Here is a 56323-nt window from a genome sequence, read left to right as displayed (position 1 = left end):
GCGCCGGCCCAATTGTCTGAAGCGAAGATCATGTGCGTGGTCCGTTTCGAGAAGGTCGCGGACATTGCCCCGCTCATGCCGTCCCATCAAGGGGTGGGTCGGGTGTGTCTGGCTCGCTTCATGGCCCATCGCACCTCGCCCGCATAAGCACGAACGGTCCCCAGGACTGATATCTGCAATAAAATTACGTTCGCTCGGTGTGAGAGGTCCGAATCTTGCGCCGGAACGCTGAATTTTTTGTCGTTCGGTCTTGTGCAGATGCCGCATTTCTGCCAATGTGAAATTAGGACAGTAATGCTGTCTTATTTTATCGTGTAGGTTCGGACCGGGACTGGCGCACCGACGCCGGTCCGGGTCCTTGCGCACCGGTGAAGTCGAGGCCGCCGACGGGGAGACGTGGGCGGTCCGGCAGCGAGGCTCGGCCTCGCGCGCGTCCGAGGGTCGCGGGAGGCGACGTGTGCAAGGATCCGGGCGGGCTGGTATAAGGCCCCGTCGAGGACGTTTCCTCCCCTTGCGGGGAGCACCAAGGAGGATTGACGATGACGGACATCACGCCATCTGCGACGACGGAGCTTCGCTCGGCCGCCCAGCTTGCTGCGCGTTCCGTCAAACGCGCCGCAACCGGGCCGGCCGCCCAGGGGCTCTACGACCCGCGCAACGAACATGACGCCTGCGGCGTCGGCTTCATCGCCAACATGAAGAACGTGCGCTCGCACCAGATCGTGGTCGACGGCCTCGCCATGCTCGAGAACCTGACCCACCGCGGCGCGGTGGGCGCCGACCCGCTGATGGGCGACGGCGCGGGCGTGCTCGTGCAGATTCCCGACCGCTTCTTTCGCGAGGAGATGGCCGCGCAGGGCATCGAGCTGCCGCAGCCGGGCCACTACGCCGTCGGCCATCTCTTCATGCCGGGCGACTCCGCCGTGCGCGCGCATGTCGAGGACGTGATCGCCGAACTGGCAAGGTCCGAGGGACTGCCGCTGATCGGTTTCCGCGACGTTCCGGTCGACAACGCATCACTGTCCAAGGCGCCGCACATCGCTGCGTCCGAGCCCGTGCACCGGCAGGTGTTCATCGGCCGGGATCCATCGATCGAGAGCGATGACGAGTACGAGCGGCGGCTCTACATCCTGCGCAAGGTGATCTCGGGCCGCATCTACGCGGAGAACGCCGGGACCGACAACGGCTTCTACACGGTGTCGCTCTCGTCGCGTACGATCGTCTACAAGGGCATGTTCCTCGCCTATCAGGTCGGCGCCTACTACAAGGACCTCACCGATCCGCGCTTCGAGAGCGCCCTGATCCTCGTGCACCAGCGCTTCTCGACCAACACCTTCCCCTCGTGGAAGCTCGCCCACCCGTACCGGATGGTCGCGCACAACGGCGAGATCAACACCCTGCGCGGCAACGTCAACTGGATGGCGGCGCGGCAGGCCTCGGTCGATTCCGAACTGTTCGGCAACGACATCTCCAAGCTGTGGCCGATCTCTTACGAGGGGCAGTCGGACACCGCCTGTTTCGACAACGCGCTGGAGTTCCTCTACCAGGGCGGCTACTCGCTGGCGCATGCCATGATGATGCTGATCCCGGAAGCCTGGGCCGGCAACAAGTCGATGGATGCCGACCGCAAGGCCTTCTACGAGTATCATGCAGCCCTGATGGAGCCGTGGGACGGCCCCGCTGCCGTCGCCTTCACGGATGGGCGCCAGATCGGCGCCACGCTCGACCGCAACGGGTTGCGGCCGGCGCGCTACGTCGTGACCGACGACGACCGGGTGATCATGGCGTCCGAAGCCGGCGTGCTCTCGGTGCCGGAGGAGCGGATCGTCAGGAAGTGGCGGCTGCAGCCCGGCCGCATGCTCCTGATCGACCTGGAGCAGGGGCGCATCGTCTCCGACGAGGAGGTGAAGGCGCAGGTGTCCGGCAAGCATCCGTTCAAGCAGTGGCTGGAGAACACCCAGCTGATCCTGGAGGAGCTGAAGCCCGTCGAGCCGCGCGCGCTGCGCAAGGACGTGACGCTGCTCGACCGGCAGCAGGCCTTCGGCTACACGCAGGAAGACACGCGCATCCTCATGGCGCCGATGGCCACCACCGGCCAGGAGGCCATCGGCTCGATGGGAACCGACACGCCGATCTCGGCGATGTCGGACAAGTCGAAGCTGCTCTACACCTATTTCAAGCAGAACTTCGCCCAGGTGACCAACCCGCCGATCGACCCGATCCGCGAGGAACTGGTCATGAGCCTGGTGTCGTTCATCGGTCCGCGGCCGAACATCTTCGATCTGGTGGGTTCCTCGCGCCGCAAGCGGCTGGAGGTGCGCCAGCCGATCCTGACCAATGGCGACCTGGAGAAGATCCGGTCGATCGGCCACACCGAGGATCGCTTCGACACCAAGACGATCGACGTGACCTATGCCTCCGCCGAGGGGGCCGAGGGCATGCCGCGTGCTCTGGACCGGTTGTGCGAGCGTGCCGAGGCGGCGGTCGCCGGCGGCTACAACATCATCATCCTGTCGGACCGGCAGATCGGACCGGACCGCATCGCCATACCGATGCTGCTGGCAACTGCGGCGGTGCATCATCACCTGATCCGCAAGGGCCTGCGGACGTCGGTCGGCCTCGTGGTCGAATCGGGCGAGCCGCGCGAGGTGCATCATTTCTGCTGCCTGGCCGGCTACGGTGCCGAGGCGATCAACCCCTATCTCGCCTTCGACACGCTGACCGATATGCACAAGCGTGGCGAGTTCCCCCCGGAGGTTGATGCGCAGGAGCTGGTCTACCGCTACATCAAGTCGATCGGGAAGGGCATTCTCAAGGTCATGTCCAAGATGGGCATCTCGACCTACCAGTCCTATTGCGGCGCGCAGATCTTCGACGCGGTCGGTCTGAAGTCCGACTTCGTGGAACGGTTCTTCACGGGCACGGCGACGACCATCGAAGGCGTCGGCCTGGAGGAGGTTTCGGCCGAGACCGTCGAGCGGCACCACGCCGCCTTCAGCGACGATCCGATCCTGCGCAACGCGCTCGATATCGGCGGCGAGTATGTCTATCGCGTCCGCGGCGAAGCGCATGTCTGGTCGCCGGATTCGGTCGCGACGCTGCAGCATGCCGTGCGCAAGGGCTCCTGGGACAGCTACAAGGAGTTTTCCGGCCAGATCGACGGCGCGTCCGCGCAGGCCAGGACCGTCCGAGGCCTGTTCAGGATCCGCATGGCGGCCGAGGCCGGCCGCGCGCCGGTGCCGATCGAGGAGGTCGAGCCGGCCGCCGAACTGGTCAAGCGGTTCTCGACGGGTGCCATGTCCTTCGGCTCGATCAGCCGCGAAGCGCATTCGACGCTGGCGCGCGCCATGAACGCGATCGGCGGCAAGTCGAACACGGGCGAGGGCGGCGAGGAACCGGACAGGTATCTGCCGATGCCGGACGGAACGGTGAATCCGGAACGGTCCGCCATCAAGCAGGTGGCGTCGGGCCGCTTCGGCGTGACGGCGGAGTATCTCGTCAACGCCGACATGATGCAGATCAAGGTCGCGCAGGGCGCCAAGCCCGGCGAGGGCGGCCAGCTGCCCGGCCACAAGGTCGATGCCACGATCGCCAAGACGCGGCATTCGACGCCGGGCGTCGGCCTGATCTCGCCGCCGCCCCACCACGACATCTATTCGATCGAGGATCTGGCGCAGCTGATCTTCGACCTGAAGAACGTCAATCCGGAAGCCGACGTGTCGGTGAAGCTGGTCTCGGAGGTCGGCGTCGGCACGGTCGCCGCCGGCGTCGCCAAGGCTCGCGCCGATCACATCACCATCTCGGGCTATGACGGCGGCACGGGCGCTTCGCCGCTCACCTCGCTCAAGCACGCGGGCAGCCCCTGGGAGATGGGCCTTGCCGAGACGCACCAGACGCTGGTGCTGAACGGGCTGCGATCGCGCGTTGCGCTGCAGGTCGACGGCGGGCTCAAGACTGGCCGCGACGTCGTGATCGGCGCTCTTCTGGGCGCCGACGAGTTCGGGTTCTCGACGGCGCCGCTGATCGCGGCGGGCTGCATCATGATGCGCAAGTGCCACCTCAACACCTGTCCGGTCGGCGTCGCCACCCAGGATCCGGTGCTGCGCAAGCGCTTCAAGGGCACGCCGGAGCACGTGATCAACTACTTCTTCTTCGTCGCGGAGGAGGTTCGCGCGCTGCTGGCCGAGATGGGCTACAGGACGATCGACGAGATCATCGGTCAGAGCGATCTGCTCGCGAAGGAGGACATGATCGACCACTGGAAGGCGCGCGGGCTGGATTTCAGCCGCGTGTTCTTCAAGCCGGACGCGCCGAAGGCGGAAACCTACTGGACCACGCGCCAGAAGCACCCGATCGACGACGTGCTCGACCGCAAGCTGATCGAGCTCGCCGCGCCGGCGCTGGAGCGCAAGGAGAAGGTCGCCATCGAGCTGCCGATCCGCAACACGGACCGGTCGGCCGGTGCCATGCTGTCGGGCGCGGTGGCCAAGCGCTGGAAGCACAAGGGTCTGAAGGAGGACACGATCTCCGTCCGGCTGACCGGGACGGCCGGCCAGTCCTTCGGCGCCTTCCTGGCGCGCGGCGTGTCGTTCGAACTCATCGGCGACGGCAACGACTATGTCGGCAAGGGCCTCTCGGGCGGACGCATCGTCATCCGCCCGGCCGAGGACTCGCGCATCGTCGCCGAGGAGTCGATCATCGTCGGCAACACGGTGCTCTATGGGGCGATCGAGGGCGAGTGCTACTTCCGCGGTGTGGCCGGCGAGCGCTTCGCCGTGCGCAACTCCGGTGCAGTGGCCGTCGTGGAAGGCTGCGGCGACCATGGCTGCGAGTACATGACCGGCGGTGTCGTCGTCGTCATCGGGCAGACGGGCCGCAACTTCGCCGCGGGCATGTCGGGCGGCGTCGCCTATGTCCTCGACGAGGATGGCGACTTCGCCGACCGCTGCAACATGGCGATGGTCGAGCTCGAGCCGGTGCCGGAGGAGGACGATATCCTCGAGAAGCTGCACCATCACGGCGGCGACCTGATGCACAAGGGCCGCGTCAACGTCTCGGACGACATGACGCGTCACGACGAGGAGCGGCTGGTGCAGCTGATCACCAACCACGCGCACTACACGGGCTCGACCCGTGCGCGCGCGATCCTCGACGACTGGGCGACCTACCGGGGCAAATTCCGCAAGGTGATGCCGGTCGAGTACCGCCGGGCGTTGCAGGAGATGGAGCGCATGCGGATGGGCATCGCCGCGGAGTAGGCCTTGTTCGACAAGATCGCTTGGCATATGTTTCTGGCATATGCCAAGCGGTGGAGGCGCCGGTGAACGCGTATGACAAAACTGCGGTCGAGAAATCCGCCCGCCTGTTTCGCAATGGGCGAAGCCAGGCGATTCGAATCCCGAAGGATTTCGAACTGCCGGGTGAGGAAGTGCGGATCACGAGACTGGCCAACGGAAACCTCGTCATCGAGGCGAAGTCCGGGAAGAAGGTTTCGCCGATGCTCGCCTGGCTCGCCGAAAACGGACCGATCGAGGATTTTCCGACGGACCCGGGAGAAGAGGGGTTGCTGCCGCTCGATGACATAGAGTCGTAGGAATGTTCCTCCTGGACACGAACATCATTTCGTCGGTGGCGCGCGATCCGTCCGGGCCGGTGGGGCGCAAGCTGGGGGAAATCGATCCGGATCTGGTGGTGACGAGTTCAGCGGTGGCGTGCGAGGTCCGGTACGGGCTGGCAAAGACTCCGGCGAGCAGGAATGCGGCGCGGTCGGTCGAGTTTCTCGAAACGATGACGATCCTGCCGATCGAGGCGAGCGTGGCGGTCGAGTACGCGAAAGCCAGGGCATGGCTCGCCGAACATGGCCGGGCGATCGGGGGCGTCGATCTGCTGATTGCGGCGCACGCGCTGGCGCTGGGTGCAACCGTGGTTACAGACGATGGGGCGTTCGGGTTCGTTCCCGGACTGAAGGTAGAAAACTGGCTGCGGGACGTGACCGCAGATCGCGAGTAGGAACCAGTATGGGCAAGGTAACAGGTTTTCTCGAGATCGACCGGCAGGTGCAGAAGTACCAGCCCGCGTCAGACCGCATCCGGCATTTCCGCGAATTCACGCTGCCGATGTCCGACAAGGAGGTCGAGAAGCAGGCGGCGCGCTGCATGGACTGCGGCATTCCCTATTGCCATGGCCCCACGGGCTGCCCGGTGCACAACCAGATCCCGGACTGGAACGACCTCGTCTACAATGGCGACTGGGAGAACGCGATCCGCAATCTCCACTCCACCAACAACTTCCCCGAATGGACCGGCCGCATCTGCCCGGCGCCCTGCGAGGAGGCATGCACGCTCAACCTCGAGGACATTCCGGTCGCCATCAAGACGGTCGAGCAGGCGATCGCCGACAAGGCGTACGAACTCGGCTTCGTGCGGCCCTTCCCGCCGGAGAGGAAGACCGGCAGGACCGTGGCGATCATCGGCTCGGGTCCCGCGGGGCTGGCGGCAGCGCAGCAGCTCGGCCGTGCCGGACACGAGGTCCATGTCTACGAGCGGGAATCGAAGCCGGGCGGCCTCCTGCGCTACGGCATTCCCGACTTCAAGATGGAGAAGCACACGATCGACAGGCGCGTGGCGCAGATGCAGGGCGAGGGCGTCACCTTCTTCTGCGGTGTCAACGTCGGCGTCGACAGGACGGTCGAGGAACTCCTCGCCGGCTACGATGCCGTGCTCTACTGCGGCGGCTCCGAGAAGCCGCGTCCGTCCGACCTGCCCGGCCGCGACCTTGCCGGTGTCCATGATGCCATGCCCTATCTCGTGCAGCAGAACCGGCGCATCGGCGGCGAGGACATTCAGTCGGTCGCCTGGCCTTCGGACCCGATCCTGGCCGGCGGCAAGCACGTGGTGGTCGTCGGCGGCGGCGACACCGCTTCCGACTGCGTCGGCACCGCATTCCGGCAGGGCGCCGTTCGTGTGACGCAGCTCGACATCCGGCCGCAGCCGCCCGAGAAGGAGGACAAGCTCACTGTCTGGCCCTACTGGGCGACCAAGATGCGAACCTCGTCCTCTCAAGCGGAGGGCGCCGAACGCGAGTTCCAGGTCGCCACGCTCGAATTCATCGGCGAGGACGGGGTGCTGACCGGCGTCAGGTGCTGCGAGGTCGACGAGGCGCGCAAGCCGATCGCCGGGACCGAATTCGTCATCCGCGCCGATCTCGCCTTCATCGCCATCGGCTTCTCCGGACCGGCGGAGACCGGCGTGACGGTCGAACTGGCGGGCAAGCTCGCGATCAACACCGATCGCCGCGGCTCGACCAACGTCGTGGCGAACGACCGCGACTATCGGACCAACGTCGACAAGCTCTATGCGGCGGGCGACGTGCGCCGGGGCCAGTCACTCGTCGTCTGGGCCATCCGCGAGGGACGTCAGGCCGCACGCGCCATCGACGTAGCACTGATGGGCTCGACACTCCTGCCTCGCTGAGGCGGGAGCGGCAGCGGCTGCCGCAGCGCAGCGCCGCGGCTGCGGCGCCTGGCTCGGTGCGTGGGGCCTCGCCGGTTGAGCCAGATCAAGTCGCGCGCCTGCGGCATCGGCCATTCTCCGCAGGCCGGCCGAAGGGGTCGGTCTGGAGGACATCATGGCCAGGCTTCCGCTCGTCGCCTATATTCTCGTCGCGCCCGTGCTGATGGGCGTCTTCCTCACCGTGCTGCTGACGCTCGACATGCGGGGCCACGACGCCACCGCCATGGCCGGTGCGGCGGTTGCTGGCGCGGTCGTGGCTGTCCCGATCGCCTGGCTGCTGGCGCGCAGGCTTCAGGGCCTTCGCTGACCGCTCCCCATCCTGGGCGTCGTCTCGCCGGCGTCTACTCGACAACGGCGCCGGCCAGCGGCCGAGCGTCCATGGAGCGGTCTTCTGCGGAAGCGGCCGCCGCCAGCGGCGGCGGTGTCGCGCCGAAATCGTCCACGCGCCCTGGGCGCGGGTCGGGAGCGAGACCCTGGATCACCAGCTTCTGCGCGGCGGTGAGCACGGTCGTGCGCCTCGTCTCGACGGTGCGGCCCATCAGTTCGTCGCCGCCGTCGAGAGCCGGATCCAGGAGTGAGACCGGCGGCGTCTGCTGGATGATTGGCGCCTCGCCGGGGATCGGCGGACCGAACATCTCGCCGATGCCGGCGTCCGGCGCCAGGGCAGCCGGACCGGTCTGCAGAAGCCGCGCCAGAGGCTTCTCGGCATAGAAGGCGATCTTGCGCTTGCCGGCTTCCGTGAAGTTGATCCCGTCGCCGGCGCGCAGCCGCACCGGCTGGCCGTTGATGTCGGGTCCGTTGGTGACGAAGGAGCCGGCCTCGTCGACGAAGCCGTCCCAGATGTCGACGAAGACGCCGCCCGCCGCCTCGGTGACTCCGCGCTGGATGTCGTTGAAGGCGATCATGTCGGACGACATCTTCGGAAAGCGGAACGGGGGCAGGCCGACCCAGACCACGGGCACGTTCCGGCCGGTGATCTGGGCAAGGAAGTTCGACGCGCGGGTCGTGTACTCCGCCTCCCACCTGGCGGTCCGGACGTCCTCGGACGAGCCTGCGACCCGTATCGCCTGGCGGTCGTTGGACCCGACCATCACGACGACGGCCGCTGGCTTCTCTTCCTCGATGATCGGCCCGATCCGTGCCGGCCAGTCGTAGAAGTCGTCGCGCACGAAGCCCGACGACCCGTTGGAGCGATCGACGACCCGTACCGTCGGATCCTCGGCGTAGACGGTCACCAGTCCTTCCGCCAGGCCAGCGGCCAGGAAGTCTCCGACCACGAGAAGGACGCGTGCGTCCTCCTGCTTGCCGGTCGCCACCGCGGCGCTCTGGACCGGCGCGGTCGCGCGGTCTGGCCGGGGGACGCGCTTGACGTTGCGCGGCTGCGATCTCTGCGGCTCCGCCTCGCGGCGTCGCTCGCCGCGCCGGAAGAGCGGCTCGTCGCGCCGGAACAGGAGTTCGAAGAGGGTGCGGGGTCGTTCCTGCGCATAGGCCGGGGTGCCGGAGAGGGCCAGCAACGCCCCGCCGCCCGCCGCGACGATCGTGGCGAGCACGAGCGTCAGCGCGATCCAGCGGGCGATGCGGGCATGAGCAATACGACCCACGGGCCTCATCTCTTCCGCAGTCGCGAGAGGACTTCCTTGCTCGGATGTCCGTCCGGCTGCATGCCGAGCGCCTGCTGCACGGCCGCGATGGCCGAACGCGATCCCTGGCCGATCTTCCCGTCGACCTTGCCGTCATAATAGCCGAGCGCGGAAAGGTGCTTCTGCAACTCCTGCTTCTCGTCGAAGGACAGCTTCGTGAACGGGCGGTTCCAGTCCCGCACGAGGCCGCCATGGCCGGCAATCTCGTCGGCGAGCAGGCCGACGGCCAGCGCGTACTTGTCGGCGTTGTTGTAGCGCTTCAGCACGAAGAAGTTCTTCGTCATCAGGAAGGCTGGTCCCTCGCGTCCGTCGAGCACCTTCAGTTCCGCATTGTCGGACGGGGAGGGGAAGGGCTTGTTGCGCGCGCGCACGACGCCGATGCCCTCCCACTTGGCAAGAGACATGGAGCCGCCGGGGAACTTGCGGCCCGCCGGAAGCGTCACCTCGTAGCCCCAGGTCTTGCCGGTCTGCCAGCCGTTCTGGCGAAGCAGGTTCGCCGCGGTCGCCAGCGCGTCCGGTACGGAGCTCCAGATGTCGCGCCGTCCGTTGCCGTCCATGTCGACGGCATAGGCCTTGTAGCTGGTGGGGATGAACTGCGTGTGGCCCATCGCGCCGGCCCAGGACCCGGTGAGGTGGCTGTCGTCGATGTCGCCGCGCTGCAGGATCTCGAGTGCGGCGATGAGCTGCTGGCGGGCGAACTTCGCGCGCCTCTGGTCGGCATAGGCGAGCGTTGCCAGGGAGCGCACGACGTTGCGCATCACCTTGTCGTTCTTCAGGATCTCGCCGTAGTTCGATTCCATCGACCAGATCGCCAGCAGGATGTGGCGGTCGACGCCGAAGCGGCTCTCGATCCTGTCGAGCCAGGGCTTCCACTGGCGTGCCATCTGTCGGCCGACTGCGATCGACTCCTCGTGCACCCGGTTGTCGAAATAGTCCCACACCGGTGCGGTGAACTCCGGCTGGAAGCGCGCCTTTTCGAGCACTTCGGGATCGGGCGCGTCCACGCCGCGGAAGGCCCGGTCATAGGTCGTGCGCGAGATCCCGCTCTGGGCCGCGACCGACCTGAACCCGGCAACCCATTTCTGGAACCCGGCATCGGCGAAGGCAGGCAGGCTGAACATGGATGACGCCAGCACCATCGCGGCGGCGAGGGCGCCCGTGCGAATCCGGATCTTGATCTGGAACATTGCATTCTCCAAGGACGTTCCGCAAAGAACGGATTCTTGGCCGGTTCCGGTTAGCGAAGGGTTTACCATAGATCGGATTCTCAATAAACGATCGGGTTGCCGGCAGTTATCCGAGGCGTGAGCCTCCCGCTCGCGACGATGGGCCGCGATTTCGGCACCAAGATGTCTTCCAGCGAACAACACCAGATCCAATGGTCGGTCGAATGAAAAAAGTGCGCAAGGCGGTGTTTCCTGTGGCGGGTCTGGGCACCCGCTTCCTTCCGGCGACGAAAGCGATCCCCAAGGAGATGCTGACGGTCGTCGACAAGCCGGTGATCCAGTACGTCGTCGACGAGGCGCGGGATGCCGGCATCGAGCACTTCATCTTCGTCACCGGGCGCAACAAGGCCGTCATCGAAGACCATTTCGACCTGCAGTTCGAACTCTACGATACGCTGGCGCAGCGTGGTAAGGACGAACAGCTGGCCATGCTGCAGCGCATGCAGCCGGAGCCGGGCCAGACGTCCTTCACCCGCCAGCAGGTGCCGCTCGGGCTCGGCCACGCGGTGTGGTGCGCGCGCCAGCTCGTCGGCGACGAGCCCTTCGCCGTGCTGCTGCCGGACATGATCATGCAGTCGGAGAAGGGTTGCATGCGGTCCATGGTCGAACTGCACGATCAGGCCGGAGGCAACGTCGTGGCGGTGCAGGAATGCGACCCCGACGAGGCGCACAAATACGGTATCGTCGGACGTGGCCGCGACGTGGCCAGCGGCTTCGAGGTGACTTCGATGGTGGAGAAGCCGGCGCGCGGTACCGCGCAGTCCAACCTCTACCTCAACGGCCGCTATATCCTCCAGCCGGAGATTTTCGACATCCTGTCGGAACAGGAGCGCGGCGCAGGCAACGAGATCCAGCTGACCGACGCGATGCTCAAGCTGCAGTCCCGTCAGCCCTTCCACGGCTTCCACTATCAGGGCCGCACCTTCGACTGCGGCTCGCCCGAAGGCTTCGTGGAGGCCAACGTGGCCTTCGCGCTCTGGCGCAGGGACCTTTCCCCGCGCATGAGCGGGATGATTGCGGGCCTGCTCGACGACTATGCGCCGGGGCTGCGCAAGACCGGCAGCTGAGAACGGACCGTGCCGAGGATCTCGCCTCCGGCGCTGGCTCAGCGCTGGAGTTTGAGCCCGAGATAGATGCTGCTCTCGTCATAGTCGCGGTTCGGTCGGGTGCTGTCGAGCCGCTCGTGGCGGATCCGTCCGTTGACCCCGGCGAAACGGTTCATCCACCAGGTCGCGTTCACCTCGGCCGAGAGCGTGGTCTCGGTGTCGGACGAGTTGACGTAGTCGCGGAAGGAAATGCCGCCCAGAAGGCCGAGAGTGAGGTTCGGCCGCGATTCGCGGAGGAGTTCGACGCGGGAGGTGTAGAGCACCGACCCGCTGTCGGCGGCTGTCGTGGAGCCTTCGACGGAGGTTCCGCCGGTCACCCGGACGGTGGTGCCGCGCATCGGTGACCACGACAATGTCCCGTCGAGCAGGAGCGCCGAAACCGGCACCAGCCGGTCGTCGTCGAAGCTTTCGCGCAGCCAGCCGACCGACACTTCGCCCTGGACCTTCTCGCCGAGGTCGATCTCGGTCCCGCCCGTCAGCGCGAAGCGATCGGCGGAACGGCGATAGCCGGACGTATCCTGCTGGAGATCGTAGCTGCGGCGACCGATCTCGGCCTCGATGAAGGGCGTGAAGGCTGGCGACACCTCGTAGCCGCCCCGCAGGGCGATCGTCGAAAGCGTGAAGTTGCGATCCTCCTGCGAGACGGTGCCGCAGCACAGGCCTTCGAAATCGGAATAGATCTCGCGCTCGACCGCGCCGGTCAGACCGAGCCTGGCCCGGCCGAAACTGCGCTCCACGCCGAGGCTCGCAGACATCTCGTGGTTCAGCGGCTTGCTGTCGGTCGCGGGAAGAACGATCGGCGACGATGCGGCTTCCGGCGCCATACGGTAGGAGGCGGTTGCCGTCACCGTCGTCTCGCGGCCGAGGTCGTAGGCGAGCGAGCCGTCGATGCCCAGTTCGGTCCTCTCGTAGTCCCCGCCGGAAACCGACTTCTGGAAGATGCCGACGGCCTCGACCTGCGCCGAATGGCTCGACCAGTCCGAGACGGCGCGCAGGCGCAGTTCCGACTGCGAGACGAAGGCTTCGCCTCCCGCGTTCTTCTTGTCGATGTTGGACGACCAGAGGATGCCCTGATCGAGCGTCACCGTCGCGTCGAAGGTTCCGAGTCTGAGGCCGAGGGGAGCATAGGGGTTCTGTTCCCGTGCGACCGTGCCGGTCTCGATCGCGTCCAGCCGGGCATTGCCGGGTTCGACCCGCCGGTTCAGTTCCTCGTCCAGCGCGTCGATCCTCTGTGTCCTGCCCTGGGCGGGCACGATAGCCGGTTCGGCAGGCACGGCTGCGTCAGGCGCCTCTGTTCGTGCGGCCCGGGCGTCCGAGCGCCCCCGGCGTGTCGTGGCGGCCCGCTGCGGCATCGCCGGAGCCGTCGTCTGATCGGCATCCACCTCGAAGGGGAAGAGGCTGTCACCGTCGGCCGGTTCGTCGGGAACGGCGCCCGCGCTCGCCGGGCGGTAGGGCGGGAGCGACAGGGCGGGGGAGAGGAGTGCCGCGCTCCCGTCGGTCTGTCGGCGGAGATCGGCCTGGGGAACCTCGCCCCGCCTTGCTGCGTCCTGAGCGACGGCATGGGCGCAGAGCGCGGCGAGACCGACCGTCGCCAGCAGGATGCGGCCGCCGCCGATGCGTGCTGTCCTGACCGCCCCACTGATCGACATCATGTTTTCCCACGACCGCGCGCGCCGCGCAGACTTTAGCGAAGCGTAAACGGGCTTGGTTAACGGAGCGTTGAGCATGCCCTTGGACGGGCGGCAAACAGCGTTGGACAGTGCCGGAACATTGTTCTAGACGGCAGGCATGCATGGACAGAGACCGAAGACCAGAGCCGATGCCCGCGAGGCTATCGCGTCCGCGATGCGGACCGTCGCGACGGAACAGGCCGGTCTCGCGCTGCTGGCGGCGGCGCTGGACGACGGTCTCTCGCAGCCTTTCGCCGCGGCAATCGAAATCCTGTCGCAGATATCGGGCCGGGTGATCGTCACCGGCGTCGGCAAGAGTGGCCACATCGGCTCGAAGCTCGCCGCGACGCTTGCCTCGACCGGTACGCCCGCCTTCTTCGTCCATCCGGCGGAAGCCAATCACGGCGACCTCGGCATGATTGCGGCCGACGACGCGATCGTCGCGATGTCGTGGTCCGGGGAGAGCGCCGAGCTGAAGGGCATCGTCGCCTATTCTCGCCGGTTCAAGATCCCGCTGATTGCGATGACCTCGGGCGAAGCTTCGACGCTCGCGGCGGCCGCCGACGTCGTGCTGTGCCTGCCCAGGGCGCCCGAAGCCTGTCCGCACGGCCTGGCTCCTACGACGTCGACGCTGCTGCAGCTCGCCGTCGGCGACGCGTTGGCGATCGCGCTGCTCGAGGCGCGCGGCTTCACGCCCGACCACTTCCGCACCTTTCACCCGGGCGGCCAGCTCGGTGCCAACCTGACTCAGGTGCGCGAGATCATGCATGCGGGCGACGAGCTGCCTGCCGTGCCGCTCGGGACGCTGATGCCGGACGCGATCCGCGAACTCGCGCGCAAGCGGTTCGGCTGCGTGTGCGTGACGCGGGAGGACGGCCGGCTGGCCGGCATCTTCACCGACGGCGATCTGGCCCGGAGCCTGCATCTCAACCTCGCCGACACGCGCATCGACGATCTGATGACGCGCACGCCCAAGACGATCGGACCGCGCCTGCTGGCGGCCGAGGCGATGGCGCTGCTCAACGAGCACAATATCAGCGCGCTGGTGGTCGAGGAAAACGGCTATCCGCTCGGCGTCGTGCATTTCCACGACCTGCTGAAGCTCGGCGCGGCCTGAGCCGACGGCGGATCACACCCTCTCGACGACGAGATCTCCGTCCCTGACGTCGCAGACCCTCACCTGCGTACCCGGCGCGACGTCCGGGCCGACGATGCTCCACCAGGTGTCCCCGAGCTTGAGACGGCCGCGACCGTTGCGGATCGGATGCTCCAGCGTGCCGGTGCGGCCGACGAGCTGGCGGGCTCGCTGGTTGAGGAGCGGCTCGTCGATCGACGTATCGCTGCGGCGGTAGAAGCGGTAGCCGAACCAGGCGGCAGCGAGCGACGCGGCGAGGAAAGCGAGAACCTGCACCTGCCAGATCCAGAAGGCGGCGTCCCAGACGAAGAAGGACAGCGCGCCGATCGCGATCGCAGCGATGCCGATCCAGACCAGGAACACGCCCGGCACGACGATTTCGAGCGCGAGAAGCACGAAGCCCAGGACCATCCAGTTCCACGGGCCGAGTTCGCCCACGATGCGCTCGATCATGTCGTCGTCTCCCGCCGCGCCAGGATCAGGACTCGTCCGTCGGCCGCACGACCGGCGGGCGGTTGGCGCCGCGCGTGTTCTGGGTCGGCGACTGGCCGCCGAAGACTTCCTTGGCGATGGCGCCGATGCCTCCGAGCGATCCGACCAGCGCCGATGCCTCGACGGGCAGCATCACGACCTTGCTGTTGCCCGACGATCCGATCTTGGCCAGTGCCTCGGTATACTTCAGGGCCACGAAATAGTTGATCGCCTGGACGTCGCCCTTGGCGATCGCCTCGGAAACGACCTGGGTCGCGCGCGCCTCGGCCTCGGCGGAGCGTTCGCGGGCCTCCGCGTCGCGGAAGGCTGCTTCCTTGCGGCCCTCGGCCTCCAGCACCTGCGCCTGCTTGAGGCCTTCGGCATCCAGGATCTGGGCGCGCTTGTTGCGCTCGGCCATCATCTGGCGGGCCATGGATTCCACCAGGTTGGCCGGCGGGTTGATGTCCTTGATCTCGACGCGCGTGACCTTGATGCCCCACGGCTTGCCCGCCTCGTCGACGATCCTGAGCAGGCGTTCGTTGATCGCTTCGCGGTTCGACAGAAGCTCGTCGAGATCCATGGAGCCCATCACCGAACGGATGTTGGTCATGGTCAGGTTGAGCAGCGCGTTCTGCAGGTCCGCGACCTGGTAGGCGGCCTGAGCGGCCACGAGCACCTGGTAGAAGGCCACGCCGTCGACCGCCACGATGGCGTTGTCGCGGGTGATGACCTCCTGGGTCGGGACGTCCAGCACCTGCTCCATCATGTTCAGCTTGGCGCCGATGCGGTCGATGAAGGGGACGATGATGTTGAGGCCCGGCACGAGCGTGCGCGTGTAGCGGCCGAAGCGCTCGACGGTCCAGTTGGAGCCTTGCGGCACGGTCTTGATGCCCGCGTAGAGCACAAGCAGCACGAGAATGACCAGGATGACGACGACGATGTCAAAACCCGAGAACGGCATCGACTTTCCCCCTTTTTCGCCTGCACGCAGGCCACTCAGCGATTCGGACCGCCTTGGATCCCGAGGATCATGTAGGAGGGAATCATGGCGGAAACAATTCGTGAAGATCGCCGCGCGACCTCAGTCGCCGGCGAGCCGCTTCAGGAAGTCCTCCACCGCCGCGAACGCCGCGTCGTCGGTCACGAGGCCAAGGTGGCCGATGCCGGGGAGGATCACGTAGGTTCCGCCCGGCGCATGCGGGGCGATCGTCGGCTCGTAGCGATCGGCGAAGAAGGCCTCGTCCTCCGCTCCCGCGACCACCAGGAAGGGAAGCGTCATGGCCTTCAGGTCGGCTGCGTAGTCGGAACGCGGCGCGTAGGAGGTGTTCAGCGCATAGCTGTAGGTGGTCGTCGCCGTATGTCCGAGCGGCCCGTCGAGCACGGTCTTCGGCACGGCGAAGGAGATCACCGGCAGGTGGTTCAGCGCCGTGACGCCGACGGCATTCAACAGGGTGAGACCGATGATGCGGCGGGTGGCAGGCTGTGCCCAGCCGCCTGAGTCCGGCCGCGTCGTCGGCGCATCATGTTTCAGGAACGGCGCCATGAGGATAAACGCGTCGACCATGTCGCCATAGGTCCCGCCCGCGAAGCGTATGACGAAGCCGCCGCCCGACGAGTGGCCGCCGAGCACGATCTGCGTCCGGCTGCCGGCCTCGTCGCGCAGCGCCACGATCAGGTCGGCAATGTCTTCTTCCAGCTGGCCGACATGATCGATGTCGCCGCGTCGGTCCGGCGCTTCGCCATGGCCGCGCATGTCCGGCACGATCACCGTCCCGAGCCCGGCCGCCGCAAGGTGCTTCGCCATGGCGTGGAACTGCATGCCATGCCAGCTCGAACCGTGGACCAGCACGATGTAGCGACCCGGTGCGCCGGGATAGCGCCGGTAGGGAAGGGCCGCCCCCTCGCGGGCTTCGAAGCTGGAGGCTTGCGGCAGATCGGACAGGTCCTGCGCCAATGCCGCCGCGAAATCGAGGCCGCCGCTCTCCGTCGTCTGCCGCTCCGGTGCCGCAGGCGGCTCCGACGAGGCCACCAGCGCCAGGGCTATCCCGAAATAGATCGCGACGATGACTGCCGCGATGCCGACCACCTTTTCGAACACACGCCCTCTCCCGTCCCACCCGTTGGCTACGGAGTATCGCAGCCGGCGCCGCGAGGCAAAGAAACCATTGCGCAGCGGCGCGGCCGTGTGCGGTCGGCCGTCAGCCGCGGTCGAAGGCGAAGAGGTCGGCGTCGCGGTCCTTCCGCCCGGTCAGGGTTGCCGTAATCAGTTCGGAGGCGATGCGGGAGAAGGTGATGCCGTTGCCGCCGTAGCCCAGCACCGCATGGAAGCCCGGACGGCCCGGCACCGGCCCGATGAGCGGCAATCCGGTCGGCGTCGTGCCGAAGGCACCCGCCCAGGCGTAGTCCGGGGTGGGGTCGACGCCGGGCAGCAGCTGCTTCAGCTTTTCGCTGATCCGCTGGGTCTTCTCGGCGATCAGCACGTCCCTCGCCATCTGGTCGGAGAAGGGCTCGTCCTCGCCGCCGCAGACGATGCGGCCGTCATGGGTGGCGCGGAGATAGAGATAGGGATCGGACGCTTCCCACATGAACGCCGCCTCGGGCCAGATCGCGCGCGGCTGCGGCCTCGTCGCGAGGGCATAGGTGGAAATGATCTCGTGTCCGTCACGCGGCACGATGCCGGCGAGTTCGTATCCGGTGGCGAGGACGGCGGCGGTGGCCGAGAGGGTGGGGCCTTCCTTCGTGCCGATGGAAACGCCGCCACGGTGGCTCTCGTAGCTCGTCGCCTCGACGGGCGCATGGAGCCGCGCGCCCCGGCTCGCGGCAGACGCCAGGAACCCCGCGGCCAGGCGGCGCGGATCGAGTGCGAGATTGCCGTAGGACAGGAGGGCCGCCTTGCGGTCGATGCCGAAGCGCTCCTTCAGCTGGCCTGCGGTCAGGTAGGCGCCATAGAGGCCCGCCGCATGGCGTGCCTCACCTTCCGCCCGCAGCGCCTCCGGTGCCAGAAGGTTGCCGGCAAGATAGAGCGAGGGCCGTTCGGCGAGCCGGCAGTCGATGCCGAGTTCGGCGATACGCGCGGCGAGGTTGCCGACGGCGAGCCGCGAGCGGCGCCATGCCCGCTCGGCGCGGTCCTTGCCGATCCGGCGGGAGAGCGCGGTCAGCGGCTGGTCGATCTCGTGCTGGACGAGGGCGGTGGTTGCGGCCGTCGACCCAAGCATCGGGCCGCGCCTGTCGATCAGGATGACCGACAGCCCGGCGTTCGACAGCGCGTCGGCGATCATGGCGGCACTGATGCCCATCCCCACGATCGCGACGTCGGCTTTGGCGTCGCGCGTGAGCCGCGTGGCATCTGGCGCGGGCGCGCGGTAGGCTCTCCACACCGGGCGTCCGGTATGCAGGTCGAGCTTGCGTGTCATGAGGGGAGAACTCCGTGCGAGGCGCCGCTCAAACGGGCGGGCGCCCCGACGGTTCCGTCGATCAGGCCCAGCCGCCCAGTTCGCGCCGGACCAGAGCTTCGATGACCGCCATGCCCTCTTCGGAGTCGTTCAGGCAGGGAATGTGGGTGAAATTCGTTCCGCCATGTTCATGGAAGATTTCGCCGACTTCGCCGGCGATCTCCTCCAGCGTCTCGAGGCAGTCGGAAACGAAGCCGGGATTGAAGACGGCGATCGACTTGACGCCATCCGTCGCTAGCTTCTCCACGGTCTTGTCGGTGTAGGGCTGCAGCCATTCCTCGGGACCGAAGCGCGACTGGAAGCAGGTGATCAGCCTGTCCTTCTCCCAGCCGAGGCGCTCGCGCAGCAGACGCGTCGTCTTCATGCAATGGCAATGGTAGGGATCGCCGCGCTTGAAATAGCTCTGCGGGATGCCGTGATAGGAGGCGATCACCACTTCAGGCTCGAAATCGAGGGTCGCGAGGTGCTTCTCGATCGATCGGGCGAGCGCGTCGATGTAGACCGGCTCGTCGTGATAGGCGGGTATGGTGCGCACGGCCGGCATCCAGCGCATCTGCACCAGTGCCTCGAAGAACTTGTCGTTCACGGTCGCCGTGGTGGTCGCGGAATACTGCGGATAGAGCGGGAACATCACGATCCGGTCGCACCCGGCCTTGGTCATGCGGTCCAGAACGCTGGCGATCGACGGATTGCCGTAGCGCATCGCCCAGTCGACCATCACGTGATCATGCCCCGCGAGGGCCTCGGCGAGCTTTTCGGACTGCGACCTCGTGTAGGTTCGCAGCGGCGACTCGTTCTTCTCCTGGTTCCAGATCTTGTCGTAGAGCGCGCCAGACTTCTTCGGGCGGGTGTTGAGCACGATGCCGTAGAGGATCGGGTACCAGAAGGCCCGCGGCCATTCGATCACCCGGCGGTCGGACAGGAACTCCGCCAGATAGCGGCGCATCGATGTCTTGTCCGTCGCGTCGGGGGTACCGAGATTGACGAGAAGCACACCAACCTTGGGCAGGGCCACCGGCGGATGATCCACCGGGAGCGGTCCGATCGCCCGGACGTTCTGCATGACGGGTAGGGTGGTGACGTTCATGAAGTTCCCCTTCGGAGCGAGGGACATAGCGTGAAACGCCGGAGATTCAATCCGGACCCGAGGCAAACCCGCCGCTCGGAACGGGAAAACCCGCCCCCGGAACCGGAGGCGGGTCGATTCGTCGCGGAAGCGACGTCAGTTCGCCGGCGGTACCACCAGCGAGGCGCCGATCGGGAGATCCATCGGATCGTAGGTCGGGTTGGCCTCCTGCAGCTTCTTCCACATCGCGCCGCGGCCATAGAACTTGCGCGACAGGCTCCAGTAGTTGTCGCCGCGCGCGATCACGTAGGGCTTGGGAGCGGCGGCAGCGGCCGCGGCGGCCTTGGCCTCTTCCTCGGCCTTCATGGCCGCGGCCTTGGCCTCCTCTTCCGCCTTCGCGGCGGCTTCGGCGGCTGCCTTCTCGGCTTCCACCTTGGCAGCGGCGGCCTTGGCTTCTTCCTCGGCCTTCATGGCTGCGGCCTTGGCCTCCTCTTCCGCCTTTGCGGCGGCGGCCTTGGCCTCTTCCTCTGCCTTCATGGCCGCGGCCTTGGCCTCCTCTTCCGCCTTGGCAGCGGCGGCCTTGGCCTCTTCCTCTGCCTTCATGGCGGCGGCCTTGGCTTCCTCCTCCGCCTTGGCGGCGGCTTCGGCTGCTGCCTTCTCCGCGGCCTCGGCGGCGGCCTTCGCTTCGGCTTCGGCCTTCTGTGCCGTCTCGTCGACCGGCACGGTCGGAGCCGTCGCCGTCAGGGTCGACGACATGGCCGGCAGTTCCGGCAGCTTCGTCTCGGCCGCCGGCTCGGCGGGCGCTGCCGCGGGCGCGGCTTCTGCAGCCGGGGCCGCTTCGGCCTTCTGTTCCTCCGCCGGCGCGGCGGCCGCGATCACGGTGATACGGCCCTCGACCTTCGGGGTGTAAGGATTGTTGGCCGCCAGATACTCGGCGACCGCGTCTTCGAGGCTCGGACCGAAGTCATAGGCGTTCTGGGCATTGGTGGCGAAGAGCTTGTAGCCGTCGCCGCCGCCGCGCACGAAGTTGTTGGTGACGATGGAGTAGATCTTGTCGTCTTCGAGCGGCACCCAGGCGCCGTTCTCCATGGTCTCGATCGACTTCAGACGACCCTCATTGGGAGCGACCGACATGTCGAAGGAGTATTTGAGGCCGGCGACCTGCGGGAACTTGCCCTTGATCTCCTCGATCTCGGACAGGCCCTGCTCGATCGAAGCCTTCAGATCCTTGCCGGAAAGCTGGAAGGTGGCGATGGAATTCTGGAAGGGCAGGACCGTCAGGACCTCGCCCATGGTGATCTGGCCGGCGTCGATCGAGGCGCGCAGTCCGCCGCCGTTCTGGATGGCGATGGTCACGCCCTGGCCCCTGGTGCGCTCCAGCATCGCATCGGCCACGAGGTTGCCCATCGAGCATTCCTGGGTGCGACAGACGTCGCGGTTGCCGTCGATGGTCGCGGTCGCCTCGGACACCGGCCGCTGCTTGAGCTCGGCGATCGGTGCGCCGAGTTCCTTGACGCGGGCCTCCAGCGTCGCGTCGGGTGTCACCGAAGCGTCGAGCAGAACCGTATCGCCGGTAGCGGACTTGACGACGCCGGCATCGTCGAACACGACCTTGAGCTCGCCGACATATTTCGAATAGGCGTAGGCCTGCACGATCGGCACGTCCTGGCCGCCCGGGTTCTTGACCATCGTCGGGTATTTCGGCGCGCCTTCGACGGTGTTCGACAGGAGCGTGTGGCTGTGGCCGCCGACGATGACGTCGATCCCGTCGACGGCAGCGGCGATGTCCTGGTCCTTGGGGAAGCCGACATGCGACAGGAGAACGATCTTGTTGACGCCCTCGGCCTCCAAGCGGGTGACCGCGCCCTTCAGGTACTCGATCTCGTCCTCGAAGGTGACGTTGGCGCCGGGCGAGGAGGTCACGTCGGTGTCGGTGGCCAGAACGGACACGATGCCGATCTTCTGCCCGCCGACGTCGAGGATCACATTCTCCTTGATCTTCCCTGCCAGTGCGGCCTCCGCCTCGGCGACCTTCGTGTTGCCGGAGACGACGGGGAACTTCGCCTCGTCGATGAAGGCGGCGAGCAGCGCCGGTCCGTCGTCGAACTCGTGATTGCCCACCGCCATGGCATCGAAGCCGATGGCGTTCATGAACTCGACCGTGTCCTTGCCCTTGTAGGTCGTGTAGAAGAGCGAGCCCTGAAACTGGTCGCCGGCGTCGAGCACGATGACGTTCTCGTTGGCCGCCTTGAGCGCGTTGCGGCGCTCGTCGAGCTTGGTCTTCACGCGCGCGATGCCGCCCAGGCACTGGGCTTCCGCCGCTTCCTTCTCCGAACAGGTTGAGTCGTACTTGTTGATCGCCTCGATGCGTGAATGCAGGTCGTTGATGTGCAGGATGTTCAGCGTGTAGTCGGCGAAGGACGCTGCCGTCGACAGAGCGAGCGTCGAGGCCGATAGCGCGGCGAGGGTGATGAGCTTCTTCATGGTCGGTCTCCTGTAGGTGTCCGGCACTGTCGCGTAACCGGACGGGCGAAGCGAGTTCGTAGGCGGTGTCTAGCCGATCCGGATGTCAGGGGTGTTGCATCGTCGGCGAGCATGTTCCCATCGCCTCCGCGCGGATGCAAGGCACTTCGTCGGCACCGGTCAGGCGCCGTAGTCGCGATCGTCGGCGATCACCTTGCCGTCGTTGGGAAGGCTGCCCGGCGGCACGATCTCGACGCCGCCGCCGAGCTTGGTGACGTCGCGAAGCGACGCGCCCAGTGCGGTGGCGTCGAGGGCGGCGCCGTTTGCCGGCTCGACCCGCAGCGCCATGGCGTCGCTTTCGCCCGCCCGGGTCACGACGAGCCGCGCGCGCGCAACGCCCGGGTGGCGGCGAACCACCTCGGCGACCTGTTTCGGATCGACGAACATGCCCTTCACCTTCGTGCGCTGGTCGGCGCGTCCCATCCAGCCTCGGATGCGCATGCCCGTGCGGCCGCAGGGCGAGGTGCCGGGCATGATGGCGGAGAGATCGCCGGTGCCGAGCCGGACCAGCGGATAGACCGGATTGAACCCGGTCACGACCACCTCGCCCACCTCGCCGTCGGCGACGGGATCGCCCGTGCCGGGCCGCACGATCTCGACGATCAGGTTCTCGTTGAGCAGCATGCCTGGATGCGGATTTCCGTCCGGATCGCACGACTCGTAGGCGATGACGCCGAACTCTGCCGTGGCGTAGCACTGCATCACCTTCACACCGCGTGACGCATACTCGGCCCGCAGGGAGGGAAACAGTGCGCCGCCCGACACCACCGCGCGGGAAAAGGCGGAGAGGTCCTTCCCTGCCTGGTCGGCGCGGTCGAGCATCACCTTCAGGAAGTCAGGCGTTCCGCAATAGACGGTGGGCTTCAGGGCCGCGGCCGCGTCGACCTGCATGTCGGTGTTGCCGATCCCGGCGGGAAAGACGGTGCAGCCCAGCGCACGCGCGCCGGCGTCGAGCATGAAGCCGCCCGGCGTCAGGTGATAGGAGAACGCGTTGTGGACGGTGTCGCGCGGCCGGATCCCGGCGGCGAAGAAGGCGCGTGCGGAATGGGCGGCCTCCTCTTCGGGTGCCTCCGGTTCCCAGATCGGGCCGGGCGAGAGAAAGACGCGGCGGCCACGCATGGCGGCCTCGTCGGCAAACCCGCCGAACGGAGGATTGGCGGCCTGGAACTCCATCAGTTCCGCCTTGCGCAGCACGGGCAGGGTCGAAAGCGCGGCGCGGGAAACGATGCCGGCCGGATCGATGCCATCGAGGTGGCGAGCGAGACCGGGCGCCTTCCTGACCGCGCCCGCGAGGAAGCCCGGCAGCCGGGCGAAAAGATCGGCCTCGCGCCGTTCGGGGGCGCGCGTCTCCAGTTCGTCGAAATAGGCTTTCATCGCGGCTCCCTCCCTCGGCCGCCCCTTATCGCAGGAGCCTGATCCAGCGCGCAAGATTGATCAGGGAGATCAGTGCTCCGGCGACGTAGGTGAAGGCGGCTGCGCGCAAGACGCTCCGGGCGGCTGGAAGGTCGTCCTCGGAGAGATAGCCGCCCTCCTTCAGGATGGGCAGGGCCTTGACGAAGCTCGCATCCGTCTCCACCGGCAGGGTCACGAGATTGACCACGACGCGGACCGACAGGAGGGCGACGCCGATCGCGATCGCGCCCGCCAGCGCGGCGGGGCTTCGGATGACGACGGTGAGGACGGGAGCGGCGACGAAGAAGACGCCGGCGATCCGGTCGGTGAACAGGGCGACCTTGGCCAGCCGCTGCCGCAGCGCCAGCTTCCGTTCGCCGTTGCCGTGCTGGATTGCATGTGCGACCTCGTGCGCGGCGATGGCCACGGCCGAGAGCGAGCGGCCGCCATGATGCTGCGGCAGGAGCCGAACGGCGGACGCTTCCGGATCGTAGTGATCCCCCTTGTCGGTCGCCTCGACCCTGACGTGGCCGAGCCCGAAGCGGTCGAGCAGGTGCCGCGCCAGTTCGCCGCCGGTGCCGGGAAGGTCGGGGCGGTCGGTGGCGTGCCGGCTGATCGTCATCCGGACCAGAAGCTGCGGCAGCGTGATCGCCAGCAGCACGACGATCGCGACGATGGCCGCGATCATGCCGTTCTGCTCCGAGGCCCGGCGTGGTCGTTCCTCAGGCCGTCCCGCGCCGCACGAGGACGAACTGGTTGCCGGTGGAGCTCGTGCAGTTGAGCTGACGCGGGTTGACCAGGCTGCAGGCGACGCTCGACGTGGTCTGACGGATCAGGGAGGTCAGGTTGATGTCGATCGTGCGCGCGTCGCGCTGGACGTAGTTGCCTTCAGCCAGCTTGTTTCCCGTGTCGGTTGCGAAGGTCTCGAACCGACCGCCGGTGAAGCGCGAGACGGCCACGCCGTCCGTGCCCATCCAGTCGCCCTCGACGCCGCTCTGTGCCCGCACGATCGGACCCGTTCCGCCGCCGCGCGGTCCGTCGAACGTGCAGCCGGCCAGCGCGGCCACTGCGGTCGCCGCCGCGACCATACGTAGAGCCTTCATGGAGACCTCCTCTCAAGGATCGGCATTTCATGCCGCGCCCCCGCAACAAAAGCAAGGCGGCGACGCGTCGCCCAATGTTCAGCGGACGAGGATGTTCCGGAACTGCCAGGGATCCGTCGTGTCCAGATCCTCCTCGAAGAGACCCGGGCGTCCGTCGAGCGGGGTCCAGTCCGTGTAGTAGCCGTTGACGGGACCCAGATAGGGCCGCTGCACCTCGAGACAACGCCGGTAGTCCATCTCGTCGGTCTCGACGATGCCGGCCTGCGGGTTCTCCAGCGCCCAGACCATGCCGGCCAGAACCGAGGACGACACCTGGAGGCCTGTCGCGTTCTGGTACGGGGCGAGCCGGCGCGCCTCTTCGAGCGTGAGCTGCGAGCCGTACCAATAGGCGTTCTTCCCGTGGCCGTAGAGCAGCACGCCGAGTTCGTCCTTGCCGTCGACCAGTTCGGTCTCGTCGAGCACGTGCTGGACCGGCTGGGCCTTGCCGGCGGCGCCGAACATCTCGTGCAGCGACAGAACCGCGTCGTTGCAGGGATGGTAGGCATAGTGGCACGTGGGCCGGTAGACTGCCTCGCCCTCCTTGTCGCGGACCGTGAAATAGTCGGCGATCGAAATGGCCTCGTTGTGGGTCACGAGAAAGCCGTACTGCGGCCCCGGCGTCGGGCACCAGGTGCGCACGCGGGTGTTGGCACCGGGCTGTTCGAGGAAGATCCCGGCCTTCGAGCCCTTCTTGTGCTTCCTGGCGTTTTTCGGCGTCCATTGCTCGTGGGTACCCCAGCCCAGTTCTGCCGGCTGCAGGCCCTCGGAAATGAAGCCTTCGACGGACCAGGTGTTCCAGAACACGTCCATCGGCTTGGGGCTCTTCGTGCGCTGGGTGTCGCGCTCGGCGATGTGGATGCCCTTGACGCCGAGCTTCCTCATCAGTTTCGCCCAGCCTTCGCGGTCGTCCGCCGACGGCTCGGTGATCTTCACGTCCATGTCGGCGGCGAGGTTGACCAGCGCCTGCTTCACGAACCACGACACCATGCCGGGGTTGGCACCGCAGCAGGACACCGCCGTGGTGCCGCCGGGGTGCTTCGCCTTTTCGGCGCGCACGGTCTCGCGCAGCGCGTAGTTGGTGCGCGAGGCGTTGTCGGCGTCCTTGTCGAAATAGAAGCCGAGCCAGGGTTCGACCACTGTGTCGATGTACAGCACGCCGAGCTTGCGGCAGAGCTTCATCAGGTCGAGGGACGAGGTGTCGACCGACAGATTGACGCAGAAGCCCTGACCCTCGCCTGCGGTCAGCAGCGGCGTCAGCAGGTCCTTGTAGTTCTTCTTCGTCACGTGCTCCTTGACGAAGGCGATGCCCCGCTCGTCGAGCAGCGCCTTGTCGGCATCGGAGGGATCGATCACGACCATGCGCGACTTGTCGAAGGTGAAATGGCGCTCGATCAGTGGAAGCGTTCCGCGGCTGATCGATCCGAAGCCGATCATCACGATCGGGCCGCTGATCTCGCCATGGTGCGGCCAGGTCTGTTTCGCCATTCGCAAGTGCTCCTTCGTGCGTCCGCGCGGTCCTTCCAGATCGCAAACGGCGGCTAAACCACAGTTTGACGTCATAATAAAGAGCCGGGCCTGCCGGGAAGCAAACGAGACCCGGGCCTGCGCCGCGCACGTGCCGGCGCCACCGCCTGGGAAAACCGTACCGAACGGTACGGTACGCCCTTCACATATGCGAGTCCCGACGCTACATTGCGGGCATCAGCAAGAGCACCGGACGGAAGCGCCCATCATGCCACCCTATCGCTCCAGAACCACCACCCACGGCCGCAACATGGCCGGCGCGCGCGGCCTGTGGCGCGCGACCGGCGTGAAGGACAGCGATTTCGGCAAGCCGATCATCGCCGTCGTCAACTCCTTCACGCAGTTCGTGCCGGGCCACGTGCATCTGAAGGATCTCGGCCAGCTGGTCGCGCGCGAGATCGAGGCTGCCGGCGGCATCGCCAAGGAATTCAACACGATCGCGGTCGATGACGGCATCGCGATGGGGCATGACGGCATGCTCTATTCGCTGCCGTCGCGCGAGGTGATCACGGATGCCGTCGAGTACATGGTCAACGCGCACTGCGCCGACGCCATGGTCTGCATCTCCAACTGCGACAAGATCACGCCGGGCATGCTCAACGCGGCCATGCGCCTCAACATTCCCTCGGTCTTCGTCTCCGGCGGGCCGATGGAGGCCGGCAAAGTCGTGCTCGAGGGCAGAACCGTCTCGATCGACCTGATCGACGCGATGGTTGCCGCTGCCGACGACAAGGTGTCGGATGCCGACGTGCAGGTGATCGAACGCTCTGCCTGTCCGACCTGCGGGTCCTGCTCTGGCATGTTCACCGCCAATTCGATGAACTGCCTGACGGAAGCGCTCGGCCTGTCGCTGCCCGGCAACGGCTCGACGCTCGCCACGCACGCCGACCGGCGCCGCCTCTTCGTCGAGGCGGGCCATCTCGTCGTCGATCTCGCGCGTCGCTACTACGAGCAGGAGGACGCGAGCGTGCTGCCGCGCAACGTCGCCAACCGCAAGGCGTTCGAGAACGCGATGTCGCTCGACATCGCCATGGGCGGATCGACCAACACGATCCTGCACATCCTGGCAGCAGCGTACGAGGGCGGGATCGACTTCGACATGGACGACATCGACCGGCTGTCGCGCCGGGTGCCCTGCCTTTCGAAGGTCGCCCCGGCCAAGAGCGACGTGCACATGGAGGACGTCCATCGCGCCGGCGGCATCATGCGCATCCTCGGCGAACTCGACCGCGCCGGCCTCATCCACCGCGATACGCCCACCGTCCATGCCGAGACCATCGGCGATGCCATCGATCGCTGGGACATCACCCGGACCGATTCGAAGATGGTGCATGACTTCTTCAAGGCCGCACCCGGTGGCGTTCCGACCCAGGTGGCGTTCAGCCAGTCGAGCCGCTGGGACGAGCTCGACATGGACGGCGAGAAGGGCGTCATCCGCTCGGCCGAACATCCTTTCTCCAAGGATGGCGGGCTCGCCGTGCTCAAGGGGAACGTGGCGTCCGACGGCTGCGTCGTGAAGACCGCCGGAGTCGACGAATCCATCCTGAGGTTCACCGGCCCGGCCGTGGTCTACGAGAGCCAGGACGCGGCGGTGAAGGGCATCCTCGGCAACGAGGTCAAGGCGGGGGACGTGGTGGTGATCCGCTACGAGGGGCCGAAGGGCGGACCCGGCATGCAGGAAATGCTCTATCCCACGAGCTATCTGAAGTCGAAGGGGCTGGGCAAGGCCTGCGCGCTGCTCACCGACGGGCGCTTCTCGGGTGGCACGTCCGGTCTTTCCATCGGACATGTCTCGCCGGAGGCGGCGAGCGGCGGCACGATCGGGCTGGTGCGGAGCGGCGACCTGATCGACATCGACATTCCGAACCGGACCATCAACCTCCTCGTTCCGGACGACGAACTCGCCGCGCGTCGCGCCGAGCAGGATCTGGCGGGCTGGAAGCCCGTCGAGCCGCGCAAGCGTAACGTCACGACGGCCCTGAAGGCCTATGCCGCGTTTGCGGCGAGTGCCGACAAGGGTGCGGTGCGCGTCCTGCCGGAGTAGGTTCATCCCGGAGACCTGGCGGCCGCGCCACGCGGCCGCCGGCACGGAGGTCGTGCGATGGGCATTCCGGGTGTTCGTGTCTACGTCACGGGAGCCGCCGGGTCCGGCGTCACCACGCTTGGCCGGGCGCTGGCCCGGACGCTCGGCATCACCCATGTCGACTGCGACGACCATTACTGGATGCCGACAGATCCGCCCTACACGACCCGGCGCCCCGCGGTCGCGCGGGTGCCGCTGATCCGCGAGGCGCTCGGTGAGGCGGGATGGGTCCTGACCGGATCGTTCGACGGCTGGGGAGACCCGCTGATCGACCGCATCGACCTGATCGTCTTCCTGTCCACGCCGCATGCCGTCCGGATGGCCCGGCTCGCGACCCGCGAGCGGCAGCGCTTCGGCGACCGCATCCTCCCGGACGGCGACATGCATGGCATCCACCGGTCGTTCATGGACTGGGCCGCGGGCTACGAGAACCCTGCCTTCAATGGCCGCAATCGCGCCCGGCACGAGGCCTGGCTGGCGGTCCAGAGGGCGCCGGTTCTGCGGCTCGACGGCGACAGGCCGACGGCCGACCTCGTGGCCGCGACGCGGCAGACGCTCGGCGCATTGCCCGGCGTCGTCTTCCATCCTAGGTTCAGCCGCAAAGGGAGAACGGTCATGGACGAGACGGAAGGCTGGCGGCACATGAAGTTCGCGCCGCGCGACGGCACGCGGATCCTCGTGACGGTGCGGGCCTCCGAACAGGGGGCTGCCGACGTCGACGTCGCGCACTGGGCGCGGGGCGATCAGTTCGGGGCGGAAGGCTGGCGGTCGGCGGATTCGCACCCCGGCCAGATCATCGGCTATGCGGAGCCGGAGCTGAAATGCTGGATGCCGCTGCCGAAGGCCGGCTCCGCAGCGCGGCCGACGCCCTGGGAAGAGGGCGAGGAACTGTTCGGTTCCGGGATCTGACGTCACCGCTCTGCACGGCGACGGCTGCGGGCGACGGGCTCCGTCCCAGCGCCCGCCCGGGTCGTCGTGCCGGCCTTCACGGATCGATCGGCTGCACTTCGTCCCGCGCCAGGGCCTCCAGCGCATGGATCAGACCGTCGCGGTCGGCGGCGAACCCCTTGTAGTCCAGCTGGTCGTCATCCATCGCCCGCAACTGGGCAGCGAAGGAGCGGGCGAGTTCCGCCCGCTGCGGATGGCCGGCAAGTGCCGCCAGGGGGTCGACGAAGATGCGGATCGTGAACAGGACGTCGCCCGAGTGAGGAAGCTTGCGCAGCGTCTGGCGCTCGACCCGGACGAAGGCTCTTTCAGCCGGCGCATCTCCGAAGCGCGCCGGACGCGCCGCCGCACGCTCGTCGCGCTGCCGCGACGTCATCGGCTTGTGCAACTCGTCATCGGACTGCAGCGACCAGTTCAGCCGTTCCACCGGCCGGTCGACGCGCAGATTGTCGAACATGCGGGCGATCAGCCCTGCCGGTCGGGTGCCCGGGCCGAAGCCCGGTACCGGTGCGTGGATGTCGTCCATCGAGCGCCCGAACTTCTCCGACAGCAGCCAGGACGAGGGAAAGCACAGCGACGCGGCGGCGAGCCGCCAGCCGTCGGCGCCGCGGCGCATCAGCACCAGATCCTCCTGCACCAGCAGCGAGGCGGCGAGCAGCGGCGGGTGGTCTTCAGCACCGACGCTGTCGAGCGCGGCCAGCGCCGCCTCCCACTGCCGCGTCCCGGGGAAGACCGAGGGAAAGCCGCCGATCAGGTGGTCGCGCACGAGGCCGAACACCTCCGCCTGCGCTGCCTCCGTCTCCGGCTCTGCACGGAACACGGCGCCGCGGTCGCGCGCGACCAGCGCGCGCTTCTGCTCGAGATAGGACTCGTAGTGCCGGTCGACATCGATCCATGTGGCGAGGTCGAGCTGCCTGAGGCCGATGGTGAAGGGCGTCGAGGAGCCGTCGTAGGGCGTGTGGGTGGGGAGGTTTGTCACTGCCGATCTTCGAACTGTGCTCGCCAGTTCCTGTGTCCTTCGGTCACCATGGCCACGGTGACGACTTTACTGTCAGCGTCGTAGGAGTAGAGCGCAACATAGCTTCCGAAGACGACGTAGCGCAGGTTTCCGATCCTGACACCTGATTCAGGGAACACGGACAGCTTGCGGACAATCCGGGCGCTGAGGTCCTCGACGAAGGAACTGCCACGCCGTTCGTTGTCGATCGAAATGAAGTCGATGATGGCATGGAGATCGGCAATGGCATTCGTCGAGAAGACGACCTTTGCGCTCATCGGTTACCGCTTGCAACCATTCGGACTCGCTCACGCAACCGCTCGAAGAACGCGTCGTCGGCTTCCTCGACTTCACCGCGCTCGATCTGGCCCATGGACACCCGCATCCGCTCACGGAGAACTTCGCCATCGGCTTCCCAGGCAGCCTTGTCCTTAGCGATCTTGTCCGCCAACGCATCCTCGATCGCCTCGATCTCGGACGCGTAGCGGCCGACGCGCACCTGCTCGGCGATCCAGTCTGCCTGGTGTTTCTTGAGCGGAATGGTCATTCCCGTCTCCTTTCGCGGCAGATTACACCGCGTGCCTCCCCCGCGCCAGCATCACCCCTCCATCGCTTCCAGCTCGTCGATCAGCCCCTCGATCACCGACAGGCCGCGGGCCCAGAAGCCGGGGTCGGATGCGTCGAGTCCGAAAGGCGCCAGCAATTCGGAATGGTGCTTCGTCCCGCCCGCCTTCAGCATGTCGAAATACTTGTCCTGGAAGCCCTGCTCCGCGTTCTGGTAGACCGCGTAGAGGGAGTTCACCAGGCAGTCGCCGAAGGCATAGGCGTAGACGTAGAAGGGCGAATGGATGAAGTGGGGGATATAGGCCCAGAACACCTCGTAGCCCTCGCGCAGCCGGATCGCGGGCCCCAGGCTCTCGGCCTGCACCTCCAGCCAGAACTCGCCCAGCTGGTCGGCCGTCAGTTCGCCCTGCCGGCGCTGGGCGTGGACCTTGCGCTCGAACTCGTAGAAGGCGATCTGGCGCACGACCGTGTTGATCATGTCCTCCACCTTCTGCGCCAGCATGGCCTTTCGCTCGTGCCGGTCCCGGGTCTTGTCGAGCAGGGAGCGGAAGGTCAGCATCTCGCCGAAGACCGACGCCGTCTCGGCGAGCGTCAGCGGCGTCGACGCCATCAGCGCGCCCTGCCGGCCGGCGAGCACCTGATGGACGCCATGGCCGAGTTCGTGGGCGAGGGTCATCACGTCGCGCGGCTTGCCCATGTAGTTCAGCAGAACGTAGGGGTGCACCGACGGAACCGTCGGGTGCGCGAAGGCGCCGGGCGCCTTGCCGGGGCGCACCGGCGCATCGATCCAGTTGCGGTCGAAGAAGGCGCGGGCGATCTCGGCCATCTCCGGCGAAAAGCCGTGGTAGGCGGACAACACCGTGTTCTTCGCCTCTTCCCAACCGATCACCGACTGCGGCGTCTCGGGCAGCGGCGCGTTCCGATCCCAATGGTTCATCTGCTCCATGCCGAGCCACTTCGCCTTCATGGCGTAGTAGCGGTGCGAAAGCCGCGGGTAGGCATCGCGCACCGCCGCCGCGAGCGCATCGACCACCTCGCGCTCCACGCGGTTCGCCAGATGGCGCGAATCGGCGATGTCCTCGAAGCCGCGCCAGCGGTCCGATATCTCCTTGTCCTTGGCCAGCGTGTTGGTGATCAGCGTGAAGAGGCGCAGATTGTCCTTGAAAGTCGCTGCAAGCGCCTCCGCCGCCGCCTGGCGCTTTCGCGACAGCGGATCCTGCAGCAGGTTCAGCGTCGGTTCCAGCGACAGGTCCTCGCCATCGACGGAGAAACGCAGCGACGACATGGTTTCGTCGAAGAGCCGGTTCCAGGCGCCGCGTCCGGTCACCGATTTCTCGTGGAACAGCTGCTCGACACGATCCTCGAGCTGAAACGGCCGGTCCTTTCGCAGGTCCTCTATCCAGGGGCGATAGCGCGCGAAAGCCTCGTCGGCGGCAAGCGCCGCCTCGATGTCGGCTTCCTCGACCTTGTTCAACTCCAGCGCGAAGAACAGCAGATGCGCGCTGGCATCGGTCATCTTCTCCTGGATGTCGCCATAGAGCTTGGCGCGCTTCGGGTCGCTGGTATCGCCGGCATAGACGAGGCTGGCATAGGAGACGATGCGGCCGATGAGTTCCTCCAGCGCCTCGTAGCCGTGCATCATGGCGCCCAGGCGCCCGTCGCCGGGCGCCTTCGCGGCATCGCCGATCCGTCCCTTCCACGCGTCCTCGAAGGCCACGGCGTCGGAATGCGCGCGGGCGAGGTCGCGCCGCAGGTCGGGGGCATCCAACCCGGGATACAGGTCCGCCAGGTTCCATTCGGGCAGGTCGCCCATCGTCGCCGGCCGCCCGGCGATTCCCGTCGCCGATGGTGTCCGCGACGCGCGCGCATCGTGTCCAATACCTGGAAATATCATCGTTTTTCCTCGTCCGCCGAAGTGCCGCCGCCCAATGCGCCGATCCGAAAGGGTTTGTTCACCGGCTTTCTTGAACCCCTATTTAGAACCCTGTGCCATGATGATCCAGACAACAAAACTCGACCATACAACGACCCGTGCGAAGGCTTCATGTCGCAGCCGATCCTCATCGTCGACGACGATCCCGTGCAGCGCCGTCTCCTCGAGGCGGCCGTGACGCGGACGGGGCGTGCCGTGGTGACGGCCGACGGCGGACGCACCGCGATCGAGAAGCTCGCCGCAGCGCCGGACGGTTTCGCCCTCGTGGTCCTCGACCTCGTCATGCCGGAGACCGACGGGCTTGCCGTGCTCCGGACGATGCGTGAACAGGGCGTGACGATCCCGGTCATCGTCCAGACGGCGCAGGCCGGCATCGATACCGTCGTGGCGGCGATGCGAGCCGGCGCCTTCGACTTCGTGGTCAAGCCGGTTTCGCCCGAGCGGCTGCAGGCGGCGATCGCCAACGCCATCAAGGTCGAGACGCACGAGACGGCGAGCCGCCGTTCGCGCCCGGCTGCGCCGGCCACGCTGGCGATCCGGGATCTGGTGACGCGCAGTCCGTCCATGGACCGCGTGATCCGGCTGGCCCAGAAAGCGGCGGCGTCCAACATCCCGATCCTCATCGAGGGCGAATCGGGCGTCGGCAAGGAAGTCATCGCCCGGGCCATCCAGGGGTCGGGACCGCGCCGCGGCAAGCCGTTCGTCACGGTCAACTGCGGCGCCATTCCGGACAATCTCGTCGAAAGCATCCTGTTCGGGCACGAGAAGGGCTCCTTCACCGGCGCGACGGACAAGCACCAGGGCAAGTTCCTCGAGGCCAACAACGGGACGCTGTTCCTCGACGAGATCGGCGATCTCCCGCTCGACGTGCAGGTGAAACTGCTGCGGGCCGTGCAGCAGGGAGAGGTCGATCCGGTCGGCGGCCGCGCGCCGGTCAAGGTCGACATCCGCCTGATCTCGGCCACGCACCGGGACCTGCTCCAGCGCGTCCGCGACGGATTGTTCCGGGAGGACCTGTTCTACCGGCTCAACGTCTTCCCGATCTTCGTGCCGCCGCTGCGCGACCGGCGCGAGGACATCGCCGATCTCGTGCGCCATTTCATCGGCACCATCGGAGCCGCGGAGACCGGCGGACGCATCTCGGGCATCTCCGGCGAGGCGATGGCCATCCTCAAGAGCTACGACTGGCCGGGCAACATCCGCCAGCTCGAAAACGCCATCTTCCGCGCCGTGGTGCTGTGCGAGGGCGCAACGCTGACCTCGGAGGACTTTCCGCAGATCCGGGCCCAGGTCGGCCATGTCGAGCCGGGCAACGAGACCGGGTTCCACGTCGAGGATGCCGGCGCGCCGGTCGGCGCGCGCGACGATGCGTCGTTGCCGCGCAGCGACGGCATCGAGGCGTTGCGCAGTCCGGCCGGGGTCCTCGATGCGCTCGACGAGCGCGGCAACGTCCGGTCACTCGCCGACGTCGAACTCGCCATGATCCAGTTCGCGATCGACCACTATGAAGGCCAGATGAGCGAGGTCGCCCGGCGGCTCGGGATCGGCCGCTCGACCCTCTACCGCAAGCTCAAGGAGTACGGCATCGATCCCGATGCCGGCCGCGCCGACCGAATCGCCTCCTGAACGACCGTCTCCGCGCCTCCGATTCGCACGAATCGCACCCGCCATTCCTCGCCGAACATGGCAGGATTTCGTTTACCATGGCATTCCCGGGCCGTTTTCGGCCGCCCGGATGCCATCCTGTGAACGCATTTCCTCTTCAATAAGCTGCGATTAACCATTAGGGTCGATAGTCGGTCGGGGTGGGTGGCCTCGACTGGTCGTCGGGGACAAATACAAGCCAACAAGGCTGATCGGTTTGAACATTCGGATTTCCTCCATCGCACGGTGGCCGCTGGCCATGTCCGCGCGCCCCGCAATCGCCCTCGCCGCCGTCGCCCTGGCGCTCGCGACCCTGTTCGCAGCCGGCAGCGCCCATGCCGAGACCCGCACGCTCAAGCTCTACTACATCCACACCAAGGAGCGTGCCGAGATCACCTACAAGAAGGACGGACGCTACGTGCAGTCCGGCCTCAACCAGCTCAACCGCTTCCTGCGTGACTGGCGACGCAACGAGCCGACCAAGATGGACCCGCGGCTGTTCGACCTCGTCTGGGAGGCCTACCAGCGCGTCGGCGGACGGGACTACATCCATGTCGTGTCGGCCTATCGGTCTCCGGCCACCAACTCCATGCTGCGCAGCCGCAGCAACGGCGTCGCCAAGAACAGCCAGCACACGCTCGGCCGTGCGATGGATTTCTACATCCCGGGCGTCAAGCTGGCGAAGCTTCGCGAGGCGGGCCTTAAGATGGGCGGTGGCGGCGTCGGGTACTACCCGACCTCCGGCGCACCCTTCGTCCATCTGGACGTCGGCAGCGTCCGCCACTGGCCGCGTATGAGCCGCAAGGAACTCGTCTCCGTCTTCCCCAATGGCGGCACGCTGCACGTGCCGTCCGACGGCAAGCCGCTGCCGAATTACGAGCAGGCGCTGGCGGCCTACAAGTCCAAGGGCCGCACCGGCCCCACCATCAACGTGGCCAGCGGCGGCTCCGGCGAGGGCCGTGGCCGCGGCCTCCTTGCCACGCTGTTCGGCGGCGGCGCGGACGAGGAAGAAGAGAGCGGGTCCGAGTTCCAGCGCCTGGCTTCGGTCAGCCCGCGCGATGCCGGGGCTGCTCCGACCGCGCGCCGCAGCGAGCCTGCTGCCGCCGTCCGCCGCACGGAGCCCGGCGCTCCGGAACCGTCCGCACCGCTTCCGGGCGTCGCCGCAGCCGGATCGGCCGTCGAAATCCCGCAGACTGCGCCGATCCCCGCCGCCGAGCCTGAGCCCGTGCAGGACGATTCGCCGGCAGCCGTCATTGCCGCTCTCTCGGCGCGGAGTGTCCCGGTTCCGGCTTTCGCACCCCGCGCGGCGCCTCCCGCCGCGGCCGCTGCGGTCGCCGCCGTCGCGAAGCCGGCCGAGGGCGTCACCGTGGCCTCGCTCGTGCCCGTGCCCACGCTTCGTCCGCAGGCTGCCGCGGACGTGCCGCCCGCCGCGGCCGAACCGGCCGTCCAGACTGCCGCAGCAACTCCGGAGGCCGGCGTCGCCGCTGTGCCGACACCGGCCCAGCCGGCCGTCATGGTGGGGCAATCCGACATTCAACTCGCGGCCTTCGCGCCGGTCCCCGAACTCCGCCCGGCCACCGGACCCATCGCCGAGCTCATCGCCGCCATGCCGCCGGTGCAGCAGCCGCTGGACGCCGAAAGGGACCTCGCGGCGGTGGAAACCGGTGCGTCGCAGCGGTCGGCGATCCTGGCGGCTGCCGGCAAGGTGGTACCCGAAAAGGCCATCGCCACGAACGTGCGCACGACGGCCAAGGCGGCGCGTCCCGGTCCGCAGGACGGCAAGGCCGATCCGCGTCCGGTCGTGATCCCCGTCGACGACATCGCCGCACAGTGGGCGCTGGAGAAGGCTGGTCGCCTGCAGCGGGCCATCGCCAGCGCGAAGGAACCGTCGCTCGCGCACAAGGCGATCCGCACCGCGCCGACGCAGGTCTACACCTCGGGATTCGCGCCGGTGGCGAAGGAGCCCGATCCGAGCCGCTTCTCCGGCAATGCCGTGACGTTCCTCTCCGTCGCCCGATTCGACGCGACGAACTGAGAAACAAGCACGCCGTTTCGAAGGCCCGGTCTTTGCGCCGGGCCTTTCCTCGTTCAGGACTGACCGGCGCGGGCGGCGGTGACGGCCTTGCGTGCGAGTTCCTCGACACCGTCCCAGTCGCCCGCATCGACGAGTTCATCGGGCGCAACCCACGACCCGCCGACGCAGAGAACGTTCGACAGCGCGAGGTAGGACGCCGCATTGGCAGCCGTGATGCCGCCGGTCGGGCAGAAGCGGATACCTGCCAGCGGCGATGACAGCGCCTTCAGGAAGGCGGCGCCTCCGGCCTGTTCGGCCGGGAAGAACTTCAGCAGCGAATATCCTTCCTCTGCGGCAGCCATGATCTCGCTCGGCGTGATGGCGCCCGGCAGCAGCGGGACGTCGGAGCCGCGGGCGGAGTCGAGCAGCTCCTGAGTCGTGCCGGGGCTGACGATGAAACGCGCCCCGGCGTCGACGGCCTGGTCGAACTGCCGCGCCGAGAGGATGGTGCCGGCGCCGACCACCGCCTCGGGTACCTCTGCCGCGGCGAGCCGGATGGCGTCGAGCGCGTCGCGCGTGCGCAGCGTGATCTCGATGGCCGGCAGGCCGCCTCTCGCCAGCGCCCGCGCCAGCGGCACTGCATCCGCCACGCGCGCGATCTTCAGGACGGGGATCACCGGCTGGCCGGTCATGATCGGAAGCAGCTTGTCGGCTTTCTGCGGCATGGCGGCAATGATCCTTCTCTATCCCGCGCGGGTCTCCCGTTCCCTATAGCGCATCGCGCGGCGGCGGCGAAAGGAACCGCTGCGGAAAAGGCCGCACTCAGTCCCGCCGGAGCCAGTCGTCGATCGCCGTGACGATCCGGCGCCAGAGAGATGCCTCCCGTAAGTCAGCCTCCGCGGCGGCGATGGCCGCCAGCGTCGCCGGACCCGCGATCCCGTCCGGCGCGAGGCCGGACCGTCGCTGGAAGGATTTCACCGCCGCCTCCGTCGCCGCGCCGAAGCGGCCGTCGCATCCGACAGGATGGCCGAGTGCGTCCAGACGCCGCTGCAGGTCCCGCACGGCCTGGCCTTCGTCGCCGCGCCTGTGGGTGTCGGGCGATCTGCCGTCTCCTGCCGGGACGCTCCCCGCCGCGTTGCCCGCGTGGCGCTCGTGGGCGGCTGCAAGGCGGGTGTGGTAGGCGTTGCGGCGGTAGGCGGGGCCGTTGTAGCCGCGGGCGAAGGCGACCCAGTCTCGACGGCGCAGGGCATCGTCCAGCCCCGCCTTGTCGATGAAGCGACGCATCTGCCGGGCCTGCCCCTCGATGCCGTCGCGTGCTTCGGCAACCATCGCGTCGACGCTGGCATAACCGAGCCATGCCCAGTGAGCGCCCATCACCTGGCCCAGCCCCCACGACACCGATTCCCATGCCGCCTGGCGGTCGATTGCGGCCGCACGCTCGACGAGCGCCCAGCGCGCCGCCTGGCTGCGAGGATTGGCGACGACCCCGGCGCGGGGCGAGGAAAGGCCCAGGGCGCGGGCCCGTTCCCGCGCCGCACCGGAGAGCCTGCGGTCGAAGTAGTGGCCCTCGAAGCGGATCACCGGCTCGGGCCGGCCCGCGATCACGGCATAGGCGTGGCCTCCGCTTTCGACCTCGGCGACTGCCAGGAGGGCGGCCGCCTCGAGCCCGGCCTCGGCGGCGACTTTCTCGATGGCGGCGATGACGACCCGGTCGAACATGTTCAGTCCACTCCCTGTTTTGACGCAGGCATTGTCGGGCGGCGGACGAAGGCGTGGACAGATTTCGCGTAAGTGGTTGGAGGCGCTCGATCGCCGTCCGGTCGAACCTTCGATCGCGAGACTTGCCTCGACCGCACCGAGGAGATAGGCGATCGCCATGTCCGCTGCTTCGACACCGACCGGATACCGGATCGCCGCGCTCTACCGCTTCCAGCGTCTCGACGAGCCCGGTGCGTTTCGCGACCGGCTCCTCGCCTTCTGCGCGTCGCGTGGCATCCGCGGGACGCTGCTTCTGGCACGCGAAGGCATCAACGGCACCGTGGCCGGGGAATGGAGGGCCATCGACGAACTGGTGTCCTACGTCGGAGAGCAACTCGGAATCCGCGGACTGGAGATCAAGTACAGCCTGTCCGAAACGATGCCCTTCCATCGTCTCAAGGTCCGGCTCAAGCGCGAGATCGTGACCATGGGCGTCGAGGACGTCGACCCGCTCACCGGCGTCGGTTCCTATGTCGAGCCGCGCGACTGGAACCGGCTGATCGACGACCCTGACACGATCGTCATCGACACCCGCAACGATTACGAGACAGCGATCGGCAGCTTCGAAGGGGCGGTGGATCCGGAAACGAAGAGCTTCCGGGCGTTCCCCGACTGGGTGGAGCGCAACGCCCACCTGCTTGAGGGCCGCCGGGTGGCGATGTTCTGCACGGGTGGCATCCGCTGCGAGAAGGCAACGGCCTATCTCAAATCGCGGGGCTTCGACGACGTGCACCATCTCAAGGGGGGCATCCTGCGCTATCTCGAGGAGGTTCCGCCGGAAGACAGCCGGTGGACGGGCGAGTGCTTCGTCTTCGACGAGCGCGTCTCGGTGGGACATGGACTGGTCGAGGGCGAGGCCGAACTCTGCCGGGCCTGCCGCCGACCGCTAACCGCCGCGGATCGCGCCTCGCCTTTGTTTTCCGTCGGCGTCTCCTGCCCGCACTGCCACGACAGGCGCAGCGAAGAAGACCGCGCCCGCTATGCCGAGCGGCAGCGGCAGGTGGCGCTGGCCGAGCGGCGCGGCGAGGGGCCGCATCTCGGGCAAAGGCCGCTTGACGCGGATCAAGCGGCACGGTCGCAACGTCGCTAGGATCGCGTCGCGCTCCCGCTCCGGGAACCTGCGAAAGGCGCCCATGTCCAGAATCAACCGCGTGTGGCACGAAGGCCACCCCATGCCGAAGAACCCGACCGAACTGCAGCGGCTCGCCTGGCATTCGGAACACGCGCGCCACTGCGGCTGCCGCGGCATCGCCGACGGCGTTGCAAGGCTGTTCGAGAAGCACGGGGTCCCTGTTCCGCCGCGGTTCGGCGAACCATCCGGCTCCGTCGACCGTTGAACCCGCCCGGGCCGCCGCCTATCTGAGGCCGAGCAACACGCGCGGAGGCTCCATGTTCGATCCCAAGAAGCTGCTCGACGACCTGCTCGGCTCCCAGGTGCCGGGGATGGGCGGCACCGTTCGCGACAAGGCGGGTCAGGCGACGCAGCTCGCCAAGGACAATCCGCTCGCTGCCGGTGCGCTGGCCGCGATCCTGCTCGGAACCGGAACGGGGCGGGCCATCGGCGGGTCGGCCCTGAAGCTCGGAGGCCTCGCCGCCGTCGCCGGACTGGCCTACAAGGCCTATCAGAACTATCAGGCCGGCCAGCCGCCCACCGGTTCCGTACCCACCCAGCCGGAACTGCTGCCGCCGCCGGCCTCGACCGGCTTCGATCCGGCGGAGGCGCCGCAGGGCGAGGCGGAGTTCACCCTCGTCCTGGTGCGGGCGATGATTGCCGCCGCCCGGGCGGACGGCCACGTCGACGACGCCGAGCGGGCGCGCATCGCCGACCGGCTCAGGCTTTCCGGCATGGATGAAGAAGCCGAGGCCTATCTCATCGACGAGCTGCGGAAGCCCGTCGACCTCGATGCGATCGTCGGTGCGGCCGTCACCGAGGCCCAGCGGGTCGAAGTCTACACTGCCTCGCGACTGGCGATCGAACCCGAGACGCGGGCCGAGCGCGGCTATCTCGACATGCTGGCCGGACGGCTGAAGTTGCCGGATGCGCTGGTCGATCACATCGAAGCGACCGTGTCGGAGGTGAAGGTGCCGATCGCCACCGGCGCTCAGGCCGCACCGGCTCCGAAATCGCCCTGGTGACGGCCTGACGCGAGCGGCTCCGCGCCTTCGCAGGCTCAGCGGTCGTCTGGCCGCTCCGGGAAGGCGCGGCCGATGATCTCGGACAAGGCAGCGTCGCGCGCCGCCACCGGCATCGCCAGCAGCGGCTTCATGCGGCCCGACAGCATCAGGTCCGCGAGGCCGTGCGTCAGCCCCCAGGTCGCCATCACCTCCAGCATTCCGGCAGCGTCGCGATAGGGGTCGCGGCCCCGGATCGTCTCGACGCCCTTCACCAGATAGTCGAAGGCAGCATCGGCGTTGCGGGCAAGATCGACGCTGGCGAAATCGGCACGCCCGGAAGCGAACATCAGTCGGAAGAGCGCGGGATTGGCGAGCGCGAAGTCGATGTAGCCGAGGCCCGAGGCGACGAGCTGGGAGCGGGGGTCCTGCGGAGCGCCGGCCTGCCGCGCCTTCTGGCAGGACAGGAAGCGTTCGAAGCCGAGCGCCGCAAGCGCGGTGAGAAGACCGTTGGCATCCCGGAAGTGGTGTGCCGGCGCCGCGTGCGACACGCCGGCCCGCTTGGCGCAGCCGCGGAGCGTGAAACCCTCGATGCCCTTGTCGGCCAGTTCCTTCTCGGCTGCTTCGAGAAGGGCATGGCGCAGGTCGCCATGATGATAGGGCGGCCGTCCGGTCTTTCGCTTCTCTTCCAATGGCTTGTCCCCCACGGCGATGCCCTGCCGCGCGTGGCTGTGTAGATCAGGTGTCGTATCAGCCACGCGCGACAGGTTCAATCTTTACGGCGTCAAAATTAATCTTGACAATATAAAGATATCTGGTCATCCTCCATCTTGCCAACGTCAAGACCCGATGGAGCCGCCGATGGACGCAGACCTGATCTTCGGTGCTGCCGGCATGCTGGCCATGGCCGGATGGCTCGCGCTCCTGGCGAGCCCGCTGGTACCGCGCCTCGCCGACGCCATTGCCGTCCAAGCCATCCCGCTGACGCTCTCGGTCGCCTATGCCGGGCTGATCCTCGCCTTCTGGACGTCGGGAGAGGGCGGGTTCGACAGCCTCGACAACGTGGCAAGACTGTTCGAGACGCGTGAGCTGCTCTTGGCCGGCTGGCTGCACTATCTCGCCTTCGACCTCTTCGTCGGCGCCTGGATCGTGCGGACCGCGCGGTCGGAGGCCGTGCCGTTCTGGATGGTCCTGCCCTGCCTGCCGGCCACGTTCCTGTTCGGACCCGCCGGCTACCTCGCCTTCGCCATGATCCGCTACGCACGCGCCGGCGCGACGCCCGCCGCGGCCTGACACCGAGCTTTCCCGGAGATACATCCATGGCCTTGCCGATTGCCAGCCGTGCCGCTCCCCTGGGCCTCGACCTTGTCGGCGAACTGCATCGCCGCGAACCCCGCTTCGCGGCGATGGGCATGGTCATGCTGATGCTGGCGCTGCCCACCGCCTTCGCGGCGCTGGTCGACACGCGCATGGTCGCCGGCGTCGGCGTCTGGATCAAGCCGCTGAAGTTCCAGGCCTCGCTCGCGGTCTATCTCCTGACGCTCGCCTGGTTCGCGGCCTACCTGCCCGCGGGCGTCCGCGACACCCGGTGGTATCGCTGGTATGCGTCTGCCGTCGTCGCGCTCGTGGGGGCGGAAATGCTGTGGCTGATGGGCGCGTCGGTCTTCGGCGTCGCCTCGCATTTCAACCGCGACGGAGGCTTCCTGGAGGCGATCTATCCCGTGATGGGGCTGTTCGCGATCGGGCTCTCCTCGGCGACCCTCGTCTACGGGGTGCTGATCGGCCGCGACGTTCGCTCTCCGCTTTCGCCCGCCTTCCGCGCCTCGCTGATGCTCGGGCTGGTGCTCACCTTCGTGCTGACGGTGCTGGTGGCCGGCTTCCTCGCAGGCGGGCAGGGACATTTCGTGGGCGAGGCGAGGACCGCGGCGCGCACGGTGCCGGTGCTCGGCTGGGCACGCGACGGCGGCGACCTGCGCGTGGCGCACTTCTTCGCCACCCACGCCATGCACGTCATCCCGGTCTTCGGCCTGGCGGCGGCGCTGCTCCTTCCGGGACGGCAAGGCGTGCTCGCGGTCCGGCTCTTCGCGGTCGCCTTCGTCGCCTTCACCGGCTTCGTCCTCGTCCAGGCGGCGAGGGGCCTGCCGCTGATCGGCTGACGGGCCTGCCCGCGCGCCTTAAGCTTTCGTTAACCAATGGAGCGCATGCTTTCCTTCGTCGGATCAACTGTTCTCCTCCCAAGCTGATCCAGAACTGGGCGGTCGCGAATGGCCGCCCCTTCTTTGTGGCCTCCCGGCTTGCGCTTCGGACGACGCTCTGCAAAGTGCTGCCCGTTGCAGAGGAGGCACATCATGGACAACGGCAAGGTCGCCATCGTCACGGGCGCGGGAAGCGGAATCGGCAAGGCCGCCGCCACCGCACTGGTCAGGAACGGCTGGAACACGGTCTTCACCGGCCGCCGCATGGACCGTCTGGAGGCTGCCATCGCCGGTATCGGCACGGCCGGAGGCAAGGCCAGGGCCATCGCCTGCGACGTCTCCGACCCGGTTCAGGTGGACGCCCTGTTCGACGGGGCCGCCGCGGAGTTCGGGCGCATCGACCTGCTCTTCAACAATGCCGGCATGGGCTTCAAGTCGACGCTGATCGACGAGATCCCTGTCGAGGTCTGGACGGACATGGTCGCCGCCAACCTCACCGGCTCGTTCCTGTGCGCCCGTGCGGCCTTCCGGCACATGCGTTCGCAGTCCCCGCAGGGCGGCCGCATCATCAACAACGGCTCGATCTCGGCGCACGCGCCCCGGCCCGGCTCGGTTCCCTACACGACGACCAAGCACGCCATCACCGGGCTGACGAAGACGCTCGCCCTCGACGGACGGCCCTTCGGCATCGCCTGCGGTCAGATCGACATCGGCAACGCGCTGACGGAGATGGCCGCACCGATGACGAAGGGTGTCCCGCAGGCCAATGGCGAGATGGCGGTCGAGGCGGTCATGGACGTACGCCACGTGGCCGAGGCGGTCGTCCACATGGCGGGCCTGCCGCTGGACGCCAACATCCTGTTCATGACGGTGATGGCGACGAACATGCCGTTCGTCGGGCGCGGTTGAGAATAAGCGGCCCGGCGCGCGACGGGTCGTGGTAGTCTATGCTTCGACAGGACGCGCCGGCTGGGCTCTTATCGGGCGAGCCTCCAGAGGCGGGAGAGGGCGGCCTCGAACGCGAGAGGACGGGCTTCGACCGAGGCCCGGGCGACGCCGGAGTTGGACCCCATGAGTTTCCTGATCGCGGGATATGAAGGCTATGCGGCGCTGGTCCTCCTCGGACTGCTGCTCGGCGCGTTCATCGTCGAGAAGTATCCGCCGGAAGTCACCGCCGCGGCAGGTGCCGCCGTGTTCCTGCTGCTCGGCCTGACCACGCCCGACCAGGCGATGGCGGCCTTCTCCAACCCGGCTCCGATCACGATCGCGGCGATGTTCGTCCTGTCGGGCGCGCTGGTGCGGACCGGGGTGCTCGAAAGCCTCGCCGGGACGCTGATCGACAAGGCGTCGCGCCGTCCCGCCATCGCCGTGGCCGTGCTGCTCCTCGGCACCGTGGTGGCCTCCGCCTTCATGAACAACACGCCGGTCGTGCTCATCCTGATCCCGATCGGCTTTCGCCTGGCACGCGCGGTCGGCATCGCCTCGACCCGGCTGCTGATCCCGATCTCCTACGCCGCCATCCTCGGCGGCACCTGCACGCTGATCGGAACCTCGACCAACATCCTCGTCGACGGCGTGGCACGCGCAAGCGGTCTGGCGCCCTTCTCGATCTTCGAAATCACGCCCGTCGGGGTCGTGGCGGCGCTGACGGGCACGCTGGTCATGGTCGTCCTCGGCCGCTATCTGCTGCCCGACCGCCGCGACGAGAGCAGCGCCGTCTCGAATTCGGAGACCGAGTTCCTTTCCGAAGTGACGGTGCGTGCCGAGGGCCGCTATACCCAGAGCAAGATCGGCCAGCTGTCGGACTTCAAGCGCTCCGGCCTGCGCATCCTCGGGTTGCGGAGCGGCAACGAGATCGTCCGCGACAATCTCCAGGAGCGGGTGATGAAGAAGGGCGATTCGCTCATCATCGTCGCCAGCACCTCGGAACTGCTGACGCTCAACGAGAAGACCGGGTTGCGCGTCGGCATGCGGCGCGGTCAGGAACGCAGCGGCGAGACGGTGGTGGTGGAGGCGGTCGTGGCGCCGCATCGCTCCACCGCGGGCGAGCGCATCATGGATCTGACGCTCGGCCGCCGCTACGGCGTGCGCGTGCTCGGCGCCCACCGCCACCGCCATATTCCCGGCTCGGATCTCGAGAGCGTCAAGCTTCGACCTGCCGACAAGCTGCTGCTCGAAGGGCCGCCGGACAATTTCGACGCGCTGACGGAGGACGCCGACCTGATCTCGGTCTCGCGTCCCAGCGGCCGGCCCTATCGCCGCGGCAAGGCTCCGCTGGCACTCGTGGCGCTGATGGCCGTGGTCGTCCTCTCGGCGCTCGGCGTCATGGACATCGGCATTCTGGCCATGCTCGCGGTCGCAGGCATTCTCGTGCTGCGCTGCATCGACAGCGACGAAGCCTGGGGCTCGATCGACGGATCCATCCTCGTCCTGATCTTCTCGATGCTGATCATCGGCGCCGGGCTCGAACGCTCGGGCGGCGTCACCCTCATCGTCAACGCGCTGGCACCTGCGCTGGGAGATCTGCCGCCATTCGCGACCCTCGTCGCCATCTACGTCCTGTGCTCTGTCCTCACCGAACTCGTGACCAACAACGCAGTCGCGGTGCTGGTCGCGCCGATCGCCATCGGCCTCGCCACACATCTCGGTGCCGACCCGAGGCCGTTCCTGATCGCCGTCATGATGGGCGCGAGCGCGAGTTTCGCGACGCCGATCGGATACCAGACCAACACGCTGGTCTACGGCGCCGGCAACTACCGGTTCTCGGACTTCCTGAAGATCGGCGTCCCGATGAACCTCATCGTCGGCGTCGCCGTCTGCAGCGCCCTCTATCTCTTCTACGACTTCTGAGCCGGGGCCTGGCGGAGGAAGGCGTCCATGCGCTCGATGGCGCGCAGGATGTTCTCCTCCGAATTGGCATAGGACAGACGAAGATACCCTTCGCCGAGAGTCCCGAAGTCCGGGCCGCCGATCAGCGCCACGCCCTTCTCGTCGAGGAGGGCGTTGGCCAGCGCCTTGGCCTTCCATCCCGTCTCCCTGACGTTCGGAAAGGCGTAGAAGGCGCCCTTGGGCGTGATGCAGGAAACGCCCGGCAGGCTGTTCAGTCCTTCGACGACGATGCCTCGACGTCGGTCGAACGCCCGCATCATCTTCTCCACCTCGTCCTGAGGTCCATCGATGGCGGCGATGCCGCCGAACTGCGCCGGCGCGTTCACACAAGACCAGCAGTTGACCGCGAGCTTGCGGATCTTGTCGTAGAGACCGTCGGGCCAGATCGACCAGCCCATGCGCCAGCCGGTCATGGCCCAGGTCTTGGACCAGCCGTTGAGCACGATCAGCCTGTCACGGATCTTTGGATAGGAGAGCAGCGAGTGGTGCGTTTCGCCGTCATAGGTCATCACGTCGTAGATCTCGTCCGACAGGATCGCCACGTCCGGATGGGCGGCCAGCCCCGCCACCAGCCGGTCGATCTCGGCCTTCGGCGTGACGCCGCCGGTCGGGTTGGCCGGCGAGTTCAGGATCAGCAGCCGCGTCTTCGGCGTGATCAGCGCCAGCACCTCGTCGGCCGAGAAGGCGAAGCCGTTCTCCTCGCGGATCGGCACCGGAACCGGCGTCGCGCCGGTGAACTCGATCATCGAGCGATAGATCGGGAAGCCCGGGTCGGGATAGAGGATCTCCGCGCCCGGTTCGCCGAACATGGTGATCGCGCCATACATGGTCGGCTTGCCGCCGGGTAGGATCATGACGTTCTCGGGCGAGACCTCCACGCCCGTCGTCGCCAGCGTGCGGCGCACCACCGCCTCGCGCGTGGCCAGGAGCCCGGTGGCGGGCGTATAGCCGTGATGGCCGTCGCGCAGCGCCTTGATGGCCGCTTCCACGATGTGGTCCGGCGTGCGGAAATCCGGCTGGCCGATGCCGAGATTGATGACGTCCCTGCCCTTGGCTGCGAGGGCGGTGGCGCGCGCGAGCACGGCGAAGGCGTTCTCCTCGCCGATGCGGTCGAACGCGGATATGGTATGTAGCATGGTCTATCCTGTGATGCTTTGGGGTAGTGCCGGGATCACGTCGGTCCGGCCGAAATCGTCACCGACGAAAAGGAGAGGCAGGTCGCGATACCGGGCCACGGCATAGACGAGGCAGTCGCCAAAGTTTAGCTGCGCCGGATGACCGGAACCCTTTCCGTACTTCAGTGCGGCATGCGTCGCCAGTTCCCCGTGTTCGGGGCCCACGCCCACCACATGAACGCTTTTGCGATCGAGGAACCGTTCCAACCATGCCATGCGGGATTCGCCGAGACGGCGAAGGGCTACGAATTCGACCACGCAGCACACCGGGACCTGGGCCGAAACGGAAGCAAAGACAGCTCGCTGGAGCGTTTGGTAGCCATTTTCGCGAAGGAACATCCTGGCGAGCACCGATGTGTCTACAACGATCATGGTCGTCGAACTGACCGTGACATCCATCCATCATCTGGAGCGTCGTCGAAAATCTCATCCATCTCCCGCTCGATTTCCGCCCAGGATGGCTTCGGATCGGGCGGCGGAAACTTCCTCGCGATCGCCTCGAACTCCGCGATGCGCCGTTGCACTTCGGCTTCGGGTACGCCGGGCAGGTTTTTTCCCTCTTCCTTCTCGGCCAACCGGCGAATGACGGCGCTCGGGCCTTCGCCCGTGCGGCTGCCGATTCTGCGGATCAGGTCTTCCGTCGCCTTGTTGCGGATGGTGATGGCCATGACCCGATCGCCGGTTGAGCTTTCGCAAACGGAGTGGATGAAAGCATGCCGGAAGCATATGCTGCCACCCGCCTGCTTTCAAGGAGCCGCATGTGTCCGACCTCTCCACCTGGACGCCCCGCCCACGTCCCCAGCGCACGACGCTCGAAGGCCGGCTGGTGCGGCTGGAGCCGCTCGATGCCGCCCGGCATGGCGACGGCCTGTACGCGGCGTCGACGGCTCCGGGCGCGGAGGAGCGGTTCCGCTGGCTGTTCGAATATCCGCCCGCCGACCGCGCCGCCTTCCAGCCCTGGCTGGAGAAGTCGGCGGCGAGCGAGGACCCCCTGTTCTACGCCGTCGTGGACAGGACGACGGGCAGCGTGCTCGGTCGGCAGACGCTGATGCGCATCGATCCGGCCTTCGGCGTGATCGAGATCGGCAACATCTGCTGGGGTCCGGACATGGCGCGGCGGCCGGCCGCCACCGAGGCCTTCTTCCTCTTCGCCCGCCATGTCTTCGACGATCTCGGTTACCGTCGCTACGAGTGGAAGTGCAACGACCGCAACGAACCGTCCAAGCGGGCGGCCGTGCGCTTCGGCTTCACCTTCGAGGGCGTCTTCCGCCAGCACCTGATCGTCAAGGGCGAGAACCGGGACACGGCCTGGTTCTCGATCGTCGACGGCGAGTGGCCGGCTCTGCGCGAGGCCTTCGAACGCTGGCTCGATCCGGTGAACTTCGATAGTGAAGGACGGCAGGTTCGGCGCTTGGAACATTGTCGCCGGTAACGCCCTGCCTCATCCGGGAGGTGTTCTCGTGAGCGTCGAGGTCAGGAACTGGCGGGGCGCCCGCGACATCCCGCTCACGCCCATCGAAGGGCGGTACGCCCGCATCGTCCCGCTCGACCTGCGCCGCCACGGCGGCGACCTCTGGGAGGCTTTCGGCGGGACGGCCGAAACGGTTTCGAAGCACCTGAGACACACGGGACTGCCGCACTTCGACGGCCGGGACGCCTTCTTCCGGGCATTTGCCACGGCGAGCCGCGCGACGCTGCTCCACCGGCTCGCCCGGCCGTTCCGCCGTCGGCGGCCGCGACGGCTCTATTTCGCGCTCATCGACAAGGCGAGCGGACGTGCGACGGGCGTCCGCTGCCTCAGCGCGATCGACTACGTGCACGGATCGGTCGAACTCGCACTCTCGGCGGTCGGCGGGTCGATGCGGCGTGCAACGGGGTCCACCGAGGTGGCCTATCTCATGGGATCCATGGTCTTCGACACCTGCGGTTTCCGGCGCTACGAATGCCATATCGCGCTCGACAACGAAGCGGCGCTGCAACACATCGCGCGAATCGGCTGGCACCGCGACGGCGTCATCCGCCAGCGCTACGTCCATGACGGACGCAGTGCGGACGTCGCGGTCTTCACCCTGCTGGCGCAGGAATGGCCGCCGATCCGCGACGCCTACCGGGCCTGGCTCGACCCGTCGAACTTCGACGCGGCCGGCCGGCAGATCCGCCGGCTGGAGGATTTCCGCAACCCGTGATGCGCCTCCGTCGTTGCATGCGACACTGCGGGGCTTGCCTTTTCGGCTGCCCGGGCAGACCAATGGGCGACGGCAGGCGAATACCGCCAACCCATCGATCGTCGAACCGACAGCCGGAAGGACACGGGATTGGGACACGCTCACGCACATCCTCATGGCAGCCACGACCATCATGGTCACGCCCATGGCGCTGACGCCGGCAGCAAGCGGCGCATCCTGATCGCCGCGCTGCTGACCGGAGGCTTCATGCTGGCGGAAGCCGTCGGCGGCGTGCTGACGGGGTCGCTGGCGCTGATCGCCGATGCCGGCCACATGCTGACCGATTCGGTCGCGCTGTTCTTTGCCTGGTATGCCTTCCATCTCGCCGGACGGCAGGCGACGGCGCGGCTGAGCTTCGGCTATGACAGACTGAAGACGCTCGTGGCCTACACCAACGGGCTCGCCATCTTCGTCATCGGCGCGTGGATCGTCTGGGAGGCCTGGCAGCGCTTCGAGCAGCCGAGCCCGGTTCTCGGCGCGCCGATGCTGGTCATCGCGCTGATCGGTCTGGCGGTCAACGTGGGGGCCTTCCTGGTGTTGCACGGCGGCGACCGCGACGATCTCAACATGCGCGGCGCGCTGCTGCACGTCATCGGCGACCTGCTCGGATCGGTGGCGGCGCTGGTCGCCGCGGGCGTGATCCTCGCCACGGGCTGGTACCCGATCGACCCGATCCTGTCGGTGCTGGTGGCGTTGCTGCTGTTCCGCAGCGCCTGGGCTCTGGTGCGCGACGCAGGCCACGTGCTGCTGGAAGGAACGCCCGGCGGCATCGACCGCGATGGCGTCGCCCGCGACCTCGTCGCCTCGGTGGCGGAGGTGCGCGACGTCCATCACATGCACGTCTGGTCGCTCGACGGCGCGCGAACCGTGGCGACGCTTCACGCCAGACTCGATCCGGGTGCCGACGCACACGCCGCCATCGGCGCGATCAAGCGCCGTCTCGCCGGTACGCACGGCATCCGCCACGCCACCGTCGAGCCGGAATACGACTGCTGCGCCGACAGCCATCACGATGGCCACGGACATGAACACCCCCACGGCGACCCATCAGCGCCTCGCCATCTGCACTGAGAGTGGCTTTGCGTTCGAGGCCCAAAAGCCTTAGCTAGTCGAGAGGCAAGGATGCGCCCGAGTACGGCGCGAGCGTCGGACGGGAGGACACATGGCGGGACGACTGAAGGGCAGGATCGCGGTGGTGACGGCCGCCGGGCAGGGCATCGGGCGGGCGATCGCGGAAGCCTTCGTGGCCGAGGGGGCGACCGTGCACGCCTCCGACATCGCGCGCGACAAGCTGGACGGGCTTTCGAAGGCGAAGAAGGCGAAGCTCGACGTGCTGTCGTCGAAGGCGGTCGCCGCCTATGCGCAGAAGGTCGGGCCGGTCGATATCCTCGTCAACGTCGCGGGCTTCGTGCACCACGGCACCGTGCTCGACTGCGACGACGAGGCCTTCGATTTCTCCTTCGATCTCAACGTGAAATCGATGCACCGGATGATCCGCGCCTTCCTGCCCGGAATGCTGGCGCGGGCCAGGGAGACCGGCGCGTCGGCCTCGATCGTCAACATGTCCTCGGGCGCCTCCTCCATCAAGGGCGCCCCGAACCGCTATGTCTACGGCGCCACCAAGGCCGCCGTGATCGGCCTGACGAAGGCCGTCGCCATCGATTACGTGCGGCAGGGCGTGCGCTGCAATGCCATCTGCCCGGGTACCGTGCGCTCGCCCTCCTGGGAGGCGCGCGTCGAGGAACTCGGCAAGTCGGTGGGCGGCACCGACAAGGCGATGGAGATGTTCGTCTCGCGCCAGCCCATGGGCCGCGTCGGCGAGGCGTCCGAGATCGCCGCGCTCGCCGTCTACCTCGCCTCGAACGAAGCCGCCTTCACGACGGGCGTGGCGATCCCCGTCGACGGCGGATGGACGCTGTGATGGACGAGAAGACGCGCAACGCGGCGATCGCGGCCTTCCTCATCCTGGGCGGGTTCGGGCTCGTCGCCTTCTTCATGCCGACGATCATGCTGGCACTCGGCGAGATTTCGCCGATCCTGGCGGCCGTGGTCGCCGCCCTCTTCGTGCTCGCCTTCTTCGGCGTGTTCTGGCTGCGCGGACGCGCGAAACGAGGAGACTGACCATGCGCATCCTGATCACGGGCGCCGCCGGGATGATCGGCCGCAAACTTGTCGACCGGATCGTCCGCGACGGCGGCCTCGGCGGCCGGCGCGTCGGCGAACTGCATCTGCACGACATCGTGCCGCCGCATGCGCCCGACATTCCGGGCGCCACGGTCTCGGCGATGACCGGCGATCTCGCCGACGAGAACGCGGCCGACTGGCTGATCGCCCCGCGTCCCGACGTGATCTTCCACCTTGCCGGTGTCGTCTCGGGCGAGGCGGAGGCGGATTTCGAGAAGGGCTATCGCGTCAATCTCGACGGTACGCGGGCGCTGTTCGAGGCGATCCGGCAGGCGGGCGAGGGCTATCGTCCGCGTGTCGTCTTCACCTCGTCGATCGCCGTCTTCGGCGCGCCGTTCCCCGACGTCATCCCCGACGATTTCCACCCGACGCCGCTCACCTCCTACGGCACGCAGAAGCTGGTCGGCGAAGCGCTGCTCGCCGACTATTCGCGCCGCGGCTTCCTCGACGGCGTCGGCATCCGCCTGCCGACGATCTGCGTGCGGCCAGGCAAGCCCAACAAGGCGGCGTCGAGCTTCTTCTCCGGCATCATCCGCGAGCCGCTGGCAGGTCTCGAGGCCGTGCTGCCGGTGCCGCGCAGCGTGCTGCACACCCATGCGAGCCCGCGTTCGGCGGTGGGCTTCCTCGTGCATGCCGCCGGTCTCGACGGCGCCGCCATCGGCCCGCGCCGCAACCTCACCATGCCGGGCGTCGCGGTCACCGTCGGCGAGCAGATCGAGGCGCTGGAGCGGGTCGCCGGCAACAACGTCGTCAGGCTGATCCGCGAGGAGCCGGACGAGACGGTCTGGTCGATCGTGAAGAACTGGCCGACGCGTTTCTCGGCCGAGCGCGCGCGGGCGCTGGGCTTCGTGGCCGAGGATAGTTTCGACCAGATCATCCGGGCGCATATCGAAGACGAGATGGCGTAGAATTTCGCGGGACACGCGGGAAATGCGGGGACAGTTTACTTAATTCGGTCGAATGTCGCGACTGTACATGAACGGCACTCGGTCCGAATCAAGTACACCGTCCCCGCAATTCTTCACTCACGCCTGCAGGCTGGCCGTCAGCAGCACCAGCCCGAGCAGGAACACCAGCGCCGCGCCGCCGATCTCTATGCCGGCGTGGATGACGTTGCCGGTGCGGCCGTCGCCGGCCATGCGGACGGCGACAGTCTTGGCCATGACGGCCAGGGTCGCCAGCGCCGAGACGGTGATCGCCGTGCCGATCGCCATGGCGAAGACCGAGACGATGCCTCCGAGCCACAGGCCGTTCAGGAACGAGAAGGTGAGCACGATCAGCGCGCCGCTGCACGGCCGCAGGCCGACGGCGGCCACCGCCGACCAGGCGGTGCGCCAGTCGAAGCGGTCGCCCGCGATCATCGCCGGGTCCGGCGCATGGGCGTGGCCGCAGGTGGCGCAAACCTCGCCCGCGGCATGGTCATGGTGATGATGGTCGTGGGCGGCGTGATCGTGATGGTCGTGGCCATGATGGTGATGAGCATGCGCGTGGGCGGGTGCGACGGCCGCCGCCGACAGGCTGTGCGCCGGTGCGCGGCCCGTCCACCGGGCGACCCGCGGCGCGAGCTTCTGCCACAGGAGCCACGCGCCGAAGGCGGTGACCAGCGCATAGCTCGCGGTCTCGAGGAACCAGGTCGCGTCGGTCATCGACAGCGCCGTGCCGCGCAGGACGAGGAAGGCTGCCCCCACGACGACGATCGCGGTCGCGCCCTGCAGCATCGAAGACACGAAGGACAGCATCACGCCGCGCCGCAGCGCCACCTCGTTGGCCAGCATGTAGGAGGATATGACCGCCTTGCCGTGGCCGGGACCGGCGGCATGGAACACGCCATAGGCGAAGGACAGGCCGACCAGCAGCCAGAGCTTCGAGCCATCCTCGCGCATCGCCTTCAACGCGCCGGTGAGCGCCCGGTAGAAGCCCTGCTGCTGGACGTTCACCCAGTTGAGCAGGCCCGCCAGGATGCCGGTCTGCGGCAGCACCGCCTCGTTGGTGCCGATGCCGAGCGAACTCTGGGCATGGGCGTGGCCCAGGAAATGGGTCAGCACGTAGGTGACGGCGAGGACTGCGAAGACGGCCCGCACGACGGTCTTGTTCATGTCAGCCCGCCGCTCCGCAGGTGATCTGGAGACGCGTCGCGAACAGGGCGCCGATGTCCTCGACCGTCGGGTCGTTGAAATAGTCCTCGGTCAGCTTGGCCTGGTTCTGGACCAGTGCCTCGTCCGGATCCGGCCGCACGACCGCGCTCGCGCATCCCTGCGGCAGACGGTCGATCGACATCTGCTCGTCCTCGATGAAGTCGATGGCCGTGTAGAACGTCGGATCGTAGACGCCGAAATCGAGCTTGCCGGCCAGCTTCAGTTCGCTCTCGGGCTCCGATTCGAACAGGATGATCAGCTGGTCATCCTGGTAGTCGACCATCAGCCCCGGCGGCGGCTTCATCGCCACCGGCTTGTCGTCGACGCGGACCATCTGGAAATAGCCGTACTCGCCGATCGATTCGTAGACGACCCGGGACACCTCCTTCAGTTCGTCGGCATCCAGCTTCAGATCGCTGTTGGCATCGAATTCGAGCAGCACGGTGGAGGAGAAGAGGTCGTCGAAACGCCAGAGGTGGCGCAGCGACTTGACGTCGCCCTGGGGCGTCACCGTCACGTCGAGGCGGGCCTCTGCGAAGACGTGGGGATGGGAAAGGGCCGGCACCGGGACGGCGATCGCCGCCGCGCAGGCCATCGAACGGAGGATCGATCTCGGGAGGTGATGCATCGGACGGCTGACCGGCCCCTGCCTGACATGGTGATTTGCCCGAAGGTCTCTATCACAAAGCGGGCGGAATTGGGACTGCGGCGTCTCCTCACAAGGCCCCCTTCTCCTTGAACCACTGCACCAGGAAATCGACGAAGACGCGCACCTTGGCGGGCAGATAGCGGCGGTGCGGGTAGACGGCGAAGATGCCGCCGCCCGAATACATCCGGTCGTCCATCAGCGCGACGAGGTTGCCGGCCTCGATCTCGGGCGCGGCGATGAAGTCGGGCAGGATGGAGAAGCCGAGGCCCGAGACCGCGGCGGCGCGGGCGGCGAGCGGACTGTTGACCTCGATCGGCCCCGACACCGCCACGCTCAGCATTTCGCCGCCGTCGCCCTTGAAGGGCCAGTTGGACAGCCAGCGGCCGTTGGTGTCGATGATGCAGGGACGCGAGGCCAGCTGCTGCGGGGTCTGCGGCATGCCGACGCGCGCGATCAGCGCGGGCGAAGCGCAGAGCCGGACGCTGAAGGGCGACAGCCGTCGGGCGATCAGCGAGGAGTTCTCCAGCCGCGAGATGCGGATGGCGAGGTCGAAGCCTTCCTCGACCAGGTCGACGAAACGGTCGTCGAGATTGATGTCGAGCACGATGTCGGGGTGCTCGAGCGCGAAGTCGATCAGGCTCTGGCCGATCGGCGCATCGGCGAAGGTGCGCGGCGCCGACAGCTTGATGCGGCCGCGCACGTCCCCGGAGGATTCGCGCACGGTATCGGCCAGGCTGTCGATCTCGCGGATGATCTCCACGGCGCGCTTGTAATAGGTGTGGCCCGCCTCCGTCATCGAGAACTGGCGCGTGGTACGGTTGAGCAGCAGCGCGCCGAGCTCGTCCTCCAGCTCGCGAACATATTTCGACAAGAGCGCCTTCGACCGCCCGATCTTCCGCGCCGCCGCCGAAAACCCCTCCGCCTCGACCACGTCGATGAAGGCGCGCATGCGGGTAAGGGTGTCCATGCCGGTCATACCATCGTTCGACGTTGAAAGACGATGACGGGAGGATTGTTCAGTCTGCGACGCAGGTCAAGGGGCCATGTTGAGCGACACTATACGCGTTCGCATTTATGCGGATTGACAGTTATGCAGGTATGTCTAAATTCGTGCTTGTCAGATGGAGGCCGCGCCATGAGCCTGCCGCTTCACCACCGCCCGACGGAACGCCAGGGCATAAAGGCACGGCTCGGCGCGGGTACGAGCCTTCTCATGATCGCCCCGCGTCGCATCGGGAAGACCTGGCTGCTCGGGAAGATCGCGGAGGACATGACCGCCGCGGGCTGGCGATGCATCCGCATCGACGTCGGGGGACGCGATTCCGAGGAGGCGTTCCTGCGCGACCTGTGTTCGCGGATCGAGGAACAGCAGGATCTGAAGAAGCGGCTGTGGACGCACCTCTCCCAGCGATTCAGGCAGGTCTCAGCGGATGGCGTGGGCGAAAGCCTGCTCGGCGCGATCGGCCGCATCGATCACCATGCCTTCCTCGAGTCCCTCGTCCAGGCGCTCGACCGCGAGGACACGAAGACGCTGATCCTGATCGACGAGTTCGCGCTCCTCGTCCTCGAACTGGCGCGCAAGGACCAGGGTGCCGCACGCAACCTGCTCTATCATCTGCGCAAGCTGCAGCAGTCCTATCCGAACGTCGCGTGGTACCTGACTGGATCGATCGGCCTCGACGTCGTCACCCGCCGCTTCGACATGAGCGGCGCCCTTCTCGGGATCGACGTCGTCCCGCTCGACGTCTTTTCCCGCGACGAGGCGATTTCCTACCTCGAAGAGTTGCGGGAAAAGCGGATCGTGCGCGACTTCGAGATGACGCGGGAGGCTGCGGATGCGCTGTTCACCGGTCTCGGCTGGCTGTCGCCGTTCTATCTCCGGCACCTGGCGATGATGATCACGCCAACCGGCCCGGACGTCGCCGGCAGGCCGTCCGCCTCGGCGGACGACGTGGAGAGGGCGTTCGAAGCGTTGCTCCTGCCCCGGCACAGAGGGTATTTCGCGGGCTGGGAGGAGCATATCGACAAGAATTTCGACGCCGTCGATTCGGCCGATCTGCACGCCATCCTCGACACGCTCTGCGACCATCCGGACGGCGAGAAGCAGGCCACGATCGCCGCCGCGCTCGCCAGGGACGGGCGCAACAGGACCGACGGGAAGCTGCGCGAGCATCTGCGCGATCTGGAGAGCGACGGCTATCTCGTCCGGACGGGTGAGCGCTGGGCCTTCCGGTCGGGCCTGCTGCGTCGCTTCTGGCTGGAGTACAAGAAGCCTTGAATTCACTGCCCGGAATCGCTCTCTACAATCAGGATCGTCTCGACGACGAGACGTTCGTGGACAATTTCGTCGCGCGGCGGCCCTTGCTGGAGACGATCCTCAACCAGCTGCGCGCGCAGCTCGGCGGCGGGCCGAGCGAACATCTCGTGCTGATCGGCGCGCGCGGCATGGGTAAGACCTCGCTCCTGCGCCGCATCGCCATCGGCGTCGGCACGGATGCCGCACTGTCCGGAACCTTCGTGCCGCTGCGCTTTCGCGAGGAGCAATACAACGTCATCTCCCCGGACGCCCTGTGGCGCAATTGCGGCGATGCGCTGGCGGAATGGCTGGAGGCCACCGGCAGCGACGCGCAGGCCGACCGGCTCGACCGCGAGATGGAGCGACCGGCCTGGCGCGATCCCGAGGAATCGGCCGGGGCGTTCCTCGCGGCCTGCGCGGAAATCGGCCTGCGGCCGCTTCTCCTGCTCGACAATCTCGACCTCATCCTCGACGCGCTGAAGGGACCCGAGGCCTGGCGGCTGCGCGAGGTCCTGCAGCGGCCGGGCGGCCCGGTGGTCGTCGGCGCCGCGACGCAGCATCTCCAGCAGGCGAGCGACCGGGGCGCGCCCTTCTACGAGTTCTTCCATCCGCACGTGCTCGAACCCCTGTCGGAGACGGAGCTGCTCGCCTGCATGCACGCGCTTGC

Annotated in this window: 53 protein-coding genes and 2 pseudogenes (2 of these 55 running past the window's edge); 28 read left to right on the top strand and 27 right to left on the bottom strand. The window is 67.4% G+C overall.

Annotation, left to right across the window (positions count from 1 at the left end):
• Positions 1–32: the start of a threonine aldolase family protein gene (locus IAI54_RS16320; protein ID WP_187968206.1), read on the bottom strand. The gene continues 1015 nt to the left of window position 1, outside the view; 32 of the gene's 1047 nt are visible here — the first part of the coding sequence; it begins with the start codon at positions 30–32; its stop codon lies off the left edge, out of view.
• 507 nt (positions 33–539) lie between these two features.
• Here IAI54_RS16320 and gltB point away from each other — a divergent pair.
• The 5 genes from gltB (at position 540) to IAI54_RS16295 (ending at position 7818) form a co-directional block, all read left to right on the top strand.
• A complete protein-coding gene (gene gltB / locus IAI54_RS16315) occupies positions 540–5258 on the top strand; it encodes a glutamate synthase large subunit (protein WP_187968205.1) in 4719 nt (1572 codons plus the stop codon).
• A gap of 62 nt (positions 5259–5320) precedes the next feature.
• Complete coding sequence (locus IAI54_RS16310; protein WP_187968204.1) at positions 5321–5593, top strand: antitoxin; 273 nt, start codon at positions 5321–5323, stop codon at positions 5591–5593.
• Positions 5594–5595: 2 nt separating this feature from the next.
• Positions 5596–6009, top strand: a complete 414-nt coding sequence (locus tag IAI54_RS16305) for a PIN domain-containing protein (RefSeq protein ID WP_187968203.1) — start codon at positions 5596–5598, stop codon at positions 6007–6009.
• 8 nt (positions 6010–6017) lie between these two features.
• Positions 6018–7472, top strand: a complete 1455-nt coding sequence (locus IAI54_RS16300; RefSeq protein ID WP_187968202.1) for a glutamate synthase subunit beta — start codon at positions 6018–6020, stop codon at positions 7470–7472.
• Between the two features lie 154 nt (positions 7473–7626).
• Positions 7627–7818: a hypothetical protein gene (locus IAI54_RS16295; protein WP_187968201.1), complete on the top strand. Its 192-nt coding sequence runs from the start codon at positions 7627–7629 to the stop codon at positions 7816–7818.
• A gap of 34 nt (positions 7819–7852) precedes the next feature.
• Here the strand turns inward: IAI54_RS16295 and IAI54_RS16290 are convergent, their stop codons facing one another.
• Positions 7853–9112, bottom strand: a complete 1260-nt coding sequence (locus IAI54_RS16290) for an SGNH/GDSL hydrolase family protein (protein ID WP_235679073.1) — start codon at positions 9110–9112, stop codon at positions 7853–7855.
• Positions 9113–9117: 5 nt separating this feature from the next.
• A complete protein-coding gene (locus IAI54_RS16285) occupies positions 9118–10338 on the bottom strand; it encodes a lytic murein transglycosylase (protein WP_187968199.1) in 1221 nt (406 codons plus the stop codon).
• A gap of 203 nt (positions 10339–10541) precedes the next feature.
• On the opposite strand from IAI54_RS16285, the gene galU reads away from it, so the two are divergent.
• Positions 10542–11444 (top strand): UTP--glucose-1-phosphate uridylyltransferase GalU, encoded by a 903-nt coding sequence (gene galU, locus IAI54_RS16280; RefSeq protein WP_187968198.1) that lies wholly within the window; start codon positions 10542–10544, stop codon positions 11442–11444.
• Positions 11445–11482: 38 nt separating this feature from the next.
• Here the strand turns inward: galU and IAI54_RS16275 are convergent, their stop codons facing one another.
• Positions 11483–13135 carry an outer membrane beta-barrel protein gene (locus IAI54_RS16275; protein ID WP_187968197.1) on the bottom strand — a complete coding sequence of 551 codons (1653 nt, stop codon included), beginning with the start codon at positions 13133–13135 and terminating at the stop codon, positions 11483–11485.
• A 136-nt stretch (positions 13136–13271) separates the two neighbouring features.
• Between IAI54_RS16275 and IAI54_RS16270 the strand changes: the two genes are divergently transcribed.
• Positions 13272–14270, top strand: coding sequence for a KpsF/GutQ family sugar-phosphate isomerase (locus IAI54_RS16270; RefSeq protein ID WP_187968196.1), 999 nt, complete (start codon positions 13272–13274; stop codon positions 14268–14270).
• A gap of 12 nt (positions 14271–14282) precedes the next feature.
• Here IAI54_RS16270 and IAI54_RS16265 read toward each other — a convergent pair whose 3' ends face one another.
• The 10 genes from IAI54_RS16265 to IAI54_RS16220 form a co-directional block, all read right to left on the bottom strand.
• Positions 14283–14741: an NfeD family protein gene (locus IAI54_RS16265; RefSeq protein ID WP_187968195.1), complete on the bottom strand. Its 459-nt coding sequence runs from the start codon at positions 14739–14741 to the stop codon at positions 14283–14285.
• Between the two features lie 25 nt (positions 14742–14766).
• Entirely contained in the window at positions 14767–15720 is a 954-nt protein-coding gene (locus IAI54_RS16260) for an SPFH domain-containing protein (RefSeq protein ID WP_187968194.1), read from the bottom strand.
• 120 nt (positions 15721–15840) lie between these two features.
• Complete coding sequence (locus IAI54_RS16255; protein WP_210321138.1) at positions 15841–16857, bottom strand: alpha/beta hydrolase; 1017 nt, start codon at positions 16855–16857, stop codon at positions 15841–15843.
• Positions 16858–16957: 100 nt separating this feature from the next.
• Positions 16958–18172 (bottom strand): NAD(P)/FAD-dependent oxidoreductase, encoded by a 1215-nt coding sequence (locus IAI54_RS16250; RefSeq protein ID WP_187968193.1) that lies wholly within the window; start codon positions 18170–18172, stop codon positions 16958–16960.
• A 61-nt stretch (positions 18173–18233) separates the two neighbouring features.
• Positions 18234–19298: a ferrochelatase gene (hemH, locus tag IAI54_RS16245; RefSeq protein ID WP_187968192.1), complete on the bottom strand. Its 1065-nt coding sequence runs from the start codon at positions 19296–19298 to the stop codon at positions 18234–18236.
• A gap of 135 nt (positions 19299–19433) precedes the next feature.
• Positions 19434–21761, bottom strand: a complete 2328-nt coding sequence (locus IAI54_RS16240; RefSeq protein ID WP_187968191.1) for a 5'-nucleotidase C-terminal domain-containing protein — start codon at positions 21759–21761, stop codon at positions 19434–19436.
• A 159-nt stretch (positions 21762–21920) separates the two neighbouring features.
• On the bottom strand, positions 21921–23174 hold the full coding sequence (locus IAI54_RS16235) for a phenylacetate--CoA ligase family protein (RefSeq protein ID WP_187968190.1): 1254 nt from the start codon (positions 23172–23174) through the stop codon (positions 21921–21923).
• Positions 23175–23199: 25 nt separating this feature from the next.
• Positions 23200–23880, bottom strand: coding sequence for a zinc metallopeptidase (locus IAI54_RS16230; protein WP_187968189.1), 681 nt, complete (start codon positions 23878–23880; stop codon positions 23200–23202).
• A gap of 34 nt (positions 23881–23914) precedes the next feature.
• Positions 23915–24295, bottom strand: coding sequence for an outer membrane lipoprotein Omp10 (gene omp10 / locus IAI54_RS16225; protein WP_187968188.1), 381 nt, complete (start codon positions 24293–24295; stop codon positions 23915–23917).
• Positions 24296–24373: 78 nt separating this feature from the next.
• Positions 24374–25819 (bottom strand): homospermidine synthase, encoded by a 1446-nt coding sequence (locus IAI54_RS16220; protein ID WP_187968187.1) that lies wholly within the window; start codon positions 25817–25819, stop codon positions 24374–24376.
• A 247-nt stretch (positions 25820–26066) separates the two neighbouring features.
• On the opposite strand from IAI54_RS16220, the gene ilvD reads away from it, so the two are divergent.
• The 3 genes and pseudogenes from ilvD to IAI54_RS28830 all read left to right on the top strand — a co-directional run bounded on the left by ilvD (position 26067) and on the right by IAI54_RS28830 (position 28850).
• A complete protein-coding gene (gene ilvD / locus IAI54_RS16215) occupies positions 26067–27902 on the top strand; it encodes a dihydroxy-acid dehydratase (RefSeq protein ID WP_187968186.1) in 1836 nt (611 codons plus the stop codon).
• A 57-nt stretch (positions 27903–27959) separates the two neighbouring features.
• Positions 27960–28430: pseudogene (locus IAI54_RS28835) on the top strand (P-loop NTPase family protein); the annotation flags it as partial.
• Positions 28431–28556: 126 nt separating this feature from the next.
• Positions 28557–28850 (top strand): hypothetical protein, encoded by a 294-nt coding sequence (locus IAI54_RS28830; protein WP_210321285.1) that lies wholly within the window; start codon positions 28557–28559, stop codon positions 28848–28850.
• A gap of 76 nt (positions 28851–28926) precedes the next feature.
• Here IAI54_RS28830 and IAI54_RS16205 read toward each other — a convergent pair whose 3' ends face one another.
• From IAI54_RS16205 to IAI54_RS16190, 4 genes are read right to left on the bottom strand one after another with little or no spacing between them, the layout of a single operon-like run.
• Positions 28927–29865, bottom strand: a complete 939-nt coding sequence (locus IAI54_RS16205; protein WP_187968184.1) for a heme-dependent oxidative N-demethylase family protein — start codon at positions 29863–29865, stop codon at positions 28927–28929.
• Positions 29862–30161: a type II toxin-antitoxin system RelE/ParE family toxin gene (locus IAI54_RS16200; RefSeq protein WP_187968183.1), complete on the bottom strand. Its 300-nt coding sequence runs from the start codon at positions 30159–30161 to the stop codon at positions 29862–29864. The genes IAI54_RS16205 and IAI54_RS16200 overlap by 4 nt, the downstream gene beginning before the upstream one ends.
• On the bottom strand, positions 30158–30430 hold the full coding sequence (locus tag IAI54_RS16195) for a ribbon-helix-helix domain-containing protein (protein WP_187968182.1): 273 nt from the start codon (positions 30428–30430) through the stop codon (positions 30158–30160). The genes IAI54_RS16200 and IAI54_RS16195 overlap by 4 nt, the downstream gene beginning before the upstream one ends.
• Positions 30431–30481: 51 nt before the next feature.
• Entirely contained in the window at positions 30482–32260 is a 1779-nt protein-coding gene (locus IAI54_RS16190; RefSeq protein ID WP_235679072.1) for a M3 family oligoendopeptidase, read from the bottom strand.
• Between the two features lie 231 nt (positions 32261–32491).
• On the opposite strand from IAI54_RS16190, the gene IAI54_RS16185 reads away from it, so the two are divergent.
• Positions 32492–34006 carry a sigma-54-dependent transcriptional regulator gene (locus tag IAI54_RS16185; RefSeq protein ID WP_187973191.1) on the top strand — a complete coding sequence of 505 codons (1515 nt, stop codon included), beginning with the start codon at positions 32492–32494 and terminating at the stop codon, positions 34004–34006.
• Between the two features lie 277 nt (positions 34007–34283).
• Positions 34284–36059 carry a peptidoglycan L,D-endopeptidase MepK gene (gene mepK, locus IAI54_RS16180; RefSeq protein ID WP_187968180.1) on the top strand — a complete coding sequence of 592 codons (1776 nt, stop codon included), beginning with the start codon at positions 34284–34286 and terminating at the stop codon, positions 36057–36059.
• Between the two features lie 53 nt (positions 36060–36112).
• Here the strand turns inward: mepK and IAI54_RS16175 are convergent, their stop codons facing one another.
• Together IAI54_RS16175 and IAI54_RS16170 are read right to left on the bottom strand one after the other, a co-directional pair.
• Positions 36113–36763, bottom strand: coding sequence for a 2-dehydro-3-deoxy-phosphogluconate aldolase (locus IAI54_RS16175; RefSeq protein WP_187968179.1), 651 nt, complete (start codon positions 36761–36763; stop codon positions 36113–36115).
• A 97-nt stretch (positions 36764–36860) separates the two neighbouring features.
• Positions 36861–37916: an N-acetylmuramidase domain-containing protein gene (locus IAI54_RS16170; RefSeq protein ID WP_235679071.1), complete on the bottom strand. Its 1056-nt coding sequence runs from the start codon at positions 37914–37916 to the stop codon at positions 36861–36863.
• On the opposite strand from IAI54_RS16170, the gene trhO reads away from it, so the two are divergent.
• Genes trhO through IAI54_RS16155 form a run of 3 tightly spaced genes read left to right on the top strand, consistent with a single transcriptional unit; the run spans position 37909 to position 39932 of the window.
• The gene (trhO, locus tag IAI54_RS16165; RefSeq protein ID WP_420838307.1) at positions 37909–38886 is read left to right on the top strand and encodes an oxygen-dependent tRNA uridine(34) hydroxylase TrhO; all 978 of its coding nucleotides are present in this window, start codon (positions 37909–37911) and stop codon (positions 38884–38886) included. The genes IAI54_RS16170 and trhO overlap by 8 nt on opposite strands.
• A 43-nt stretch (positions 38887–38929) precedes the next feature.
• Positions 38930–39133 (top strand): hypothetical protein, encoded by a 204-nt coding sequence (locus tag IAI54_RS16160; protein WP_187968177.1) that lies wholly within the window; start codon positions 38930–38932, stop codon positions 39131–39133.
• Positions 39134–39185: 52 nt separating this feature from the next.
• Entirely contained in the window at positions 39186–39932 is a 747-nt protein-coding gene (locus IAI54_RS16155) for a tellurite resistance TerB family protein (RefSeq protein WP_187968176.1), read from the top strand.
• A gap of 35 nt (positions 39933–39967) precedes the next feature.
• Here the strand turns inward: IAI54_RS16155 and IAI54_RS16150 are convergent, their stop codons facing one another.
• Positions 39968–40600, bottom strand: a complete 633-nt coding sequence (locus tag IAI54_RS16150) for a TetR/AcrR family transcriptional regulator (protein WP_210321137.1) — start codon at positions 40598–40600, stop codon at positions 39968–39970.
• Positions 40601–40769: 169 nt separating this feature from the next.
• Here IAI54_RS16150 and IAI54_RS16145 point away from each other — a divergent pair, with 169 nt between their 5' ends.
• From IAI54_RS16145 to IAI54_RS16130, 4 genes are all read left to right on the top strand, one after another.
• Positions 40770–41201, top strand: a complete 432-nt coding sequence (locus IAI54_RS16145) for an ABA4-like family protein (RefSeq protein WP_187968175.1) — start codon at positions 40770–40772, stop codon at positions 41199–41201.
• A 26-nt stretch (positions 41202–41227) separates the two neighbouring features.
• Entirely contained in the window at positions 41228–42064 is an 837-nt protein-coding gene (locus IAI54_RS16140; protein WP_187968174.1) for a hypothetical protein, read from the top strand.
• Positions 42065–42256: 192 nt separating this feature from the next.
• Positions 42257–43012, top strand: a complete 756-nt coding sequence (locus tag IAI54_RS16135) for an SDR family oxidoreductase (protein WP_187968173.1) — start codon at positions 42257–42259, stop codon at positions 43010–43012.
• Positions 43013–43174: 162 nt separating this feature from the next.
• Positions 43175–44953, top strand: coding sequence for an SLC13 family permease (locus tag IAI54_RS16130; RefSeq protein WP_187968172.1), 1779 nt, complete (start codon positions 43175–43177; stop codon positions 44951–44953).
• On the opposite strand, the gene IAI54_RS16125 is transcribed toward IAI54_RS16130, so the two are convergent.
• Genes IAI54_RS16125 through IAI54_RS16115 form a run of 3 tightly spaced genes read right to left on the bottom strand, consistent with a single transcriptional unit; the run spans position 44941 to position 46835 of the window.
• Positions 44941–46128 carry a pyridoxal phosphate-dependent aminotransferase gene (locus IAI54_RS16125; RefSeq protein WP_187968171.1) on the bottom strand — a complete coding sequence of 396 codons (1188 nt, stop codon included), beginning with the start codon at positions 46126–46128 and terminating at the stop codon, positions 44941–44943. The two genes, IAI54_RS16130 and IAI54_RS16125, sit on opposite strands and share 13 nt — an antisense overlap.
• A 3-nt stretch (positions 46129–46131) precedes the next feature.
• Entirely contained in the window at positions 46132–46566 is a 435-nt protein-coding gene (locus IAI54_RS16120; protein WP_187968170.1) for a type II toxin-antitoxin system VapC family toxin, read from the bottom strand.
• Positions 46536–46835, bottom strand: a complete 300-nt coding sequence (locus IAI54_RS16115; RefSeq protein ID WP_187968169.1) for a type II toxin-antitoxin system VapB family antitoxin — start codon at positions 46833–46835, stop codon at positions 46536–46538. The genes IAI54_RS16120 and IAI54_RS16115 overlap by 31 nt, the downstream gene beginning before the upstream one ends.
• Before the next feature lie 92 nt (positions 46836–46927).
• Between IAI54_RS16115 and IAI54_RS16110 the strand changes: the two genes are divergently transcribed.
• The 6 genes from IAI54_RS16110 (at position 46928) to denD (ending at position 51484) form a co-directional block, all read left to right on the top strand.
• Entirely contained in the window at positions 46928–47599 is a 672-nt protein-coding gene (locus IAI54_RS16110; protein WP_187968168.1) for a GNAT family N-acetyltransferase, read from the top strand.
• Between the two features lie 28 nt (positions 47600–47627).
• On the top strand, positions 47628–48353 hold the full coding sequence (locus IAI54_RS16105; RefSeq protein ID WP_187968167.1) for a GNAT family N-acetyltransferase: 726 nt from the start codon (positions 47628–47630) through the stop codon (positions 48351–48353).
• A gap of 129 nt (positions 48354–48482) precedes the next feature.
• Positions 48483–49463, top strand: coding sequence for a cation diffusion facilitator family transporter (locus IAI54_RS16100; RefSeq protein WP_187968166.1), 981 nt, complete (start codon positions 48483–48485; stop codon positions 49461–49463).
• 91 nt (positions 49464–49554) lie between these two features.
• The gene (locus IAI54_RS16095; RefSeq protein ID WP_187968165.1) at positions 49555–50313 is read left to right on the top strand and encodes an SDR family oxidoreductase; all 759 of its coding nucleotides are present in this window, start codon (positions 49555–49557) and stop codon (positions 50311–50313) included.
• Entirely contained in the window at positions 50313–50513 is a 201-nt protein-coding gene (locus IAI54_RS16090) for a hypothetical protein (RefSeq protein ID WP_187968164.1), read from the top strand. The genes IAI54_RS16095 and IAI54_RS16090 overlap by 1 nt, the downstream gene beginning before the upstream one ends.
• A gap of 2 nt (positions 50514–50515) precedes the next feature.
• Entirely contained in the window at positions 50516–51484 is a 969-nt protein-coding gene (denD, locus tag IAI54_RS16085; RefSeq protein WP_187968163.1) for a D-erythronate dehydrogenase, read from the top strand.
• Between the two features lie 117 nt (positions 51485–51601).
• Here denD and IAI54_RS16080 read toward each other — a convergent pair whose 3' ends face one another.
• From IAI54_RS16080 to IAI54_RS16070, 3 genes are all read right to left on the bottom strand, one after another.
• Positions 51602–52672 (bottom strand): nickel/cobalt transporter, encoded by a 1071-nt coding sequence (locus IAI54_RS16080; protein ID WP_187968162.1) that lies wholly within the window; start codon positions 52670–52672, stop codon positions 51602–51604.
• 1 nt (position 52673) lies between these two features.
• Entirely contained in the window at positions 52674–53339 is a 666-nt protein-coding gene (locus IAI54_RS16075; RefSeq protein WP_187968161.1) for a DUF1007 family protein, read from the bottom strand.
• A gap of 88 nt (positions 53340–53427) precedes the next feature.
• Positions 53428–54327: a LysR family transcriptional regulator gene (locus IAI54_RS16070; protein WP_187968160.1), complete on the bottom strand. Its 900-nt coding sequence runs from the start codon at positions 54325–54327 to the stop codon at positions 53428–53430.
• Positions 54328–54495: 168 nt separating this feature from the next.
• Between IAI54_RS16070 and IAI54_RS16065 the strand changes: the two genes are divergently transcribed.
• The 3 genes and pseudogenes from IAI54_RS16065 to IAI54_RS16060 form a co-directional block, all read left to right on the top strand.
• A complete protein-coding gene (locus tag IAI54_RS16065; RefSeq protein WP_187968159.1) occupies positions 54496–55638 on the top strand; it encodes an ATP-binding protein in 1143 nt (380 codons plus the stop codon).
• Between the two features lie 56 nt (positions 55639–55694).
• Positions 55695–56057, top strand: a pseudogene (locus IAI54_RS29315) (ATP-binding protein); the annotation flags it as partial.
• Positions 56058–56309: 252 nt separating this feature from the next.
• Positions 56310–56323, top strand: partial view of a tetratricopeptide repeat protein gene (locus tag IAI54_RS16060; RefSeq protein WP_235679069.1) — the beginning only. Its footprint extends 2560 nt past the window's final position; only the first 14 of its 2574 coding nucleotides appear in the window; it begins with the start codon at positions 56310–56312; its stop codon lies beyond the right edge, outside the window.

It is taken from the genome of Aquibium microcysteis (genome assembly GCF_014495845.1).
Taxonomy (GTDB): domain Bacteria; phylum Pseudomonadota; class Alphaproteobacteria; order Rhizobiales; family Rhizobiaceae; genus Aquibium; species Aquibium microcysteis.
The sequence above is the reverse complement of the archived record's forward strand: the minus strand, read 5'-3'. Positions and strand labels throughout refer to the sequence as shown.

Coding starts and splice junctions, on each gene's coding strand:
- gltB (WP_187968205.1), top strand. CDS start 540: ATGACGGACATCACGCCATCTGCGACGACGGAGCTTCGCTCGGCCGCC.
- IAI54_RS16275 (WP_187968197.1), bottom strand. CDS start 13,135: ATGATGTCGATCAGTGGGGCGGTCAGGACAGCACGCATCGGCGGCGGC.
- IAI54_RS16240 (WP_187968191.1), bottom strand. CDS start 21,761: ATGAAGAAGCTCATCACCCTCGCCGCGCTATCGGCCTCGACGCTCGCT.
- IAI54_RS28830 (WP_210321285.1), top strand. CDS start 28,557: ATGGACGAGACGGAAGGCTGGCGGCACATGAAGTTCGCGCCGCGCGAC.
- IAI54_RS16140 (WP_187968174.1), top strand. CDS start 41,228: ATGGCCTTGCCGATTGCCAGCCGTGCCGCTCCCCTGGGCCTCGACCTT.
- IAI54_RS16185 (WP_187973191.1), top strand. CDS start 32,492: ATGTCGCAGCCGATCCTCATCGTCGACGACGATCCCGTGCAGCGCCGT.
- IAI54_RS16235 (WP_187968190.1), bottom strand. CDS start 23,174: ATGAAAGCCTATTTCGACGAACTGGAGACGCGCGCCCCCGAACGGCGC.
- IAI54_RS16295 (WP_187968201.1), top strand. CDS start 7,627: ATGGCCAGGCTTCCGCTCGTCGCCTATATTCTCGTCGCGCCCGTGCTG.
- IAI54_RS16260 (WP_187968194.1), bottom strand. CDS start 15,720: ATGCCGTTCTCGGGTTTTGACATCGTCGTCGTCATCCTGGTCATTCTC.
- IAI54_RS16190 (WP_235679072.1), bottom strand. CDS start 32,260: ATGGGCGACCTGCCCGAATGGAACCTGGCGGACCTGTATCCCGGGTTG.
- IAI54_RS16075 (WP_187968161.1), bottom strand. CDS start 53,339: ATGCATCACCTCCCGAGATCGATCCTCCGTTCGATGGCCTGCGCGGCG.
- IAI54_RS16250 (WP_187968193.1), bottom strand. CDS start 18,172: ATGACACGCAAGCTCGACCTGCATACCGGACGCCCGGTGTGGAGAGCC.
- IAI54_RS16230 (WP_187968189.1), bottom strand. CDS start 23,880: ATGATCGCGGCCATCGTCGCGATCGTCGTGCTGCTGGCGATCACGCTG.
- IAI54_RS16270 (WP_187968196.1), top strand. CDS start 13,272: ATGCATGGACAGAGACCGAAGACCAGAGCCGATGCCCGCGAGGCTATC.
- IAI54_RS16220 (WP_187968187.1), bottom strand. CDS start 25,819: ATGGCGAAACAGACCTGGCCGCACCATGGCGAGATCAGCGGCCCGATC.
- denD (WP_187968163.1), top strand. CDS start 50,516: ATGCGCATCCTGATCACGGGCGCCGCCGGGATGATCGGCCGCAAACTT.
- galU (WP_187968198.1), top strand. CDS start 10,542: ATGAAAAAAGTGCGCAAGGCGGTGTTTCCTGTGGCGGGTCTGGGCACC.
- IAI54_RS16160 (WP_187968177.1), top strand. CDS start 38,930: ATGTCCAGAATCAACCGCGTGTGGCACGAAGGCCACCCCATGCCGAAG.
- IAI54_RS16070 (WP_187968160.1), bottom strand. CDS start 54,327: ATGGACACCCTTACCCGCATGCGCGCCTTCATCGACGTGGTCGAGGCG.
- IAI54_RS16175 (WP_187968179.1), bottom strand. CDS start 36,763: ATGCCGCAGAAAGCCGACAAGCTGCTTCCGATCATGACCGGCCAGCCG.
- IAI54_RS16265 (WP_187968195.1), bottom strand. CDS start 14,741: ATGATCGAGCGCATCGTGGGCGAACTCGGCCCGTGGAACTGGATGGTC.
- IAI54_RS16305 (WP_187968203.1), top strand. CDS start 5,596: ATGTTCCTCCTGGACACGAACATCATTTCGTCGGTGGCGCGCGATCCG.
- ilvD (WP_187968186.1), top strand. CDS start 26,067: ATGCCACCCTATCGCTCCAGAACCACCACCCACGGCCGCAACATGGCC.
- IAI54_RS16300 (WP_187968202.1), top strand. CDS start 6,018: ATGGGCAAGGTAACAGGTTTTCTCGAGATCGACCGGCAGGTGCAGAAG.
- IAI54_RS16285 (WP_187968199.1), bottom strand. CDS start 10,338: ATGTTCCAGATCAAGATCCGGATTCGCACGGGCGCCCTCGCCGCCGCG.
- IAI54_RS16170 (WP_235679071.1), bottom strand. CDS start 37,916: ATGGCGATCGCCTATCTCCTCGGTGCGGTCGAGGCAAGTCTCGCGATC.
- IAI54_RS16145 (WP_187968175.1), top strand. CDS start 40,770: ATGGACGCAGACCTGATCTTCGGTGCTGCCGGCATGCTGGCCATGGCC.
- omp10 (WP_187968188.1), bottom strand. CDS start 24,295: ATGAAGGCTCTACGTATGGTCGCGGCGGCGACCGCAGTGGCCGCGCTG.
- IAI54_RS16095 (WP_187968165.1), top strand. CDS start 49,555: ATGGCGGGACGACTGAAGGGCAGGATCGCGGTGGTGACGGCCGCCGGG.
- IAI54_RS16200 (WP_187968183.1), bottom strand. CDS start 30,161: ATGAGCGCAAAGGTCGTCTTCTCGACGAATGCCATTGCCGATCTCCAT.
- IAI54_RS16125 (WP_187968171.1), bottom strand. CDS start 46,128: ATGCTACATACCATATCCGCGTTCGACCGCATCGGCGAGGAGAACGCC.
- IAI54_RS16115 (WP_187968169.1), bottom strand. CDS start 46,835: ATGGCCATCACCATCCGCAACAAGGCGACGGAAGACCTGATCCGCAGA.
- IAI54_RS16090 (WP_187968164.1), top strand. CDS start 50,313: ATGGACGAGAAGACGCGCAACGCGGCGATCGCGGCCTTCCTCATCCTG.
- IAI54_RS16155 (WP_187968176.1), top strand. CDS start 39,186: ATGTTCGATCCCAAGAAGCTGCTCGACGACCTGCTCGGCTCCCAGGTG.
- hemH (WP_187968192.1), bottom strand. CDS start 19,298: ATGAACGTCACCACCCTACCCGTCATGCAGAACGTCCGGGCGATCGGA.
- IAI54_RS16135 (WP_187968173.1), top strand. CDS start 42,257: ATGGACAACGGCAAGGTCGCCATCGTCACGGGCGCGGGAAGCGGAATC.
- IAI54_RS16130 (WP_187968172.1), top strand. CDS start 43,175: ATGAGTTTCCTGATCGCGGGATATGAAGGCTATGCGGCGCTGGTCCTC.
- mepK (WP_187968180.1), top strand. CDS start 34,284: ATGTCCGCGCGCCCCGCAATCGCCCTCGCCGCCGTCGCCCTGGCGCTC.
- IAI54_RS16195 (WP_187968182.1), bottom strand. CDS start 30,430: ATGACCATTCCGCTCAAGAAACACCAGGCAGACTGGATCGCCGAGCAG.
- IAI54_RS16080 (WP_187968162.1), bottom strand. CDS start 52,672: ATGAACAAGACCGTCGTGCGGGCCGTCTTCGCAGTCCTCGCCGTCACC.
- IAI54_RS16120 (WP_187968170.1), bottom strand. CDS start 46,566: ATGGATGTCACGGTCAGTTCGACGACCATGATCGTTGTAGACACATCG.
- IAI54_RS16065 (WP_187968159.1), top strand. CDS start 54,496: ATGAGCCTGCCGCTTCACCACCGCCCGACGGAACGCCAGGGCATAAAG.